General features: G+C 72.9%; 49 protein-coding genes (2 of these 49 cut by a window edge). 28 read left to right on the top strand and 21 right to left on the bottom strand.

Annotated features, from left to right (window positions below; genetic code table 11):
* The 9 genes from BMX74_RS38205 to BMX74_RS38165 all read left to right on the top strand — a co-directional run.
* The coding region annotated (locus BMX74_RS38205; protein WP_218154191.1) for an SDR family oxidoreductase crosses the window boundary (this coding region is incomplete at its 5' end): on the top strand, positions 1 to 718 show 718 of its 2594 nt. 1876 nt of the annotated region lie to the left of the window's left edge.
* A 38-nt stretch (positions 719 to 756) separates the two neighbouring features.
* Complete coding sequence (locus BMX74_RS38200; protein ID WP_091105329.1) at positions 757 to 7074, top strand: type I polyketide synthase; 6318 nt, start codon at positions 757 to 759, stop codon at positions 7072 to 7074.
* Complete coding sequence (locus BMX74_RS38195) at positions 7067 to 8188, top strand: DNA alkylation repair protein (RefSeq protein WP_055510259.1); 1122 nt, start codon at positions 7067 to 7069, stop codon at positions 8186 to 8188. The genes BMX74_RS38200 and BMX74_RS38195 overlap by 8 nt, the downstream gene beginning before the upstream one ends.
* A complete protein-coding gene (locus BMX74_RS38190; protein ID WP_091105327.1) occupies positions 8185 to 11988 on the top strand; it encodes a bifunctional SDR family oxidoreductase/pyridoxal phosphate-dependent aminotransferase family protein in 3804 nt (1267 codons plus the stop codon). The genes BMX74_RS38195 and BMX74_RS38190 overlap by 4 nt, the downstream gene beginning before the upstream one ends.
* Positions 11989 to 12079: 91 nt before the next feature.
* On the top strand, positions 12080 to 12388 hold the full coding sequence (locus BMX74_RS38185) for a hypothetical protein (RefSeq protein WP_055510263.1): 309 nt from the start codon (positions 12080 to 12082) through the stop codon (positions 12386 to 12388).
* Positions 12385 to 13530: an arginase family protein gene (locus BMX74_RS38180; protein WP_055510265.1), complete on the top strand. Its 1146-nt coding sequence runs from the start codon at positions 12385 to 12387 to the stop codon at positions 13528 to 13530. The genes BMX74_RS38185 and BMX74_RS38180 overlap by 4 nt, the downstream gene beginning before the upstream one ends.
* Before the next feature lie 10 nt (positions 13531 to 13540).
* Positions 13541 to 14368, top strand: a complete 828-nt coding sequence (locus tag BMX74_RS38175) for a thioesterase II family protein (protein WP_091105325.1) — start codon at positions 13541 to 13543, stop codon at positions 14366 to 14368.
* Positions 14344 to 15927 carry an MFS transporter gene (locus BMX74_RS38170; protein WP_420538160.1) on the top strand — a complete coding sequence of 528 codons (1584 nt, stop codon included), beginning with the start codon at positions 14344 to 14346 and terminating at the stop codon, positions 15925 to 15927. The genes BMX74_RS38175 and BMX74_RS38170 overlap by 25 nt, the downstream gene beginning before the upstream one ends.
* 209 nt (positions 15928 to 16136) lie before the next feature.
* Positions 16137 to 16511 (top strand): VOC family protein, encoded by a 375-nt coding sequence (locus tag BMX74_RS38165; RefSeq protein ID WP_091105323.1) that lies wholly within the window; start codon positions 16137 to 16139, stop codon positions 16509 to 16511.
* Between the two features lie 29 nt (positions 16512 to 16540).
* Here the strand turns inward: BMX74_RS38165 and BMX74_RS38160 are convergent, their stop codons facing one another.
* From BMX74_RS38160 to BMX74_RS38150, 3 genes are all read right to left on the bottom strand, one after another.
* Entirely contained in the window at positions 16541 to 17131 is a 591-nt protein-coding gene (locus BMX74_RS38160) for a TetR/AcrR family transcriptional regulator (RefSeq protein ID WP_055510274.1), read from the bottom strand.
* A gap of 260 nt (positions 17132 to 17391) precedes the next feature.
* Positions 17392 to 18477: a serine hydrolase domain-containing protein gene (locus BMX74_RS38155; protein ID WP_063792369.1), complete on the bottom strand. Its 1086-nt coding sequence runs from the start codon at positions 18475 to 18477 to the stop codon at positions 17392 to 17394.
* A gap of 160 nt (positions 18478 to 18637) precedes the next feature.
* Complete coding sequence (locus tag BMX74_RS38150; RefSeq protein ID WP_256257530.1) at positions 18638 to 19936, bottom strand: sensor domain-containing diguanylate cyclase; 1299 nt, start codon at positions 19934 to 19936, stop codon at positions 18638 to 18640.
* Between the two features lie 662 nt (positions 19937 to 20598).
* On the opposite strand from BMX74_RS38150, the gene ettA reads away from it, so the two are divergent.
* The gene (ettA, locus tag BMX74_RS38145; RefSeq protein ID WP_055510278.1) at positions 20599 to 22263 is read left to right on the top strand and encodes an energy-dependent translational throttle protein EttA; all 1665 of its coding nucleotides are present in this window, start codon (positions 20599 to 20601) and stop codon (positions 22261 to 22263) included.
* 153 nt (positions 22264 to 22416) lie between these two features.
* Here ettA and BMX74_RS38140 read toward each other — a convergent pair whose 3' ends face one another.
* From BMX74_RS38140 to BMX74_RS38130, 3 genes are read right to left on the bottom strand one after another with little or no spacing between them, the layout of a single operon-like run.
* Positions 22417 to 22845 carry an SCP2 sterol-binding domain-containing protein gene (locus tag BMX74_RS38140; RefSeq protein ID WP_091105322.1) on the bottom strand — a complete coding sequence of 143 codons (429 nt, stop codon included), beginning with the start codon at positions 22843 to 22845 and terminating at the stop codon, positions 22417 to 22419.
* A gap of 2 nt (positions 22846 to 22847) precedes the next feature.
* Positions 22848 to 23795 (bottom strand): ribonucleotide-diphosphate reductase subunit beta, encoded by a 948-nt coding sequence (locus BMX74_RS38135; protein WP_055510282.1) that lies wholly within the window; start codon positions 23793 to 23795, stop codon positions 22848 to 22850.
* Positions 23792 to 25108: an MFS transporter gene (locus BMX74_RS38130; protein WP_091105320.1), complete on the bottom strand. Its 1317-nt coding sequence runs from the start codon at positions 25106 to 25108 to the stop codon at positions 23792 to 23794. Before BMX74_RS38130 ends, BMX74_RS38135 begins: the two co-directional genes overlap by 4 nt.
* Before the next feature lie 168 nt (positions 25109 to 25276).
* Here BMX74_RS38130 and BMX74_RS38125 point away from each other — a divergent pair, with 168 nt between their 5' ends.
* The 3 genes from BMX74_RS38125 (at position 25277) to BMX74_RS38115 (ending at position 27467) form a co-directional block, all read left to right on the top strand.
* The gene (locus BMX74_RS38125; protein WP_176573601.1) at positions 25277 to 25789 is read left to right on the top strand and encodes a VOC family protein; all 513 of its coding nucleotides are present in this window, start codon (positions 25277 to 25279) and stop codon (positions 25787 to 25789) included.
* A 116-nt stretch (positions 25790 to 25905) separates the two neighbouring features.
* Positions 25906 to 26343, top strand: a complete 438-nt coding sequence (locus BMX74_RS38120; RefSeq protein WP_091105319.1) for a Zn-ribbon domain-containing OB-fold protein — start codon at positions 25906 to 25908, stop codon at positions 26341 to 26343.
* Positions 26340 to 27467 carry a thiolase C-terminal domain-containing protein gene (locus BMX74_RS38115; protein ID WP_055510290.1) on the top strand — a complete coding sequence of 376 codons (1128 nt, stop codon included), beginning with the start codon at positions 26340 to 26342 and terminating at the stop codon, positions 27465 to 27467. The genes BMX74_RS38120 and BMX74_RS38115 overlap by 4 nt, the downstream gene beginning before the upstream one ends.
* Before the next feature lie 121 nt (positions 27468 to 27588).
* Here the strand turns inward: BMX74_RS38115 and BMX74_RS38110 are convergent, their stop codons facing one another.
* Positions 27589 to 29703, bottom strand: a complete 2115-nt coding sequence (locus BMX74_RS38110) for an acetate--CoA ligase family protein (RefSeq protein ID WP_091105317.1) — start codon at positions 29701 to 29703, stop codon at positions 27589 to 27591.
* Position 29704: 1 nt separating this feature from the next.
* The gene (locus tag BMX74_RS38105) at positions 29705 to 30859 is read right to left on the bottom strand and encodes an acyl-CoA dehydrogenase family protein (RefSeq protein WP_055510294.1); all 1155 of its coding nucleotides are present in this window, start codon (positions 30857 to 30859) and stop codon (positions 29705 to 29707) included.
* A gap of 105 nt (positions 30860 to 30964) precedes the next feature.
* On the opposite strand from BMX74_RS38105, the gene BMX74_RS38100 reads away from it, so the two are divergent.
* Positions 30965 to 31576, top strand: coding sequence for a TetR/AcrR family transcriptional regulator (locus BMX74_RS38100; protein WP_055510485.1), 612 nt, complete (start codon positions 30965 to 30967; stop codon positions 31574 to 31576).
* Here BMX74_RS38100 and BMX74_RS38095 read toward each other — a convergent pair.
* Positions 31554 to 32387 (bottom strand): MaoC/PaaZ C-terminal domain-containing protein, encoded by an 834-nt coding sequence (locus BMX74_RS38095; RefSeq protein WP_091105316.1) that lies wholly within the window; start codon positions 32385 to 32387, stop codon positions 31554 to 31556. The genes BMX74_RS38100 and BMX74_RS38095 overlap by 23 nt on opposite strands.
* A 1-nt stretch (position 32388) precedes the next feature.
* The gene (locus BMX74_RS38090; RefSeq protein ID WP_055510298.1) at positions 32389 to 33288 is read right to left on the bottom strand and encodes an SDR family oxidoreductase; all 900 of its coding nucleotides are present in this window, start codon (positions 33286 to 33288) and stop codon (positions 32389 to 32391) included.
* 127 nt (positions 33289 to 33415) lie between these two features.
* On the opposite strand from BMX74_RS38090, the gene BMX74_RS38085 reads away from it, so the two are divergent.
* From BMX74_RS38085 to BMX74_RS38075, 3 genes are read left to right on the top strand one after another with little or no spacing between them, the layout of a single operon-like run.
* Positions 33416 to 34795, top strand: a complete 1380-nt coding sequence (locus BMX74_RS38085; protein ID WP_256257529.1) for an MFS transporter — start codon at positions 33416 to 33418, stop codon at positions 34793 to 34795.
* A gap of 38 nt (positions 34796 to 34833) precedes the next feature.
* Positions 34834 to 35238 (top strand): acyl-CoA thioesterase, encoded by a 405-nt coding sequence (locus BMX74_RS38080; protein WP_055510302.1) that lies wholly within the window; start codon positions 34834 to 34836, stop codon positions 35236 to 35238.
* Complete coding sequence (locus BMX74_RS38075; RefSeq protein ID WP_055510304.1) at positions 35235 to 36536, top strand: MFS transporter; 1302 nt, start codon at positions 35235 to 35237, stop codon at positions 36534 to 36536. The genes BMX74_RS38080 and BMX74_RS38075 overlap by 4 nt, the downstream gene beginning before the upstream one ends.
* Here the strand turns inward: BMX74_RS38075 and BMX74_RS38070 are convergent.
* The 4 genes from BMX74_RS38070 to BMX74_RS38055 form a co-directional block, all read right to left on the bottom strand.
* On the bottom strand, positions 36531 to 38039 hold the full coding sequence (locus tag BMX74_RS38070; protein ID WP_091105313.1) for a glycoside hydrolase family 13 protein: 1509 nt from the start codon (positions 38037 to 38039) through the stop codon (positions 36531 to 36533). The genes BMX74_RS38075 and BMX74_RS38070 overlap by 6 nt on opposite strands.
* Positions 38040 to 38055: 16 nt before the next feature.
* Entirely contained in the window at positions 38056 to 38436 is a 381-nt protein-coding gene (locus tag BMX74_RS38065) for a globin (protein ID WP_055510487.1), read from the bottom strand.
* 9 nt (positions 38437 to 38445) lie between these two features.
* The gene (locus BMX74_RS38060; protein ID WP_236715186.1) at positions 38446 to 39399 is read right to left on the bottom strand and encodes a mechanosensitive ion channel family protein; all 954 of its coding nucleotides are present in this window, start codon (positions 39397 to 39399) and stop codon (positions 38446 to 38448) included.
* Between the two features lie 523 nt (positions 39400 to 39922).
* A complete protein-coding gene (locus BMX74_RS38055; protein ID WP_055510312.1) occupies positions 39923 to 40207 on the bottom strand; it encodes a hypothetical protein in 285 nt (94 codons plus the stop codon).
* Positions 40208 to 40659: 452 nt separating this feature from the next.
* On the opposite strand from BMX74_RS38055, the gene BMX74_RS38050 reads away from it, so the two are divergent.
* The 4 genes from BMX74_RS38050 to BMX74_RS38035 all read left to right on the top strand — a co-directional run bounded on the left by BMX74_RS38050 (position 40660) and on the right by BMX74_RS38035 (position 45666).
* Positions 40660 to 42048 (top strand): NsdA family TPR-like regulatory protein, encoded by a 1389-nt coding sequence (locus tag BMX74_RS38050; protein WP_236715187.1) that lies wholly within the window; start codon positions 40660 to 40662, stop codon positions 42046 to 42048.
* Positions 42045 to 42533 carry a GNAT family N-acetyltransferase gene (locus tag BMX74_RS38045; protein WP_055510315.1) on the top strand — a complete coding sequence of 163 codons (489 nt, stop codon included), beginning with the start codon at positions 42045 to 42047 and terminating at the stop codon, positions 42531 to 42533. Before BMX74_RS38050 ends, BMX74_RS38045 begins: the two co-directional genes overlap by 4 nt.
* Positions 42534 to 43025: 492 nt before the next feature.
* The gene (locus BMX74_RS38040) at positions 43026 to 44399 is read left to right on the top strand and encodes a DMT family transporter (RefSeq protein WP_091105311.1); all 1374 of its coding nucleotides are present in this window, start codon (positions 43026 to 43028) and stop codon (positions 44397 to 44399) included.
* Positions 44400 to 44514: 115 nt separating this feature from the next.
* Complete coding sequence (locus BMX74_RS38035; RefSeq protein ID WP_091105309.1) at positions 44515 to 45666, top strand: pyridoxal phosphate-dependent aminotransferase; 1152 nt, start codon at positions 44515 to 44517, stop codon at positions 45664 to 45666.
* A 97-nt stretch (positions 45667 to 45763) separates the two neighbouring features.
* Here BMX74_RS38035 and BMX74_RS38030 read toward each other — a convergent pair whose 3' ends face one another.
* The gene (locus BMX74_RS38030) at positions 45764 to 46696 is read right to left on the bottom strand and encodes a zinc-binding dehydrogenase (RefSeq protein WP_091105307.1); all 933 of its coding nucleotides are present in this window, start codon (positions 46694 to 46696) and stop codon (positions 45764 to 45766) included.
* A 93-nt stretch (positions 46697 to 46789) separates the two neighbouring features.
* On the opposite strand from BMX74_RS38030, the gene BMX74_RS38025 reads away from it, so the two are divergent.
* From BMX74_RS38025 to BMX74_RS38015, 3 genes are read left to right on the top strand one after another with little or no spacing between them, the layout of a single operon-like run.
* Positions 46790 to 47416, top strand: a complete 627-nt coding sequence (locus tag BMX74_RS38025) for a TetR/AcrR family transcriptional regulator (protein ID WP_218154185.1) — start codon at positions 46790 to 46792, stop codon at positions 47414 to 47416.
* A 16-nt stretch (positions 47417 to 47432) separates the two neighbouring features.
* Complete coding sequence (locus tag BMX74_RS44590; RefSeq protein WP_091105305.1) at positions 47433 to 48230, top strand: hypothetical protein; 798 nt, start codon at positions 47433 to 47435, stop codon at positions 48228 to 48230.
* A gap of 43 nt (positions 48231 to 48273) precedes the next feature.
* A complete protein-coding gene (locus tag BMX74_RS38015) occupies positions 48274 to 49020 on the top strand; it encodes an MBL fold metallo-hydrolase (RefSeq protein ID WP_091105303.1) in 747 nt (248 codons plus the stop codon).
* Here BMX74_RS38015 and BMX74_RS38010 read toward each other — a convergent pair.
* From BMX74_RS38010 to BMX74_RS37995, 4 genes are all read right to left on the bottom strand, one after another.
* On the bottom strand, positions 48998 to 49441 hold the full coding sequence (locus tag BMX74_RS38010; RefSeq protein ID WP_091105302.1) for an NUDIX hydrolase: 444 nt from the start codon (positions 49439 to 49441) through the stop codon (positions 48998 to 49000). The genes BMX74_RS38015 and BMX74_RS38010 overlap by 23 nt on opposite strands.
* A gap of 56 nt (positions 49442 to 49497) precedes the next feature.
* Positions 49498 to 49971 (bottom strand): TspO/MBR family protein, encoded by a 474-nt coding sequence (locus BMX74_RS38005; RefSeq protein ID WP_091105300.1) that lies wholly within the window; start codon positions 49969 to 49971, stop codon positions 49498 to 49500.
* Positions 49972 to 50000: 29 nt separating this feature from the next.
* Positions 50001 to 50957: a YbgA family protein gene (locus BMX74_RS38000; RefSeq protein ID WP_091105332.1), complete on the bottom strand. Its 957-nt coding sequence runs from the start codon at positions 50955 to 50957 to the stop codon at positions 50001 to 50003.
* Positions 50958 to 51509: 552 nt separating this feature from the next.
* Complete coding sequence (locus tag BMX74_RS37995) at positions 51510 to 51869, bottom strand: ArsR/SmtB family transcription factor (protein WP_091105299.1); 360 nt, start codon at positions 51867 to 51869, stop codon at positions 51510 to 51512.
* Positions 51870 to 51907: 38 nt separating this feature from the next.
* On the opposite strand from BMX74_RS37995, the gene BMX74_RS37990 reads away from it, so the two are divergent.
* From BMX74_RS37990 to BMX74_RS37980, 3 genes are all read left to right on the top strand, one after another.
* Entirely contained in the window at positions 51908 to 52807 is a 900-nt protein-coding gene (locus BMX74_RS37990) for a TIGR03620 family F420-dependent LLM class oxidoreductase (protein ID WP_091105298.1), read from the top strand.
* A gap of 34 nt (positions 52808 to 52841) precedes the next feature.
* Positions 52842 to 53801 (top strand): SDR family NAD(P)-dependent oxidoreductase, encoded by a 960-nt coding sequence (locus tag BMX74_RS37985; protein WP_055510329.1) that lies wholly within the window; start codon positions 52842 to 52844, stop codon positions 53799 to 53801.
* 262 nt (positions 53802 to 54063) lie between these two features.
* A complete protein-coding gene (locus tag BMX74_RS37980; RefSeq protein WP_091105296.1) occupies positions 54064 to 54432 on the top strand; it encodes a hypothetical protein in 369 nt (122 codons plus the stop codon).
* A 701-nt stretch (positions 54433 to 55133) separates the two neighbouring features.
* Here BMX74_RS37980 and BMX74_RS37975 read toward each other — a convergent pair.
* Together BMX74_RS37975 and BMX74_RS37970 are read right to left on the bottom strand one after the other, a co-directional pair.
* A complete protein-coding gene (locus tag BMX74_RS37975; RefSeq protein WP_055510333.1) occupies positions 55134 to 55766 on the bottom strand; it encodes a DUF47 domain-containing protein in 633 nt (210 codons plus the stop codon).
* 13 nt (positions 55767 to 55779) lie between these two features.
* Positions 55780 to 56718, bottom strand: coding sequence for an inorganic phosphate transporter (locus BMX74_RS37970; RefSeq protein WP_055510335.1), 939 nt, complete (start codon positions 56716 to 56718; stop codon positions 55780 to 55782).
* A 203-nt stretch (positions 56719 to 56921) separates the two neighbouring features.
* On the opposite strand from BMX74_RS37970, the gene purU reads away from it, so the two are divergent.
* A protein-coding gene (purU, locus tag BMX74_RS37965) for a formyltetrahydrofolate deformylase (RefSeq protein WP_055510337.1) crosses the window boundary here: on the top strand, positions 56922 to 57051 show its 5' end (the start). Its footprint extends 725 nt past the window's final position; the window shows 130 of its 855 coding nt (coding positions 1–130); the start codon lies at positions 56922 to 56924; its stop codon lies beyond the right edge, outside the window.

Raw genomic sequence — 57051 nt, 5'->3', positions numbered from 1 at the left:
CAGCCTCGCCAACGCCTACCAGCTCGCCCTCGCCGAACGGGAGAACGACATCGACACCGTCGTCACCGCCCACGCCTGGCCCAACTGGACGGGCGTCGGCATGGAGGCCGACGCGTCCTTCGCCGCAGCCCACTCCCTCGACGCCGGCGAGGCGGAGACCGCGTTCTTCGGCCATCTGCTCACCGGCGGCGCCGTGATCTTCCCCGGCCGGGCGCCTGCACCCCCGACCGGCGCCCCCGCCGGCACCGGGCACCCGACGGCCGCCACGGCGGGCCTCCCCGCCGTCGTCCCTACCGTCGTCCCTACGGCGGCGGGACGGGACCTCGCGGCGATGCGCGCGTCCGTGCGCGACGCCTTCGTCCACGTGCTGGGCGAGGACCCGGGCGAGCGCCCGCTCCAGGGGCTGGGGATCGACTCCCTGGTCATCGCGGAGCTCGTGACGGCCCTGGAGCAGCGCGCCAGCCTCACCGTCGATCCGTCGTCGCTGATGCGCGCGCGCACGGCCGACGACCTCGCCGCGGGACTCGCCACGACGGCGGGCGGCCCACCATCGCAAGCACCGTCGCGAGCGCCGTCGCGAGCGCCGTCTCAAGCGCCGTCTCAAGCACCATCGCAAGCACCGTTTCAGGCATCGTCTCAAGCGCCGGCCGCCGACGACCGCGCCGCCGCGCTGAGCGTCCTGCTGCGCCCCCTGCTCCAGGGCGGCGGGGAGCGGTGACGCCATCCATGACCGAGGACACGACAGAAAGGACGGGAGTGAGCGAGCTGGACGGCCGCATCGCCGTCATCGGCCTGGCGGCACGGCTGCCGGGGGCCGAGGACGTCGCCGACCTGACGGACACGCTGGAGCACGACACGATCGAGATCGGCGAGGTCCCGCCGAGCAGATGGCGCCGCGACCTGTACCTCGGTGACGGCCCGCACCAGGGCTCCCATCACCGCGGCGGGTTCCTGCTCGACCCGTTCTCCTTCGATCACGAGGCGTTCGGCCTCACCGCGCAGGACGCCGTCCACCTCGACCCGCAGCAGCGGATGATGCTGGAAGTCGGCGGCCGGGCGCTGGAGGACTCCGGGTACCTGAGGTCGCGCCGCCGGCTGAACGCGGGCGTGTTCATCGGCGCCCGCATGAACGCCTACGGCTTCGACCACGGGCGCGGCCTGGCCGGGACGCCGGAACCCGCCGGCCGCCCGGCCGCCCTGTGGGGGCGGTCGCAGAACTTCATGGCGGCCTGGCTGTCCGACCGCTTCGACCTGTCGGGTCCGAGCCTGGTCGTCGACACGGCCTGCTCGTCCTCGCTGACGGCGGTGTGGCTCGCCTGCCAGAGCCTCGCGGCCGGCGCCACCGAGCTGGCCGTGGTCGGAGCGGTCGATCTGCTGATCGACCCGCTGACGTTCGTGCTGCTCTCACGCACCGGAGCCCTGTCCCCGGACGGCCTGTGCCGGACGTTCGACCGCAGGGCCGACGGCTACGTGCCGGGGGAGGGCGCCGTCGCGCTCGTCCTGAAGCCGATGCGGGCGGCCCTGGCCGACCACGACCTGATCCTCGGCGCGATCAGCGCGACCGCGGTCAACAACGACGGCTCCACCATGGGCGTCACGACGCCGAACCTGGACGCCCAGGTGGAGCTGCTGAGCAAGGTCTACGAGACGATCGACCCGGCCACCGTCCAGTACGTCGAGGCGCACGGCACCGGCACCGCCATCGGAGACCCGATCGAGGCGCGCGCCCTCACCGAGGTGTTCGGCCGGCACGGCGTCCCCCGGAACTCCGTGGCCCTCGGCTCGCTCAAGCGCCGCATCGGCCACCTGCACTCGGCGTCGGGCCTCGCGGCGCTGGCGAAGGTCATCGTCATGCTGCGCGAGGGCGTCATCCCGGCGCTGACCGTCGAGGCCCCCAACCCCCGCCTCAACCTGTCCGCCGGCCCCTTCTACCTTCCCAGCGGCCGGCGCTCCTGGCCCGAGGCGCCGGTGCGGCGGGCGGCGGTGAGCGGTTTCGGCTTCGGCGGCACGAACGCCCACGTCGTCGTGGAGGCCGCGCCCGAGGCCCCGGCCGGGCCGGCGCGGGACGAGGCGCCCGCCCGGACGGTCCACGTGCTGCCCCTGTCGGCGGACAGCTCCTACGCGCTGCGCGAACTGGCGGCGCAGTGGCTCCGGTTCCTGCCCACCGTGGCCGACGACCTCGACGACGTGTGCGCCACGGCGCGGCTGGCCCGTCCGCACCGCCGCGAACGGCTGGCCGTCACCGGGGCCGACGCCGGCGAGCTGGCCTCCGCTCTGCGCGCGTGGCTGCTCAGGGACGGCGACGCCGGCAGGCCCCGCGTCACCGTGCCGGTGCGCCCGCAGGCCGCTCCTGACGCCCTCGCGTGGCTGGCGGCCCTCGTCCGCTCCGCGCCCGCCGTGCGCGAGGTCGTCGGCCTCTTCGAGACGGCCACCGGCGTGCCGCTTGCCGGGTTCCACGGCGAGTTGCTCCGGATCAGCGAAGGCGTCGCCCTCGCGGTGGCGCTGCGGGACCTGGGGCTGCCGGAGGACGCGGTGGATCTGCCCCTGGGATGGGAGGCCGTCAGGGACTTCGCCTGGGGACGCGTCCCCCTGGAGCAGGCGCTGGCCGACGTGCTCAAGCACGCGGGCGACGGGGAACCGGCCGCCGACGAGGGGGAGGTCTGCGCGCGGCTGGCCCCGGCGCGCGGCGAGCAGGAGGTGGCCGCGGTGCTCGCCGCGATCACCGCCGAACTCTTCGCGGCGGGACGCGACATCGACTGGTCCGCGTTCCAGGCGGGGCGCGGCTGGCGCAAGCGGCTGCTGCCCGCGGCCCAGCCGGCCGGTCCGGCCCTGGACCTGCGCGAGCCGCTGCGCTCGGCCGAACCGGGGACGCCCACGGAACTCCTCTCCGGCCGGAGCGCCGCCGGATACGCCTTCTCCCGGGTGTTCGGGCCCGGTGAGACCCCCATCGCGCAGCACGCCGTCTACCGGAAGATCATGCTTCCGGGTGTCGCCTGGTTCGACTTCCTGCGCGAGGGCGCCGCCCTGCACGGCGAGGCCTTCCACGGGGTCGCCGACATCCTCTTCCACCGCCCGCTGATCCCCACCGGGGCGCGCCGGGTGGTCTGCCAGGTGGACGGGCAGGGCCGGTTCACGGTCGAGGACGCGGAAAGCCGTGAGCCCTTCGTCACCGGCCGGTACCTCGCGCAGCCCGCCCACCGGCCTGACGCCGTGCCGCTCGCCTCGCTCCTGGACGCCTGCTCCGACCTCCACGCGGGCTCCGGCCTGTACCGGTGGCTGCGGCGCATCGGCTACCACCACGGCCGCTACTACCGGAACATCTCCTGGGTGGCCGGCCTGCCCGACGGCGGCACGCTCGCCCGCGTCGAGGGCCGCCGCCAGCGGGAGCTGAACCCGGACGGCGTCCAGCTCTTCCCCGGGCTGCTCGACAGCGTCACCATCGCCGCGATCGCCCCGGACAACCCGGTGTTCGGCGCCTCCGACGCGTCCGCGTTCATCCCTCTCTCGGTGGGCCGGGTGGACGTCCACGGCCCGCTGGACGACGCCGCCTACGTCCGCACGGAGATCGCCTTCTGGAACGACGAGGCCTGCCGGGTCACCCAGACGGTGACCGACGCGACGGGCCGGCCGCTGCTGGTCTTCGCCGACATGTCATCGAAACGGGTGCCGCTGTCGGCGTTCGACGACCACAAGCCCGACCACAAGCCTGACGACAAGCCCGACGACAAGCCGGACGAGACGGCGGTGGCGGTGGCGGTGGCGGCCGATCCGGCGGCGACCCAGGCCCAGGCCCAGTCCCCGGCCCCCGTCGCGCCCGCGACCCGGCTGGTGACGACCGTACGGCGGCCGGGGGCCGCCTCCCCGGCGGGCGGGCCCGCGGTGGCCGCGCGGGTGCTCTCCTGGTTCCTGGCGCTGACGGGCACGCCGGAGGAGCACGCCGACACGGAGTTCCTGTCCGCGGGGTTCGACTCGGTCGGGCTGGTGTCGCTGAGCGAGCGCATCTCCCAGGAGTACGGCCTGTCGCTGTATCCGACGGTGTTCTTCGAGTACCCGACCCCGCGGCTATTCGCCGACTTCATCGCGGTCGAGGCGCCGCACCTCGCGGACCTGCCGGCAGCCGCCGCGCCCGCACCCGCCGCCGCGCCGACACCGGCCGCCGCGCCGGCACCGGCGGCCGCGCCCGCACCGGCCGCCGCGCCGGCACCCGCCGCGGTGCCCGCGCCCGATGCGGCCGTCGCTTCGCGGGACACCCCCGCCGCGCGCGAGGATCGGGCTTTCGAGAAGGCGGAGGTCGCCGCCGCCGGTCCGGTCGGCGAAGCCAGGCCGGCGATCCCGACCCCGGCCGCCCGACAGCCCACCACGGCCGCCCGACAGCCCACCCCGGCCCCTCCACAGCGCACCACCGCCTCGGACGGCGCTCCGCGCTCACGCGACATCGCCGTCGTCGGCGCGGCCGTCCGGCTGCCCAGCGCCGACGGCCTCGCCGCCTTCGCGGAGCTGCTCGACGAGGGCAGGGACACCGTGCGCCCCCTGCCCGGCGGCCGCTGGGACCGGCCGCACGGCCCGGCCCCGTACGCCTCGTTCCTGGACCGCGTGGACGAGTTCGACCCCGCGCTCTTCCGGATCTCGCCCCGGGAGGCTCCGCTGATCGACCCGCAGGCGCGCATCGTGTACGAGACGATCTGGGAGGCCCTGGAGGACGGCGGCCGTCTCGGCGAACGCGCCGAGGGCAGCACCACCGGCCTGTGGATCGCCTACAGCCACGACCACTACCACGAGGAGCGGGCCCGCCACGGCATCCCTGACGGGCGCGGTCTCGGCCTGGAGGCGATGATCGCGAACCGGCTGTCCTACCTCATGGACTGGCACGGCCCGAGCACCCTCGTCAACACCCTGTGCTCCTCGTCGCTGGTGGCGCTGCACACCGCCATGCAGCACCTGCGCGCCGGAGACGTCGACACGGCGGTGATCGGCGCCGTGCACGCCGCCATCAGCCCCGAGTACTTCCGCTCCATGGGCGACCTCATGGCGCTGTCGCCGCGGCACCGCTGCCGCGCCTTCGACGACGCTGCGGACGGCTTCGTGCCCGGCGAAGGCGCCGTCGCCGTGGTGCTGCGCCGCCACGGCGACGCCGAGCGGGACGGCGACCGCGTCCGCGGCCTGATCAAGGGCGCGGCCGTGAACCACGGCGGCCGGACCACCCGCTACTCCGCGCCGAGCCCCAGAGCGCAGAGCGACGTCATCACCGCCGCGCTCAGGGACGCGGCCGTCACCCCGGACACCATCGAACTCGTCGAGGCGCACGGCACCGGGACGCGGCTGGGCGACCCGATCGAGATCGACGGGCTGACCAGGGCGTGGCGCCGGCACACGGACCGCTCCCAGTACTGCGCGATCGGGTCGCTGAAGTCGAACATCGGCCATCTGGAGCCGGCGGCGGGCCTCGCGGGACTGGTGAAGGTGCTGCTGGCCATGGAGCACGGCCGGATTCCGCCGACGCTCCACGTCACCCGCCCCAACGGCCACATCCGGTTCGAGGACACCCCGTTCTACCTCGCGGCCCGTGCCCAGCCGTGGCCGCGCGCGGACCGGCCGCGCCGCGCCGCGATCAGCGCCTTCGGCATGGGAGGCGTCAACGCGCACGTGATCGTGGAGGAGCCGCCCGCCCGGCCCGTCCCGGCGCCTCTCTCCCAGGACAGCCACATCGTGCGGGTCGGCGCGGCCAGCGAGCCCGCGCTGCGCGCCCTGGCCGGAGCGTACGCCGACCATGTCGCGGCGACGGCCGAGGACGGGCTCGGCCACTTCGCCCTCACCGCGAACGCCGCACGGGCCGCGCACCGTCACCGTGTGGCCGTGCACGGCGCCACCGCCGGGGAACTGGCCGCCCGGCTCGCCGAGGTCGCGGCGGGCACCACGCCGGCGACCCGGCACACCGGCAGGGCGACGACGACGGCGTTCCTGTTCACGGGGCAGGGCTCGCAGTACGCCGGCATGGGCAGGGGCCTGCTCGCCACCGAGCCGCACTTCCGCGACGCGCTGCACGAATGCGCCGAGCTCCTGGCGCCGTACACCGACGTGCCGCTGCTCGACCTGCTGCACGGCGAGGCCAGGCACCTGCTGGACCAGACCGGGTACGCGCAGATCGGCATCGTCAGCGTGCAGGTCGCCCTCGTGCGGTGCCTGGAGCAGGCCGGCATCCGGCCGGGTGTGGTCGCCGGGCACAGCCTCGGCGAGCTGACCGCGGCCTGGGCCGCCGGCGTGCTGACGCTGCCCGACCTGCTGCGGCTGACCGCGGTGCGCGGCCGGCTGATGCAGGCGCAGCCCGCCGGCGGGACCATGGCCGTCGTCCACGCCGACGCCCACACCCTCACGGCCGCGCTCCGGTCCCATCCCGGCGTCGAGATCGCCGCCTACAACGCGCCGCGGGTGCAGACCATCAGCGGGCCCGCCGAGGCCGTCGACCGGTTCCGGGCGCTGACGGCGGAACGCGTGCAGCCGCTGACGGTCAGTCACGCCTTCCACTCGGCGCTGATGGACGACGCCGTCGCCCCGTTCGCCGACGCCGTGGCCGAGACCCCCCTCAGCCCGCCGGTGATCCCCTTCGTCAGCGCCGTCACCGGCACCTGGCACACGACGGGCACCGCGACCGACCCCTCGTACTGGGCGCAGGCCATCCGCAGGCCCGTCCGGTTCGCCCAGGCCGTCGCCACGCTGGGCGAGACGGGCCCGCACACCGTGTGGGAGGTCGGCCCCCACCCGCAGCTGATCCCCCTGGCCCGCGCCACGCTCACCGAGCCAGGCTCGGGCCCCCACCCGGCGTGGATCGCCACGCTCCAGCGCGGGCGCGGCGACCAGGCCCAGCTCCACGCCGCGCTGGCCGCCCACCACAACCACACCGGCGCCGACCTGAACTGGACCGGCCTCCACCACGGCAAGCACCAGCGCATCACCGGCATCCCGACCTATCCGTTCCACCGGCAGCGTTTCTGGATCCCGGCCGACGCCCGGGACCCCGGGGACGTCTCCGACGGCACGCACCCCGACCACAGGAGAAGGCCCGAGCACCATGGCTAGCGAGTACGGACTGAAGCGACACTTCAACGGCGAGGCCGCACACCTCATCGGCGGCAGGATCCGCGCCGTGCACCCCGAGTTCGACGTCGAGAGCTACGCCGCCGAGGTCGAGCGGCGGATACCGGGCAAGGAGCTGAAGGACCGCGTCCTGGTGCTGGCCGAGGGCCTGCGCACACGGCTGCCCGACGACTATCCCGGCGCCGTGTCGATCCTCCTGTCGATCCTCGGCGACGAACTCGCCGAAGGCGAGGGCATGTTCAACACCAGCTGGTTCCTGATGCCGGTGGCCAGGTTCGTGGAGGAGTACGGCCTCGACCATCCCGAGCTGTCCCTCGACGCCATCGAGGAGATCACCAGGCGGCACACCGGCGAGTACGCGATCCGGCCCTACATCGAGCGGCACTACGAGCCGACGATGAAGCGGATCGCCGAGTGGGCGCACAGCCCGAGCCACAACGTGCGGCGCCTGGCCAGCGAGGGCGTCAGGCCGCGCCTGCCCTGGGCCCGCACCCTCGGCATGTTCGTCGAGGACCCGCGGCCCGTCCTCGAGATCCTCGAACCCCTGCGCAGCGACCCCTCCGAGTACGTGCGCAAGTCCGTCGCGAACAACCTCAACGACATCTCCAAGGACACGCCCGACGCCGCCCTCGCCACGGCGTCGCGCTGGCTGGAGGAGAGCCCCACCCCCGAGACCGCCTGGACCGTCAGGCACGGGCTGCGCACTCTCGTGAAGAAGGGCGACCAGCAGGCCCTGGCCATCCTCGGCGCGACGGGCGGCGAACGGGTCCAGGTGCCCCGGCTGACCGTCACCCCGTCGTGGGTGAGCGTCGGGGACACCCTCGTCATCGACCTCGACGTCGCGAACACCGACGACCGGGCCCACAGCGTCACCGTCGACTACGTCGTCCACCACGTGCGCAAGAACGGCCGCAGCATCCCCAAGGTCTTCAAGCTCACGACCCTCGACCTCGCCGCCGGCGAACGGCGGAGCCTGCGGAAGTCCCACCCGATCAAGGAGGTGCAGACCCGCACGTACTACCCGGGCGAGCATCGCGTCGACATCCAGGTCAACGGCCTGGTGAAGGCCACCCAGCGATTCGGCCTGCGCACATGAGCGGAATCAGGCTCCACCTGCGCGCGGCCGATCCGCTGGTGGCGGACCACCGGATCGGCGACACCCCGGTCATCGCGGCCGCGACCCAGATCGACGCTGTGCTCCGCGCCTGCGACGCCCGGCGGCCCGACTCCGTCTGGACGCTGGAGCACGTCGCCTTCCGCGCGCCGCTGCGGGTGACAGGGCCGGACGTCGAGATCGAGGTCGTCACGGCCGAGGACGGGCAGTGCTCGGTCCGCTCGGCGGGCGTCGAGTACGGCAGCGCCCGCACGCGGGGCGAACCGCTGCCGCCGCCCCGCTATCTCGACGTCACCGCCCTGCGCGCCGGCTGCGAGCGGGACGTCCCGCTGACGGACGTGGCCGCGTGGCGGCGCGCCAGCGGCATCACCTACGGGCCGGCCTTCCAGGCGATCCGGACGGCGTACGCGGGACCGGGCCGGATGCTGGCCGTCCTGCGCGCGACCGACGACCTGCACGCGCCGGCCTTCGTGCCGCCGCCGCTGCTCGACGGCGTCTTCCAGTGCCTCGGCATGCTCGACACCGGCGCCGCCCAGGCGTTCCTGCCCTGGCACGTCGGCCGGATCGTCGCCCGCCGCAGGATCACCGGCACGGTCCTGGCCCTGGTCGAGCGGGACACGGCGCAGGGCGCCGCCGGCGCCGCCCTGCGCGGCCGGGCCACCGTCTGCAACCAGCAAGGCGAGGTGCTGCTCGAACTGGAGCGCATTACGCTCAAGGCCGCCTCGTTCCGCGCGCCCCAGCCGCCGCCCGCCGCGACGCCCCCGCTGGTCCAGACCGTCACGTGGCGGAGGACCGACCCGGCCGCCGCGCCGTCGGCGCCCGGGTCGGCCTCCGCGCCGTCGGCGCTTGACGGGCCCGTGCTGCTCGTCTCGGAGCACGACGTCGCGGCGCCGCCCGGCAGGCTCACCGTGCGGCTGACGCCGGGCGAGCTGACCGTGGAACGACTCGACGAGACGCTCGCCGGCGGCCCCGTCCAGGAGGTGGTGTACGTCGCCCCCGAGGGCGTGGCGAGCCCGAAACAGGTGACCGCGGCCCTGCAGGGCGCCTTCACCCTCGTACGCCGGCTGGCGGCGCGCCCCCCGATGCCGGATCTGCTCATCGTCACCGCGGGGGCCCACGACGTCACGGGAGGGGAGCCCGTCGACCCCTTCATGACGGCGCTGTGGGGCTTGGGACGCACCCTGCGCCTGGAGCATCCCCGCACCACCGTGCGCCTGGTCGACCTGGAACCCGGCGGCGCCGCACCGCCGTGGGACGCGCCGCGCGCCGAGCTCGAACTCGCCAGGCGCGGCGGCTCCTGGCACGCGCCGTCGCTGGAACCGCACCCGCCCGCCACCGGCGCACCACCCCGGTTCCGGGGCGGGCGCTTCCTGATCACCGGCGGCATGGGCGCCATCGGCCTGCGGGTGGCGGAGTTCCTGGCCGAGGAGGGCTGCGCGCACCTGACCCTGGTCGGCAGGACCGTCCCCGACGGGGGAGAGACCCGGCGGCGGCTGGACCGGCTCGGCGCGCTCTGCGAGCTGGACGTCGTGGCCGCCGACGTGCGCTTCCTGCCCGGGGTGCTCGGCGGCGCCGCACGCTACGACGGCGTCTTCCACACCGCCGGGGTGCTCCGCGACGGCCTGGCGCGCAGCCTGACACCGCGGCAGGTGGAGGAGGTGCTCGACCCCAAGGTCGGCGGGGTCCACGCCCTCGCCGAGCTGGTGGCCGGGCACGCCCCGCCGGGCTTCGTCGCCCTGTTCTCGTCGATCTCGGCCGTACGCGCCAACCTCGGTCAGAGCTCCTACGCCGCCGCCAACGCCTACCTGGACGGCTACGCCGCGCGCCGCCGCGCCGCCGGCGAGCCCTGGTACAGCCTCGGCTGGGGCCTGTGGGCCATCGGCATGGGGGAGGACGTCGCCCCGAAGGCCGCCGCGCACGGCATTCCCGCTCTCACCGCGGACGACGGCGTCGCCCTGCTGCGTGCCGTCCTCAGCCGTCCTCCCGCGAACTACGTCCTGTCCGCCGCCGCGCACGCGAAGGGTGAACCGATGACCGCCGTCACACCGGAGAGCGGGCTGTGGCCGCAGCTCACCGCCGCCGTGAAGAAGATCCTCCACGTCGACGACGTCATGCCCGAGGACGACCTGCTGGAGCTGGGCCTCGATTCGATGATGGCGGTCGAGCTGGCCGCGTCCCTGTCCGGCGGCGGGCTCGACGTCGATCCCATGGTGTTCTTCGAGCACAGCCGTGTCGGCGTCCTGCTCGGCCGCCTGGAGTCGCTGCCCCGCACGGGAGCCGCCGGCGGCCCCGCCGCGGGGGAACCGCGCGAGACGCCCCCGCCGGTCCCCCGGGACGAGCGGCCCGCGCCGGCCCCCGAGGGCAGGGCCGCCGGCTCCTTCGTCTCCCCGTGGGACCGCTACCGTGAGCCGGCGTCCGCCCGGCCGGTGGAGAGCCCGCCGAGCCGCGTGCCGCCGAAGCCCGCCCCGCCGGTCCCGATCATCCCGACCGTCCCGACCGTCCCGGCGGCCCCGCCTCCCTCCGCCGCGCCTCGGGCCAACGGCCGCGTGCCGCGACGGACCCTGCCCGGCCGGCTGTCCAACGCCGCCGACGGCACCTTCCTCGACCGGCGCATCGACGCGCTCTCCGAGGAGGACCGCCTCATCGTCGCCAGGGACGAGTACTTCTACGAGCCCGTCATCGAGCAGGCCGAGGGCGCCAGGATCAAGTTCGACGGCCGCTGGTTCCTCAACTTCGCCTCGTACAGCTACCTGGGGCTCATCGGGCACGACTACATCGACCAGCAGGTCCTGGACGCGGTGGAACGGCACGGAACCGGCGCCCACGGCGTCCGGCTCCTGGCCGGGACCCTGCACCTGCACCGCGAACTGGAGCTGTCGCTCGCCCGCTTCCTCGGCGCCGAGGACGCCGTCGTCTACTCCAGCGGCTACATGGCCAACGTGGCCACGGTGAGCGCCCTCGTCGGCCCCGGCGACGTGATCGTGGGCGACGTCTACAACCACGCCAGCATCCTCGACGGATACCGGCTGTCCGGCGCCGACGTCATCACGTACGCGCACAACGACCTGGCCGACCTGGAGCGCGCCCTGAAGAAGGTGGGGGACGCGGGCCGGCTGGTGGTGACCGACGCCGTCTTCAGCATGGACGGCGACGTGGCCGACCTGCCGGGCATCCTGGAGCTGTGCGAGCGCTACGACGCTCCGCTCATGGTGGACGAGGCGCACAGCCTCGGCGTGCTCGGGGACACGGGACGCGGCATCACCGAGCACTTCGGCATCGACCCGGCCCGCGTCGACGTGAAGATGGGCACGCTGTCCAAGACCGTGCCCAGCGCGGGCGGCTACGTCGCGGGATCACGCGATCTGATCTTCGCGCTGAAGAACAACGCGCGCGGCTGGATGTTCTCGGCCGCCGCGACACCCGCCCAGGTGGCGGCGGCCAAGGCGGCCATCGAGGTGATGGCGGCCGCGCCGGAGCTCACCCGCGAGCTGCGGGCCAGGACGGCCCGCTACCACGAGCGGCTGCGCGCGCTCGGCTTCGACACGCTCGCCAGCGAGACACCGGTGGTGCCGATCATCTGCCGCAGCGCCGGTCAGGCGGGCGCCATGGCCAGGCTGTGCCAGCTCGACGGGCTGTTCGTGCAGCCCATCGTCTACCCGGCGGTGCCGCGGACGCTGCCCCGCCTGCGGACGATCGTCAACCTCAGCCATTCAGAAGCCGACCTGGACACCGCGGTCGCCACGCTGGAGAAGGCGGGCCGGGCCTGCGGCCTCATCTCCTGACCTGCGACCGGAAATCCGCACCTGCCTGACGGCGCCGACGCCGGCGCACCACGCGACACCAGCGAACGACGCGACACACAGGGGAAACGACATGAGCGAGATCGACACCGCCGCGTTCTTCTCAGCCGTACTGAAGACCATCGCCTCGACCCGCAACCACGGCACCGACCCGAACGAGCACGCCAAGGGCGTGGTGGAGCCGGCCGCGCGCATCCGCGCCGTCGAGGAGGAGGTCGGCGACCGGCCGCTCACCTCCCGCGAGGCAGCAGAGGTGCTGGAGCTGCTGGAGACCACCTTCAGGGCCAAGCGCACCCCCGGCGAGGAGCGGGAGTACTACCTGGAGTACATCGAGAAGGTCTCCGGGGTCGGCCGGGCCTCGCTGGGTGTGTCCGCCCCGTGAGCGCGCCCGGACCCGCGTGGTACAGCCACGAGCTGTGCTTCTGGCACGACCCCGGGCCAGGGTCGGGATACGTCCCGGTCGGGCCCGGGATCGAGCCGCTCAGGCAGTTCGCCGTGGACCCCGACCTGAGGCGGGCGGAGGGGCTGGTCAAGGCGTCGGGCGTGATGGACCGCTTCACCGCGGTGACCCCGGCGCCCGCCTCGGACGAGGACCTGCTGCTGGTGCACGTTCCGGAGCACGTCGAACGCGTCGAGGCGGCCTCGGCGGCCGGAGCCGGCGACGCGGGCGTGTACGCCCACGTGAACTACCACAGCGCCCAGGCGGCGCGGCTCGCCGCCGGAGCCTGCGCGCAGGCCGCCGTCGCCGTGCTGGACGGGCGGTTCGACCGGGCCTACTGCCTGGTGCGGCCGCCGGGCCACCACGCAGAACCCGACCGGGCGATGGCGCTGTGCCTGTACAACAACGTCGCCATCGCCGCCAGGGCCGCCCAGCGCCACGGGGCGCGCCGGGTGCTGATCCTCGACTGGGACGTGCACCACGGCAACGGCATCCAGCGGGTCTTCTACGAGGACCCCGACGTGCTGTACATCTCCCTCCACCAGGACGGGCTGTTCCCCGCGGCGTCCGGCGGCGTCCTGGAGACCGGCGCCGGCGCGGGCGCGGGCGCCACCCTCAACGTGCCGCTGCCCCCGGGCAGCGGGCACGCCGCCTACCTCGCCGTGATCGACCGCGTCGTGGAACCCGCCGCCCGCGCCTTCGGGCCCGAGCTGATCCTCGTCGCGGCGGGCGTCGACGCGGGCGGGCACGACCCGATGGGCCGCATGATGTGCACCAGCCGCACCCTGCACGCCATGACCTCGACGATGTGCCGGCTGGCCGGCGAGCTGACGGACGGACGGATCGTCTTCTGCCACGAAGGCGGCTACTCGGCCTGGTACCAGCCGATGCTGGTGCTGGGCACCGCCAGTGCGATCGCCGGCCTCCCCGCCCCGCACGACCCGTTCCTGCACTCGCTCGAACACCTTCCAGGCCAGCGGCTGCAGCCGCACCAGAACCGGGTGATCGAGCACCTTCGAACCCGCCATCCGCTGCTCGCCGGTCAGTTGTCCGCGGCCGGCCCGGGGCCCGGAGGAGACCATTAGCACCTGGTGGATGAGAGCCGGGGCCGGCGCCGGCGGACCCGGCCCCGGCCCTCGCCTCCGCGTGGTCGCCTTCCCACACGCCGGCGGCTGGCCGTCCGCCTTCCGCACCTGGTGGCAGGTGCTGCCGGCGGACGCCGAGCTCCTCGTCGCCCAGCTTCCCGGGCGCGGGGCGCGCATCGGCGAGCCGCCGATCACCCGCGTCGAACCGCTGGTCGAGGCCCTCAGCCGCGACCTCGCGGGCAGGGAGCCGCTGCCGTACGTGGTCGTCGGGCACAGCTTCGGCAGCGTCCTCGGCTACGAACTGACGAGGGCCATGGAGCAGAAGGGCCTCCCGCCCGTGCTGCTCGCCGTGTCGGCCCGCCAGCCCCCGTGCTTCCCCAGCGAGCCGCCGTTCGCTCACGCGAGGAGCGACGCCGAGCTGCTGGAGCACCTGATGGACCTCGGCGGCATGGCCCCTCAGCTCATGACGCGGGCGGACCTCGTCCGGCCCGTCCTGCGCGCCATCCGCGCCGACCTCGAAGCGATGGAGCGCTACGAACGGCCGCTGTCGGGGACCGGGGTGCCCATCCTGGCCCTCGGCGCGGTGGACGACCCGGTCGTCATCGCCGAGCGGCTGCACCTGTGGTCGCTCGAGACGACCGGTGGTTTCCGCCGGTCGATGTTCACCGGCGGCCATTTCTACCTGTACGCCCACGCCAACGCCGCGGCCATCGTCCGCGACCTGCTGGCCGTGTTCCCCGGCCCGCCGGACGGGGACCGCGGCCGGCACCTGCCGCGCCACCCGGAGACCGTGCCGGGCGGCGATCCCGAGCGATTCCCTGGAGAGGAAACACCTTGAGCACCATCGCCGATCCACCCCAGCAGGCCGGCCCGAAGGAGTGGCTGGGCCTGGCCGTGCTGGCGCTTCCCACGCTCCTGCTGTCGATCGACGTGAGCGTGCTGCATCTGGCCGTGCCGCACATCAGCCAGGCCCTCGACCCCTCCGCCACCCAGATGCTGTGGATCATCGACATCTACGGCTTCCTGATCGCGGGCTTCCTGGTCACCATGGGCACGCTCGGCGACCGCATCGGCCGCCGCAAGCTGCTGCTGATCGGCGCCGCCGCCTTCGGCGTCGCCTCGGTCGCCGCCGCGTACGCCAGCGATCCGGCCCTGCTGATAGCGGCGCGCGCCCTGCTCGGCGTCGCCGGCGCGACGCTGATGCCCTCCACGCTGGCCCTGATCACCAACATGTTCCTCGACCCCCGGCAGCGTGGCATGGCCATCGCCGTCTGGGTCACCATGTTCTCCGTCGGCATCGCGCTCGGCCCGGTGGTCGGCGGCGCCATGCTGGAGTTCTTCTGGTGGGGTTCGGTCTTCCTGCTCGGCGTGCCCATCATGGCGCTGCTGCTGCTGGCCGGGCCCGTGCTGCTCCCCGAGTCCCGTGACAGGGACGCCGGCCGCCTCGACCTGGCCAGCGTGGTGCTGTCCCTCGCGGCGATCCTGCCGGTGGTCTACGGGCTCAAGGAGATCGCCAAGGACGGCGCGTCCGCGGTGCCCGTGCTGGCGCTCGTCGTCGGCCTGGCCGTCGCCGTCGTCTTCGTCCGGCGGCAGCGCGGGCTGGACAGCCCGCTGCTGGACTTCCGCCTCTTCCGTAGCTCCACCTTCCGCACCGCGCTCGTGACACTGCTGCTCAGCATGCTGGTGGCGGGCGGCACCTATCTGTTCGTCACCCAGTACCTGCAGCTGGTCGGCGGGCTGTCACCGATGCAGGCCGGCCTGTACCTGCTCCCGGCGGCCTTCGCGCTGATCGTGACGTCCGTCGTGTCGCCGATGGCCGCGAGCAGGATCCGGCCCGCGTACGTGGTCGCCGCCGGCCTGACGGTGTCGGCCGTCGGCCACGTCATGCTGGCGACGGCCGGCAGCACGTCAGGGATCAGCCAGGTGGTGGTCGGCTTCGCCTTCGTGTACGCGGGCGGCGGCCCGCTCATCGCCCTGGGCACCGACATCGTGGTCGGATCGGCCCCGCCCGAGCAGGCCGGGTCGGCTTCGGCCATCTCGGAGACCAGCACCGAGATGGGCATGGCGCTCGGTGTGGCCACCCTCGGCAGCGTCGGCACGGCCGTGTACCGCAGCCAGGTGGACCTTCCCGCGCAGGTTCCCGCCGGTGCGGGTGACACCCTCGCGGGAGCGCTCGACGCGGCGAAGAGCCTCCCCGGCGACCTGGCGGCGGCGCTCGCCGACTCCGCCCGTGCCGCGTTCACCGACGGCATGAACGTCATCGGCGTCATCGGGGCCCTGTTCGCGCTCGGCACCGCCGTACTGGTGGCCGTGGTGATCAAGAACCGGCCCACGGGCGCCGGCGAGGAATCCGCCGGCGCCGAGCCGGCCGTCAACCCCGCGGAGCAGCCCTCCTGAGCACCGCGGTCGCCGTCCCAGGTGGCCCGCACCGTGTGCGGGTCACACCTGGCGGGCGCCCTTGCGGGCGGCGGCGGCGAAACGGAGAACCCTGACCTGGGGCGTTCTCCTCGCCGTGCCGCACGGCCCGCGGAGCGTGTTGACATACCGTTGGTACGTCACTACGGTTCAACAGACATACCATCGGTACGCATATGGGGATGGTGCCCATGCTGGCCAGCTTCTGTCCGGTGATCTGCACGTCCCGCCTCGGGGAGTCCCGCGAGTTCTACACCAGGTTGTTCGGCTTCAAGGTCACGCACGAGGGGGAGTGGTGCGTCGGGCTCGGCCGGCCCGGTTCGCCGCCCCACGAGCTCACTCTCGTCGACCACTCGCACCCGGCCGTACCGGATGGGCAGCTGTTCCCGGTGCGCGCGGTGCGGATCACCCTCGAATCGGACGTCGGCGAGGAGGAATTCCGGCGCGCCGTCAAACGCCATGGATCGGACGAGCGGGCCTCCGCCTGCCATCGCGATCCGGAATCGGGCGGCCTGGTCGTCATGGACCCCAACGGAGTCCTGATCGACGTCGTCACACCGGCCTGACCGCCGGCGCCCGCACAGCCGGCGCCGGCTCACCGCACACGCAGCGACTCCAGCATCTGGGTCAGCGTCTCCCTGGCGTTCGCGAGGTCGCTCGGATCCTCCGACGACGCCAGCCACAGAGCCGCCTCGTTCGTCGCGCCCGACAGCAGATGGATGAGCGGCACGGCCTGCCGCGCGGGGATCGCGCCCGCCTCGACCAGGGTGTTGACCACGTCCACCAGGTGCCGGCCCGAGGTGGCCTCGTTCATCGCCCGCCATTCGCTCCAGCCGAGCACCGCGGGCCCGTCGATCAGCATGATGCGCTGGATCGCCGGATCGGTCGAGGCGTCGAGGAACGCCTGACAGCCGACGATGAGCTGGTCCCAGGGCTCCTCCCGCGCGTCCGCCGTGACCGCGATGCGGTCTGCCACCTCCTGCTGCACCTGCAACAGCACGGCGCGGAACAGTTCGGTCTTGCTGTCGAAGTGGTGGTACAAGGCGCCCTTGGTCACGCCTGCCGCGCTGACGATCTCCGACAGGCCGACGGCGGCGTAGCCCAGTTTCGAGAACAGGCGCCTGCTCTCGCACAGCAGGGCCTGCCGTGTCCGCTCGCGTCGCTGTGCCCGGACTCCCTGCGGCATCTCGCTGTCCCCATCCTTGACGTACTGAAGGTATGTCAACACGGTACTTCGAGACAGCGCTATGGCATGAGCCGGATATGTCCCTTATTTCTGGCCAAATCTGGCAGGTTCTGCCTTGCTTCGACGTCTGAGGTTCTGTCCCGCCCCGGCGCGAGCGGGACCCCCATGCTCACGCCGTCAGGCGGGCCGCACCGCTGGAGACCGGCGGGAGCGCGAGCCGCGGAGCGCCGGGCCGCCCCACGGCCTCGCCGTACGGGCCGTCATGCGGAGGGGCGGCAGAGGGCGGCGTCCAGGGTGGCGAACAGGTGGCGGTCGTCCTTGGGGGTGCCCGTGACGTACACGGTGGCGGCGCGGCCGGAGCGGTCGCGCCCGCTGAGCACCCGGATGCCGGGCAGCCCGCCGTCGTGCATGATCACCTGACCGCAGCTGAGCGGGTAGGTGTACAGGCCGAGCCCGTAACGGCTGCCCTTGGGGTCGTCGGCGGGCACCGCGCCCGCGACCATGCTCTTCAACGTGGAGGGCCGGATGGACTGCCAGAAGCGGTTCAGGTCGGCGGGGGTGGAGACGAGGCCGCCGCCCGCGCCGAAGGCGTAGCCGGGCAGCCGCGTCATGTCGGTCTCGCCGGCGGACGGGTCGGTCGGGTCGAGGCCGTAGGTGTGGGCGTGCGGGCCGCGGAGGTCCAGCTCGCCGTTCTCGGGCCAGTACGTGGCGCGCAGCCCCTTGAGCACTCCGTCCTGCGTCACCTGCCGGAAGTCCCGGCCGGTCACCTTCTCGATGAGCATGCCCAGGATCAGGTAGTTGGTGTTGGAGTAGAACCAGCGCTCGCCCGGCTCGCCGACAGGCTCGCGGCCCATGGCCAGCGCCAGGTGGGCGGCCGGGTCGGCCGGCTTGGCCCAGTCGACCAGGTCGAAGTACTCGGGCAACCCGCTGGTGTGCCGCAGCAGCTGCCGCACGGTGACGTGCCTGCCGTGCAGCAGGCCAGGCAGGTAGTGCTCCACCTGCGCGTCCAGGTCGAGCCTGCCCTGTTCGGACAGGCGGGTCACGGTCAGGCCGATCACCGTCTTGGTCACGCTGGCCGCCCGGATCCGGCCGTCGGCGCCGACCATCGGCTTGCCGGTGCCCCGCTCGGCGGTGCCGGAGGTCCAGGTGGTGCTGCGGCCGTCGCGCTCGCGCACCGACACCACCGCCCCGGCCAGCCCGTCCTGCCGCGTCAGCCGGTCCACCTGCTGCTGGACGGCCGAGGGAGAGGCGACGCCGGCGGTGGGGGAGGCGACGGCCGCCGCGGCGGGGGAAACGGCGGTGAGAACGACGGCGACGGCGGCGGCACCGGCCACATAAGTACGCATGAGAGGCATCTCCTTAGCCCTGTCGGTGATGTCCTCGATTCTTCGGCCTGCACCCCTTCGTGATCAGTCAGGACGCCACGCTTCTTGAGGTAGGGGCAGCCCTACCTTCAGTACGCCGCCGCTGCAGGCGCTGACCTGGCCGCACCGGAGCCGTACCAGGTCAGGGCTGGGGATGGTTGGGGTGGCCGGGGTCGACGGGCTGCATGGGCATGGGCATGGTCGGGGTCTGCGGGTCGGTCTGGGAGAGGTGCGGAGGAGCGGAGGCGGAGGGCCGCGCTTCGGGGGGAGCGGCGGGCGGGGGCACGACCGGCATGCAGACACGGTCGCGGCCGAGCTCCTTCGCCCGGTAGAGGGCGAGGTCGGCGGCGGTCAGGAGGTCGATGAGGTCGTCGCCGTGAACGCTCATCAGCGCCACCCCCACCGAGATCGTGACCTGGATCAGGGCGTCGTCGGCCGGGATGGCCATGTGGCCGATGCGGACCCGCAGCCGTTCGGCGATCTGCCGGGCCTCGCGATGGTCCGCCGCGGGCAGCAGCACCACGAACTCCTCGCCGCCGAACCGTCCCACCACGTCGTAGTCGCGCAGCTGGGCGCGCAGCATCGCCGCGACCGCCGCCAGCACCTGGTCGCCGACGAGGTGGCCGTGGGCGTCGTTGACCCGTTTGAAGTGGTCGATGTCGATGATCAGGAGGGCGAGCGTCTCGCCGCTGCGGCGGGCGCGGACGATCTCGGTGTCGGCCTCCCGCTGCCAGGCGGCGGCGTTCAGCAGGCCGGTCTTCGGGTCGGTGCGCGCCGCGGCCTGGAGCTGGGCGTGCAGGAGGCTGCGCTGGAGCAGCACCACCGGCGGCAGCGTGAACAGCAGCAGCGCCAGGTTGAGCCCGCAGCAGATGGAGACGGTGACGCCGAGGCACAGCTCGACGACGTCGAGCAGGACGCTCTCCTTGTTCCAGACGTTCTCACGCCAGGAGCTCTCGGGGTCGGCGGTGTGCGCGGCGACCGCGATGAGAGCGATGTTGACCAGGGCGAACAGGACGGCCGCCACCACTGCGCACACGATCGCGACGGGCCAGCCGCGCGACAGCCGGCCCGGATCGGGGACGAGCCAGTGGAAGGCGAAGGAGGCGGCGCAGCCCGCCAGCCCGATCGCGGCGGCGCTGAAGACCCTGCGGTACAGGACGGTCGCCCGCACCCGTACCTGGAGCAGGAGGTGCAGGACGATCGGGGAGAACAGCGCGTACACCGGCGGCAGGAGCAGCGCCACCGGCAGCCACCAGGCCGACAGCAGGTCGCGGGACACCCCGGCCGGCATGCCGAGCCGTCTGCTCGCCTCGATGCACACCGCGCCGCAGGCCATGAGGGCGCCGAACGTGACCAGGTCGGGCCACCGGACGTCGGCGGACGCGGTCAGCAGCGCGATCACGCACAGGTCGATCGCGACGATCGCACACAGGTAGATCACCAGTGGGCGACGTTGTCCAAGAAGTGGCCAGCGGCCGGCCAGTCTTGACACACCGTCGCGAGACTTGATCGGAGCGTGACTGGTCGCTGCCATCTCGTCTCCTCCCTGACTAACGATGTGTAACACAATAGTTGCGGAGTGTGCGATGTGCGACGGGAACCGATACGTTGGCAGTGACCGTGCCCGTTCACTCCGCGAGCGGGCCGTGCCGGAAAGGAGCAGCCATGGTGCGGGGCGTGACCTGGACCTGTCAGATGCCTTAGGCATCTGATCTGGGCGACACCTCCCATCGGCCGCTCCTCGGGGGCAAGTGGGACCCGGCCGGTGCCCCCCTCCCCCAGCTTTCGCCCCTTTCGCCGGGGTCCTCCTATCGCCGGACGTCCCTGCGTCCGTCAGGGGTGCCGCGCACGCCCACCCGGGCCCCTGCCGCCGAGTCCCGCCCGACGAGCGGCACCTCCTCGCGCCGCCGCCCTCCCGCCGTGCGACGCCTTCCACGCCGCCCGTTCGCGCGGTTCGACGTCGGGTCCTCCGACGAGCCCGGCCGTCTCCGCGAGGGGCGGGATGGTGTGGGGAGAGCCCTCTGTGCCTGCGGTTGTGCCAGTGCGGGAACGGGTGGGAAGGAGCGGCGGAAGCCTTGGCCGCGAGCCCCTAAGCTAGAGGGCATGCCGGAGTACATCTATACGTTGCAGCGCGTGCGCAAGGCGCACGGCGACAAGGTTGTCCTTGACGACGTCACGCTGTCGTTCCTGCCTGGTGCCAAGATCGGTGTCCTGGGGCCGAACGGCACCGGGAAGTCGACGCTGCTCCGGATGATGGCCGGTTTGGAGCAGCCGTCCAACGGCGAGGCCAAGCTCATGCCGGGCTTCACCGTCGGCATGCTCCAGCAGGAGCCCCCGCTGAACGAGTCGAAGACCGTCCTCGGCAACGTCCAGGAGGGCGTCGCGGAGACGATGGCGATGCTCGAGCGTTACAACCAGATCGCCGAGCAGATGGCCACCGACTACAGCGACGAGCTGCTGGAGGAGATGGGCAAGCTGCAGGACCAACTGGAGCACCGCAACGCGTGGGACCTCGACAGCCAGCTGGAGCAGGCGATGGACGCGCTGCGCTGTCCGCCGCCCGACGCCGAGGTGACGAAGCTGTCCGGTGGTGAGCGCCGCCGCGTGGCGCTGTGCAAGCTGCTGCTGGAGGCCCCCGACCTGCTGCTGCTCGACGAGCCCACCAACCACCTCGACGCCGAGAGCGTGCAGTGGCTGGAGTCGCACCTGGAGAAGTACGCGGGCACGGTGCTGGCCGTCACCCACGACCGGTACTTCCTCGACAACGTGGCCAACTGGATCCTGGAGCTCGACCGCGGCCGCTGCTACCCCTACGAGGGCAACTACTCCACCTACCTCGACATGAAGGCCCAGCGCCTCAAGGTCGAGGGCCAGAAGGACGCCAAGCGCAAGAAGCGCCTGGAGGACGAGCTGGAGTGGGTGCGCTCCAACCCCAAGGCCCGCCAGACCAAGAGCAAGGCCCGTCTCCAGCGGTACGAGGAGATGGCGGCCGAGGCCGACAAGTTCCGCAAGCTGGACTTCGAGGAGATCCAGATCCCGCCGGGCCCGCGTCTGGGCACCACGGTGATCAAGGCCGACAAGCTCACCAAGGGCTTCGGCGACCGCCTGCTGATGGAGAGCCTGACCTTCGACCTGCCGCGTAACGGCATCGTCGGCGTCATCGGCCCCAACGGCGTCGGCAAGACCACGCTGTTCCGCATGATCACGGGCGGCGAGACGCCGGACACCGGGTCGATCACGATCGGCGAGACCGTGAAGATCTCCTACGCCGACCAGAGCCGGGGCGGCATCGACCCGAACAAGAACGTGTGGGAGGTCGTCTCCGACGGGCTCGACCACATCAAGGTCGGCAACGTCGAGATGCCGTCGCGGGCGTACATCGCGGCGTTCGGCTTCAAGGGGCCCGACCAGCAGAAGAAGGCCGGCGTCCTGTCGGGCGGCGAGCGCAACCGGCTCAACCTGGCGCTCACCCTCAAGCAGGGCGGCAACGTCCTGCTGCTGGACGAGCCGACCAACGACCTCGACACCGAGACGCTGTCGTCGCTGGAGAACGCGCTGCTCGACTTCCCGGGCTGCGCCGTGATCACCTCGCACGACCGGTGGTTCCTCGACCGCATCGCCACGCACATCCTGGCGTGGGAGGAGGGCTCGAACTGGTTCTGGTTCGAGGGGAACTTCGCCGACTACGAGAAGAACAAGATCGAGCGGCTGGGCGCCGACGCGGCGCGGCCCCACCGGGTGACGTACCGGAAGCTGCACCGCGACTGACGCGCGGCGCCGGTGACGCGGCGGCCGCCGGCCCTCGGGGGGAGGGTCGGCGGCCGCGCCGCGTCCGGGCCCGCCGACCCCTGCAGGAAGGGCGGTGGCCGAGGCCGGTGGAGGAAGGCCGGGTGGATGCCCGGCGCCGTCGGCGTGCTTGTGTCAGGGGCGTGGGGTGGCCGCGACGCGGGACAGCGTGGCGAGCGACTCGACGAAGAAGTAGATCACGCGGAAGAACGCCAGGACGTCACCGCGCTCCAGCCTGAGCCGGCGGTACATGACGATGCGGCCGGGGTCGGCGCCGTCGCGCAGGTCCTGCCAGGTGGCCTCGTCGGCGGCGAGGACGTACTCGGCGTCACCGGGGTCCGGGGCGATCACGCCTTCGACGCACCTGCCGTCCTTCCAGGTGAGCACGAGGTAGGCGCCCGCCTCGCGCAGGCCGAGCGCCCACCTGGCGGTGTAGCCGGCGCGGGCGCGCTCGATCCAGCTCCAGTACGACGGCAGCTTGCCCTCCTGGGCGGGCCCGGCGTCGGCGGCGGCCCTGGCGGCCTCGGCCCACTCGGGGGTGAAGAAGCGGATGGGGGTCGGCACGGTCAGCCTCCGGCGAGTTCCGGTTCGATGCGGGTGACCATCTCCTCGATGTCGGGCGCGAGGGCGATGCCGACGTCCACCAGCTTCATCTTGAGCTGCCGGATCATCAGCCGTCTGACCTCGTCGGCGGACCAGCCGAGCGCTTCGAGCGCCAGGGTGCGGCTGGTGGCGCCGTTGATGGCGAGGATGGTGCGCAGCGTCTCGTGGATCTGGAGCAGCAGCCGCGGGTCCTCGCGTACGGAGTCGCGCAGGAAGCGCATGCCGAACTGGACGTGCCTGGCCTCGTCGCGGCAGGTGGCGGTGAAGCCGGTGTAGTAGCCGGGCAGGAAGCCGCGCCGGCGGCAGTACGTGAGGGTGATCTTCATGACGGACAGCGCGAGCACGCCTTCGATCCACAGGAAGTACGTGGTGCCGTAGCGCACCCGCGCCGCGGCGTCCTCGGGGTCGCGGCGCAGCTCGTCGGCCTGGTAGGCGAGCAGGCCGAACGGGCCGACGAACGTCTCCGAGACGTGCTCGAACGACGCGTCGAGCACGTCCTGCACGGAGTCGCCCGGCATGCCGACGACCTCGCGGTAGAAGCGGTCGAAGAAGACGGTGTGGCGGGCCTCGTCCTCGATCTGGCTGGACATGTAGATCTTCGACTCTTCCGAGCCGCCCAGCATGAAGACGGGCAGTTCGACCTCGACCTGGCGTTCGCCGTGGTGGAAACCGGCGGAGACGCCGACGAACGCGTCGCGCTCGTCCTGGGTCATGCGTTCGCGCCAGTCCAGGGCGTCCTGGGTGAAGTCGAGGTCGTAGACGTCCCAGCGCTGGCGCAGGTAGCGCCGGTACAGCTCGGTGTAGTCGGGCAGCCGCTTGAGGTCGCTGTGGACGTAGGCGAGGACGTCGTCGATGTCGAGGTCGCGGATGCCCTGAAGGTCGGACTCGGCTACGGCGGACAACTCGGTCATCCTTCGGCCTCCCCAAGCGCGACTGTGACCGGGGTGCTGGCGGCGCGCCGCCACGGCCCATTGAACATGACGATCGCGGGGATGAACAGGACCAGGCAGCCGAGCGCGATGAACAGCCAGGTCTGCCAGTCGGTGGCTTCGACGACGTGGGGGATGACGAGCAGGCCGACGACGGCGATGGACTTGCTGAGGAACCCGAACAGTCCCCAGGCGGTGCCCTGCAGGCGCGGGTCGGCGTCCTCGGCGTCCTCGGAGTAGTTGGCCATCCAGGGCGCGTACGCGACGCCGAGGGAGCCGCCGAGGAGGGCGCCGACGACCATGAGGGAGCCGGTGGAGACGCCGTCGTCGCCGAGGGCGAGGGCGAGGTAGCCGGTGACGGCGACGGCGACGAGGGTGCCGGCGAGCGCGAACGGCTTGCGCAGCTGGGTGCGGTCGGACAGGCGTCCGGTGACGATGAGGGTGATGAGGTTGAGGCTCCAGAACGCGGCCATGATGGTGGAGGCCTCCGCGCTGCTGATGCCGAGCGAGCCGACGAGCATGGTCTGGCCGAACAGCGACAGCGTGATGTAGAGCACGAGCCACAGCGAGATGCCGATGACGTGCGCCCAGATGTTGCGCCGGGCGAACAGGTTGCGCAGGCGGGCGGGCTGGGCGAGGTCGACGACCTGGGTGGCGGCGCGTTCGGTGTGCTGGATCCTGGCGCGCAGTTCGGGGGAGAGGTCGGCGATGTTGAAGGCGATGACGGCGGAGATCACCAGCGAGAAGCAGCCCATGATGACGAACTGCGACCGCCACGAGTCGTTGAAGACCGGCAGGGTCCAGCCGGCGATGGCGGCGGCGAGGAAGTTGGCGCCGACGGGCCCCCACGTCCAGAAGCCGAACGCCTGGGCGCGGCCGAGCCTGGGGGAGAAGTCCCTGATGAGGGGTGCGGTGCTGGCCATGGCGACGCCGTCGACGAACGCCAGGACGATGCGGGCGATGAGCAGGTCGCGCGGGCTGTGGACGAGTGTCATGACGAAGCAGCAGACCGCGGTCAGCGCCATGAGGGGGATGAGCAGGCGTACCCGGCCGAGCCGGTCGGTCAGCCGGCCGCCGAGGATGGAGGCGATCGCTCCCGCGACGGCGGCGGCGCCGGACACCGCGCCGTACGTGGCCAGGGACATGTTCAGGTCTTTGAGCAGCAGCGGGACGACCGGCGCGATCTGCCCCTCGTAGGAGCCGATGAGGATGGCCAGGACGGCCATCGTGAGGATCTTCATGCGTCGTGCGCCGGTGGGGTACTCGTCGAGCTCGCGGACGTAGGACAGCCTCATGACAAGCCTTTCTGGTCGGGCTGGACCCCCGTCATGAGTTCTAGAAGCTAGCTCTAGAATCCATTTCTGCGATGCTGCTCCTAGCGTTGCCCGCCGTCAAGGGTGCGGAGGTGGAATCCGGCTGCCTAGAATGAAATTCTAGGATTGTCGAGCCACAAGGAGTCGTACGTGGACCTGCAACTGGACGGCCTTGAGGTGACCTTCGACCACACGGCCGTGGCCGCCCCCCGCATCAGGGATCTCCTGCCCGTCTACCGCGACCTCCTCGGAGGCCGGCACCTGGGCGGAGGAGGCGACAACCGGGCGGCCGGATATCGCACCCTCCAGCTCACGTACGCGGGCGGCGGCAAGGTCGAGCTGATGGAGCCGCTCGCCGGATCGTCGTTCTTCGACAGCTTCTTCGAGCTCACCCGTGGGAGGGGCGGCGTGCACCACCTCAACTTCCACGTCGACGACCTCGACGCCGCCGTGGCCAGGCTGACCGCGCGGGGGTTCAGGCTCCACGGGCTCAACCGGTCCGACCCGCGCTGGCAGGAGGTGTTCCTGCACCCGAAGGAGGCGCACGGCGTGCTGATCCAGCTCGCCCAGCCGGGGCCGCGCCACCCGGACCACCGGCGCCCGACGCTGGAGGAGGTGCTGGCGGGCCGAGGCAGGAACGGCGACGGCATCCCGAGCCCCTGACCCGCGCCGCGGCAGGAACGGCGACGGCATCCCAAGCCCCTGACCCGACCACGGTCTTCCCTTCTTCCAGAATCAAGCTCTAGAGTGAGATTCTAGAACTAGGATTGGGGAGGCCGATGAAGCCGACACCGAAGCCCACTCCGGAGACCCAGCCCTTCTGGGACGGCACGGCCGCGGGCGAGCTGCGGATCCAGCGCTGCCACGCCTGCGAGCGGCACTACTTCTACCCGCGGCCGAGCTGCCCCCACTGCGGCAGCGCCGACGTGGCCTGGGTCCGGGCCAGCGGCCGGGCCACGCTCTACTCGTACGTGATCAACCACCGGCCCGCGCCCGGGTTCGAGGACGACGGGCCCTACGCCATCGCGGTGGTGGAGCTGGAGGAGGGCGTCCGGATGATGACGAACCTCGTGGGCGTCGAGAACGTCCCCGAGCGGCTGCCGCTCGACATGGAGCTGCGGGTCGTGTTCGAGCGGCGCGGTGACGTCCACGTGCCGCTCTTCACACCTGCGGCCGAGGCGGCCGAGGCGGCCGAGGCGGCGGAGGCGGCGCGATGACCGTCGTGATCGCCGGGGCGGCCGAGACCGACGAGGTGGGCCGCCTGCCCGGCCACTCCACGATGCGGCTGCATCTGGAGGCCGCCCGCAACGCGCTGGCCGACGCCGGCATGACCAAGGACGACATCGACGGCGTGGCGACCGTCGGCGCCCCCGGGCCGATCCAGGTCGCCCACGCTCTCGGCATCACGCCCTCCTGGCTCGACGGCACCGGCGTGGGCGGGTCGTCGTTCCTCTTCCACGTCAGGCACGCGGCGGCCGCCATCAGGGCCGGACAGTGCCGCACGGTGCTCATCACGCACGGCGAGTCGGGCCGCTCGCGGGTCGGCGCGCCGCGCCACGCCTTCGGCCCCGACTCGCTCGCCGGGCAGTTCGAGGTCCCGTACGGGGTGGTGGGGCCGGCGACCATGTTCACCCTGACGGCGCTGCGCCACATGAAGGAGACCGGGCTCACGCACGAGCAGCTCGCCGAGGTGGCGGTCGCGCAGCGGCGCTGGGCGCACCTGAACCCCCGCGCGATGTACCGCGACCTGATCACCGTCGAGGACGTGCTCGCCTCGCGCCTGGTGGCCTACCCGTTCCACCTGCTGGAGTGCTGCCTCGTCACCGACGGCGGCGGCGCGCTCGTCGTCACGTCCGAGGAACTGGCCCGGCGCGACCCCGTCTACCTGCTCGGGAGCGGTGAGTCGGCCGAGTCGCCCGTCATCTCGCAGATGGAGGACTTCACGACGTCCAAGGCGTTCCGCCGCTCCGGCGAGGCCGCCTTCGCCGAAGCGAAGATCACCCACGGGGACGTGGACCACCTCATGATCTACGACGCGTTCGCGCACGTCCCCGTCTACGGGCTGGAGGACCTGGGGTTCGTCGGGCGGGGCGAGGCCGGCGCGTTCATCGCCGAGGGGCACACCTCGCCGGGAGGCCGGCTGCCGCTCAACACGAACGGCGGCGGGCTGTCGTACACGCACACCGGCATGTACGGCATGTTCGCCATCCAGGAGTCGGTCAGGCAGCTGCGCGGCGAGGCCGCGGCACAGGTGCCGGGCGTCGAGCTGAGCGTGGTGCTCGGCAACGGCGGCATGTTCGCCTCCGCGGCCACCCTGGTCCTGTCGAACCGCCTCCCGTAGCGGGGCCACCCTGGTCCTGTCGAACCGCCTCCCGTAGCGCGGCCACCCTGGTCCTGCCGAACCGCCTGCCCTGGCGCGGACGCCCGCCCGGCTCCCGGAGCCGGGCGGGCGTCCCACGCGGTCAGGAGCGCCAGGTGATGAGGGCGTCCAGCGCCTCCACCCGCGACCCCTCCACCAGCAGCGGGTTGATCTCCAGCGACTCCAGGTCGTCGCCGAGGGCGCCGGCCAGGGCCGCCACCCGGGCCACGACGTCCGCCACCGCGTCGAGGTCGGCGGGCGCGCTGCCGCGCGCCCCCCGCAGCAGCGCCGCCCCGCGCAGCTCCGACAGCGCGAGCCGCACCTCGGCGGCGTCCACCGGCAGCACCCGCAGGGCGGTGTCGCGCAGCACCTCCACCCAGACGCCGCCCAGCCCGACGGCGAGGATCGGCCCCCACGCCGGGTCGCGGACGACGCCGACGAGCAGCTCGATCCCGCCGGTACGCTGCGGCTGGACCAGGGTCCATGCGTCGGGCCGGTGCGCGCGCGCCGCCGCGGTCACCTCGCGGTGGGCCCGGCGCACGTCGTCGGGGCCGCGCAGCCCGAGCCGCACCCCGCCGATGTCGCTCTTGTGGCCGAGACCCTCCGCGGCGGCCTTGAGCACGACCGGGTAGCCGAAGCGCTCGGCCGCGGCGACCGCCTCCTCCTCGTCGTACGCGGCCTCGGCGGGCACCACGGGAACGCCCGTCGAGGCCAGCAGCGCGGCGGCCCGGTGCTCGGCCCACACGCCCGTACGCTCGGCGGCGGGCACGTCGGGCACGGCGACGAGGGCGGCGCCCCCCGGCCCGGCGGAGCCGCGCTCCAGGGTACGGGCCCGCGTGCGCGACCAGCGGACGGCCGCGCCGATCGCGGTCATGCCGTGCTCGATGCCGCCCACCACGTACGGGTAGCCGGTCTCCTGCTGCACCTGGCGGCCGAACTCGGTGACGTCGGTCAGCACGTTGCTCACCACGACGACCGGCACGGGCGACTCGGCGATGCGGCGGGCGCTGGACTCGTACAGGGCGAGGGTGGGCCCGGGGTCGGGCGGTGCGACGCGGGGCGGTTCCGACAGCAGGAGCACCAGGTCGACGCCCGGGTCGGCGGTGACGGTCTCCAGGGCTCGGCCCAGCAGGGTCCTGTCGATGAGGACGTAGCCGGTGACGTCGAGCGGGTTCTGGACGGTGCCGAACGACGGGACGATCTCGGAGAGCCTCGCCACCGTCTCGGGCGCGAACGGCGGGAGTTCCAGCCCTTCGTCCTCGGCCCGGTCGGCGATGATCTCCGAGGCGCCGCCGCTCGGCGTGACGACCCCGACGCGGCCCCCGGGCAGCGGCCCGGTGGAGGCGAGCAGCCCGGACGTGATGATGAGGTCCTCCAGCGACCGCACCCTGATGACGCCGAGCTGGCGCAGGGCGGCGTCGATGACGTCGTCGTCGCCCACCAGGGCGCCGGTGTGGGCCTGCGCGGTGTGCGAGGCGAGCGTGCTGCGGCCGATCTTGAGCGCCACGATCGGCTTGCCCGCGAGCAGCGCGCGCCGCGCCACCCTGGCGAACTCCGCCGGGTTCCTGACCGTCTCCAGGAACAGTGCGATGACCTTGGTGGCGGGGTCGTCCACCAGGTGGTCGACGACGTCGGTGACGGTCACGACGGCCTCGTTGCCCATGGACGTCAGCAGGCTGATGCCGACGTTGCGGGCCTGGGCGAAGCCGAGCACGGAGCTGGCGAGCGCGCCGCTCTGGAGCACCACCCCCACCGAGCCCTTGATGAGGGGCGGGGCGATGGGCAGCCCGTACGGCGTGATGGAGGCGGCGGCGTTGATGTAGCCGTTGCCGTTCGGCCCGAGGACGGTCAGGCCGTGCTCCCTGGCGAGGTCGGCGATCTCGGCCTCCAGCCGGGCGCCCTCGGGCCCCGACTCGCCGAAGCCGGCGGTGAGGATCACGTAGCAGCGGATGCCGAGCTTGGCGCCCTCGCGCAGCACGCCCGGCACGGCGGCGGTGGGGACCATGACGTAGGCGAGGTCCACCGGCTCGGGGATCTCGGACAGGCTGCGGTGGGCGGGCTCGCCGTGCACGGTGCCGCCGCGCGGGTTCACCAGGTGGACGGTGCCGGGGAAGCCGTGCGTGCGCAGGTTGAGCAGGGTGCTGACCGACCAGCCCGACTTGTCCGTGGCTCCGACGAGCGCGATCGACCGCGGGTTGAACAGCGCGCCGACGGACATCTCACTCACCGATCAGCCCCAGCCGCTCGTGCCCCTTGATGAGGTTGCGGGCGATGGTGCGGCGCTGGATCTCGTCGGTGCCCTCGAAGATGCGCAGCAGCCGCAGTTCCCTGTACCAGCGCTCGATGGGCAGCTCCTTGGTGTAGCCCATGCCGCCGTGGATCTGCAGCACCCGGTCCACGACCCGGTTGGCCATGACGGCTCCGTTCAGCTTGGCGATGGAGGAGGCGTGCCGGGCGTCCATGCCCTCCTGCACGCGCCAGGCGGCGTACAGGGTGAGCCACTTGGCGGACTCGATCTCGACCTGGGAGTCGGCGATCATCCACTGGATGGCCTGGTACTCGGAGATCGTCCGGCCCATGGACTTGCGGATCCTCGAGTAGTCGATGGCCATCTGGAGCAGCCGCTCGGCGGAGCCGATGGCCCGCGCCGGGATCATGTAGCGGCCCTGGCCGATCCACTGCATGGCCAGCTCGAAGCCCTTGCCCAGCTCGCCGAGGACGTTCTCCTCGGGCACGCGGACGTCCTGGAAGACGAGCGAGGCGGGCCCCCACTCGCCCATCGTGGGGATGGGCTCCGACGTCCATCCCATGTCCCTGTCCACCAGGAAGCAGGTCACACCATGGCCTTCTGCCACGGCGAAGACCATGACGAAGTCGGCCTCGCTTCCGCCGGTGATGAAGGTCTTCTCGCCGTTGATGATCCACTCGGCGCCGTCCCTGACGGCCTTGGTGCGGATGTTGCGCGCGTCGGAGCCGGCGCCGGGCTCGGTGATGGCGAAGCAGGAGCGGCGCTCGCCCTCGATGGTGGGGATGAGGTAGCGGCGTTTCTGCTCGTCGGTGCCGGCGTAGAGGATGTTGTCGGCGCTGCCCCCGAACGTGAACGGCACGAACGTGCGGCCCATCTCCATCGCGATGATGGCCGACATGACGGGGCCGAGGGCGGCGCCGCCGTACTCCTCGGGCGTGTTGATGCCCCAGAAGCCCATCTTCCTGGCCTTGTCCCGCAGTTCGCGCTGGATCTCGGGGGCGAGCGCCGGGCGGCCCTCGCGCTCGTTGCGCAGCACCTCGGGCTCCAGCGGCATGATCTCCTTCTCGATGAAGGACCGCACGGTGTCGCGGATCTGCCGTTCCTCGGGCGTGAGCGAGAAGTCCACAGCCGCCTCCCCATTTTTAGAATCGTTCTCTAGTACTAGATTCTAGCCGCTCTGCCAGGGTGTCAAGAATAAGATTCTAGAATTTGGCGCGTTACGATGGACGGCATGGCGCGCAAGTCCTCCTGGGAGTGGAGCCGTACGGCCCAGACCCGCAGAAGCATGCTCCAGGCCGCCCGCGAGGTCTTCAGCGAGCACGGGTTCGCCGAGGCGAACGTGGCCGACGTCGTGGCCCGCGCCGGCTCCAGCGTCGGCAGCCTCTACCACCACTTCGGCGGCAAGACCGAGCTGTTCCTCGCCCTGTACGAGGACCACCAGGCCGCCCACGAGCAGGCCGCCGCCTCCAGCGTGTCCGCCGCGAAGAAGGCGGGGATCACCGACCCGGTCGAGCTGCTCATCGCCGGGGCCCGCGCCTACCTCGCGGGGGCCTGGGAGCGGCGCGACCTGGTCAGGCTGTTCATCGACGGCGACGGCCCGCCCGGCTTCGAGCTGATCCGCCGCACCCGGGGCAGGGAGTGGGTGCGGCAGAACGCCGTGCTCCTCGGCGCGGGCGGCGACCCGCTCGACCGGTTCACCGTGGCCGTGCTGACCAGCATCATCGGCGAGGCCGCCCGCGAGGTCGCCACCTCCGACACCGAGGAGGAGGCGAAGGAGGTCATCGAGGCGGCGATGACGATCATCCGCCGCCTCGACCCGCTCAAGGTGCTGGACGAGGGCTGATCACCGCCCTGCCCCTGTCGATCACCACGGTCCCGTCGTCCTTCGCGGTACGGAACAGCACATCCGAGCCGTCCACCCAGATCGACACCGTCAGCGCATCGCCCGGGAAGACCGGGCTGGTGAACCGGCCCGACATCGCGCGGAAGCGGGCCGGGTCCGACCCCGCCACGGCGTGCAGCAGCGCCCGCCCCGTCACCCCGTACGTGCACAGGCCGTGCAGGATCGGCCGGGGGAACCCGGCCCTGGCGGCGAACTCCGGGTCGCTGTGCAGCGGGTTGTGGTCGCCCGACAGCCGGTAGACGAGCGCCTGGTCCTCACGGGTGGCGTAGGTGACCTTGTGGTCGGGCGCCCGGTCCGGCGGCTCCCAGGTGCCACGCGGGCCGCGCTCGCCGCCGAACCCGCCCTCGCCCCTGATGAAGACCGCGCTGCGGCTGGACACGACCGGCTCGCCCGTCTCGGGATCGACCGCCGTGGCCCGCGTCGTCACCAGCGCGCCCGACCCCTTGTCGTGGATGCCGGTGACCTTCGTGGTCGTGCGCACCCGGCCCGCCGGCGGCAGTTCCCCGTACAGCTCGAACGCCTGCTCGGCGTGGACGAGCATCGCCGGGTCGAAGTCGCCGAGCCGCCTGCCCGGCGCCTGCGCCGCGAGCACCGCGAACGTCGGCAGCACCCGCTGCCCCTTCTCCGTGGCGAACTCCAGCTCGCCCGTGCCGCACCCGACGCCGAGCGCGTACAGCATGGTGTCCCTGGCCGTCCAGGAGCGCTCGTACGGCTCGCTCTCCACTCCGACCAGGCCGTGGTCGAGCGCCATGTCAGCCCTCCCGCCCGGGGATCGTGCCGTTGGTGAGCGCGTTCTGCGCGGCCTTCTCGACCAGGCCGGGGATGACCGCGCCCAGCTCGGACGGGTCCCAGCGGCCGCCCTTGTCCACGCCGGGCCCGGCGTGCCAGCCCTCGGCGACGCTGATCGCGCCGCCGCGCGCGTTGAACACCCTCCCGGTGACGCCCCTCGCTTCGCGGCTGGCCAGCCAGACGACGAGCGGGGCGATGTCGTCGGGGTCGGCGCCCTTGACGCCCGCCGGGATGAGGTTCTCCGTCATGCGGGTGAGCGCGGCCGGGGCGACGGCGTTCACGGTCACGCCGTACCGTTCGAGCTCCTTGGCGGCGATGATCGTCAGCGCCGCGATGCCGGCCTTGGCGGCGCCGTAGTTGGCCTGGCCGGGGTTGCCGTAGATGCCGGACGACGAGGTCGTGTTGATGACGCGGGCGTCCACGGGCTCGCCCGCCTTGGCCTTGGCCCGCCAGTAGGAGGCGGCGTGGCGCAGCGGCGCGAACGTGCCGCGCAGGTGCACCCTGATCACCGCGTCCCACTCGTCGGGACTCATGTTGACCAGCATCCGGTCGCGCAGGATGCCGGCGTTGTTGACGAGCACGTGCAGGTCGCCGAAGCGGTCGATCGCCGCCCGTACGAGCCGGGCGGCCCCCTCGAAGTCCGACACGTCCTCGCCGTTGACGACGGCTTCGCCGCCCATGGCCTCGATCTCCGCGACCACCCGCGCGGCGGCGTCGGACGAGCCCGTGCCGTCCACCTCCGCGCCGAGGTCGTTGACCACCACCTTCGCGCCCTGCCTGGCGAACTCCAGGGCGTGGCCCCGTCCGATGCCCCTGGCCGCGCCCGTGACGATCACCACGCGGCCCTCGACGATCCCGCTCATCCGACACCTCGATCCTTGACGGCTGACGATGAGAACTAAATTCTAGTATCAAAATCTAGAAAGGACAGGGCCTTTGCCGGCGACGACCACCACCCCCGTCGGACACGCCTGGCGAACACTGTCGGTCGTGAGCCTGGCCAGCGTGCTGACCGGCCTCGGCGGCAGCGCCGTCAACGTCGCGCTCCCCGACATCGCCCGCGGCACCGGCGCCGACCCCACCGCCGCCGAATGGATCCTGCTCGGCTTCCAGCTCACCACCACCGTCCTCATGCTGGTGCTCGGCAGGCTCGCCGACGTCTTCGGCCGGCGCGCCATGTACCTGGCCGGGCTCGCCACCTACACCGCCGCCGCCCTCCTGTCCGGGTTCGCCCCCGACGCCTGGACCGTCGTCGCCCTGCGGGCCGTCCAGGCCGCCGGGGCCGCCATGCTCCTCACCAACAGCGCCGCCCTCGTCACCGACGCCTTCCCCCGCTCCCGCCTCGGCGAGGGCATGGGCGTGTACGTCGCCTCGTTCTCCATCGCCGGGCTCATCGGCCCCACCCTCGGCGGCGTGCTCGCCGACCACCTGGGCTGGCGCTGGGTCTTCTGGTTCAACGTGCCGATCGGGCTGGCCTGCCTCGCCTGGGGCGCCGCCGTGCTGCGCGCCGCCCCGCCCCCGGGCCGCGACCGCGGCCTCGACCTGCCGGGAAGCCTGCTCGCGCTGGTCAGCCTGGGCGGGCTGCTGCTCGCCCTGTCGGAGGTCACCAGGCTCGGCTGGAGCCACCCCGTCGTCCCGGCCGGCCTGGCCTGCTTCGCCGTCGGGCTGCCGCTCTTCCTCGCCTGGGAGTCCCGCGCCGCCCACCCCGTCGTCGACCTGAGCCTGTTCCGCGACCCCGCCTTCTCCTTCGGCACGCTCGCCTCCCTGCTCAACGCCGTCGCCCGCATGGGCATGGTCTTCCTCGTCGCGCTCTACTTCCAGGCCGTGCGCGGCGACGACGCCGTCGCGGCGGGCGCCAAGGTGCTCCCGCTCGCCGTGGCCGCCATGACCGCCTCCGTGGCCTCCGGCTTCCTCCAGCGCCGCCTCACCCCGCGCGCCCTCGCCGCCTCCGGCGCCGCCGCCACCACCTGCGGCCTGCTCGTGCTGCTCCTCACCATCGCCCCCGACACCCCGTACGCGCTGATCACCACGGGCACCGTGCTCATCGGGCTCGGCTCCGGCGTGTTCCTGCCGTCCAACACCACCGAACTGCTGCACGGCCTGCCCTCGCACCGGCTCGGCGTCGTCAACGCCATGCGGCTCATGCTCCAGAACACCGGCGTCGTCGTCGGCACCGCGCTCTCCCTGTCGGTCATCACGGCGCCGCTGCCCGCCGCGCTGCACGGCCAGGTGTACGCCGGCACGCTCGCCCACGTCTCCGCCGACGCCGTCGCGCTGCTCGTCACCGGCTACCGCTGGGCGTTCGCCTGCATGGCGGCCGTCTCCGCCCTCACCGTGCTGGCCTGCCTGGCCCGCCGCAGGACCGATTGAGCGGGACCGGTACCGTTGCCCTCGTGGTTGAACCGTCAATGGCCCCGAGGCACGTCTTCCCCCGCATGGTGAGGTTCGCCGACGTCGACTCCCAGGGGCACGTGAACAACGTCCGCTTCCTCGACTACCTGGAGGACGCGCGGTTCGCCATGTTCGCGATCGAGCCGCACCAGGCCGGCCAGGCGCCGTTCCAGGGGCTCGTCGTCGCCCGGCACGAGATCGACTACCGCCGCCCGCTCGGCTTCCGCCCCGACCCGGTGCGGGTCGAGACGTGGGTGACCGAGGTCAGGCCCGTCCGCTTCACCCTGCAGTACGAGATCCGCGACGACGAGGAGCTGTACGTCACCGCCCGCTCCCTGATCGTCGCCTACGACGTCGAGCGCGCCGCGCCGCGCCGGCTCACCGAGGACGAGCTCGCCTGCCTCAAGCGCTTCACCGGGTGAGCCAGGACGGCCCGCGTCCACAGGGCCGGCGCGCCAGGCGCTGGCTCATGCTCGCGCTCGGCGTCAACGCCCACACCAGCGTGACGCTCGGCCTGTTCGGCCTGCCCCTCGTCATGCCCGACATCGAGCGGCACTTCGGGGTGTCGCTGCCCGTGGCGGGCGTCATCGCCAACGCCCCCGGGCTCGGCGTCATGGCCGCGCTCGTGCTGTGGGGCGCGCTGGCCGACCGGCACGGCGAGCGGCTCGTCCTCGGCGTGGGCGTCGGCCTGGCCGCGCTGCTGCTCGGCGCCGTCGCCCTGGCCACCCCGGTGTGGGCGGTGATCGCGCTGCTCGCCCTCGCCGGCGCGGCGGGCTCCGCGGCCATGGTGGGCGGCGGGCGCATCGTGCTGCGCTGGTTCGACCCGCCCGAGCGCGGCGTCGCCATGGGGCTGCGGCAGGTGTCGTACACGCTCGGCATGGCGGCCGGCGCGTTCGTCCTGCCGCCCGTCGCGCGGGCGCACGGGCTTCCCGGCGTGCTCGCCGTCTGCGCCGCCGCGGCGCTCGTCGCGGCCGTGCTGGCCGCGGCGTTCCTCGGCGAGCCGCCCCGCGCCGTCGCGGCGCCCGGCGCCGGCGCGGGCGGCTCGCCGTACCGGCAGGCCACGCTGTGGCGGGTGCACGCCACGAGCGCCCTGCACACCGTGCCGCAGATCGTGCTCAGCACGTACGGCGTCACCTGCCTGGTGCGCCTGTACGGCTGGGACGGCGTGGACGCCGGGCGGCTGTTCGGCGCGGCGGCCATCGGCGGCGCGGTGGTGCGCGTCGCGGCCGGGCGCTGGTCCGACAGGACCGGCCTGCGCATGCGCCCGCTGCTGCTCCTCACCCTGGTCTCCATGGCCGTGCTGGCACTCCTCGTGGCCGGGACGTTCACGGCGTCGCCGCTCGGCCCGGCCGCGCTCGCCGCCGCCGCGGTGATCACGGTGGCCGGCAACGGTCTCGCCTACCTCGCGGCCGGCGAGCTGGCCGGGCCCGGCTGGGCGGGCCGCGTCCTCGGCACGCACAACACCCTGCAGAACCTCGTGGCGTTCGCCGTGACGCCGGTGGCCGGCGTCCTCATCACCGGCAGCGGCTTCTGGGGGGCGTTCGCCGCGGGGCTCGCCTGCGCCGCCCTGTCGCTGCCGGTCATCCCCGTCCGCGGCGAGCGCCGCGCGGGGCCCGCCGCAGGCGAGGACGGGCGCGCCGGCGAGGACGGCGACGCCGGGAAGGACGGGGACGCGGGGAAGGACGGGGACGCGGGGGAGGAGACGGGCGCGCGGCTATGAGCCGAGGCGCAGCCACGCCGCCGTGTCGGGCGGCAGCAGCCCGTCCGGCAGCGGGCCGCTCGCGAGCAGGACGTCGTCGTGCTCGGGGAGCTTGACGGGCTCCAGCCCGCAGTTGATCACGCAGGTCAGCGGCCCGCGGGTGAAGAAAAGTGCACCCTCGGGGGAATCCAGCCACTCTAAGGTGTAAGGAATTGATCTGACCAGGTCACGGCGGCAGGCGAGGGCCCGGCGGTAGAACTCCAGCGTCGACGCGACGTCGCCGTCCTGGCGCTCCACGCTCAGCTCCGCGAACTCCGCCGGCTGCGGCAGCCACGGCCGCGCCCCGCCCGCCGAGAACCCGAGCGACGGGCCGTCCGCCGACCACGGGATCGGCACCCGGCACCCGTCGCGCCCCGGCAGCTCCCCCTTCGAACGGAAGAAGACGGGGTCCTGCCGCGCCTCGTCCGGCAGGTCGAGCACCTCCGGCAGGCCCAGCTCCTCACCCTGGTACAGGTACGCGGACCCGGGCAGCGCCAGCATCGCCAGCAGCGCCGCCCGCGCCCGCGCCAGGCCCGTGCCCGGGTCGGCGGTGCCGTACCTGGTGCGGTGCCGGACGACGTCGTGGTTCGACAGCACCCACGTCGCGAACGGCACCGTCGCCAGGGTCTCGTCGATGACCTCCTTGAACGCCGTCGGCGACCAGGGCGCCTGCAGCCAGGCGAAGTTGAAGCTCTGGTGCAGCTCGTCGGGGCGCACGTAGCGGGCGAGGTCCTCGGCGCTGTCGGTCCACACCTCGCCCACCGCCATCCGCTCGCCCGGACAGGTGTCGAGCAGCCTGCGCCAGTCGCGGTAGACGTCGTGCACCTCGGGCCGCCCCCAGACGGGGGAGGCCGACGAGAACGACTGGTCCTTGACGTCGGGCAGCCCCTCCTCCTTGAACAGGCCCATCGCGACGTCGACGCGGAAGCCGTCGACGCCGCGGTCGAGCCAGAACCGCAGGACGTCGAGGAACTCCTCGCGCACCTCCGGGTTGCGCCAGTTGAAGTCGGGCTGCTCCGGCGCGAACAGGTGCAGGTACCACTGCCCGTCGGGCACCTGCGTCCAGGCGGGGCCGCCGAAGGTGGACTGCCAGTCGTTCGGGGCGTCGCGGAAGATGTAGCGGTCGCGCCCCTCGCCGCGCAGCGCCGCCTGGAACCAGGGGTGCCGCGACGAGCTGTGGTTGGGGACGAGGTCCACCAGCACCCGCAGCCCGCGCGCGTGCGCGTCGGCGACCAGCGCCTCGAAGTCGGCCAGGGTGCCGAACAGCGGATCGACGTCGCGGTAGTCGGCCACGTCGTACCCGCCGTCGGCCATGGGGGAGGGGTAGAAGGGCGTCAGCCAGACGGCGTCGACGCCCAGCCGCTGGAGGTACGGCAGCCGGTCGCGGACCCCGGCCAGGTCGCCGACGCCGTCTCCTGAGGCGTCGGCGAAGCTGCGGACATAGATCTCGTAGACGACGGCATCACGCCACCAGGGGATATCCATGTGCCCCTGATGCCCGCTATGCCGGAGAGTTCACCATGCTGTGCGCGGCATAGACGAGGTAGTCCCAGAGCCGGGTCTCGTACTCGTCGGGCAGTTCCAGGGAGTCGAGGGCGTCGCGCATGTGCTTCAGCCAGGCGTCGCGCTCGGCCTCGCCGATCACGAACGGCACGTGCCGCATGCGCAGCCGAGGGTGCCCGCGCTGCTCGCTGTACGTCCTCGGGCCGCCCCAGTACTGGATGAGGAAGCCGCGCAGCCGCTCCTCGGCACCCTCCAGGTCGGCGTCGGGGTACATGGGCAGGAGCAACGGGTCGCCGGCGACCCCCTCGTAGAAGCGGTGCACCAGGCGCCGGAAGGTCTCCTCGCCCCCGACGGCGTCGTAGAAGGAGGTCTCAGTCACGGTCACAGCCTACGCGCCGGCGACCATGGAGATGTCCGCGGCGTCCAGGGCGGTCTTGACCCGCAGCCTGAGCTCCCTGGCCACCTCGGCCTGGCGCGACGGCAGCGTCTTGGCGGTGATGCGGAACACCAGCGCGCTGTCGGAGAGCTGCTCCACGCCGAACACCGACGGATGCTCCACGATCATGCTCTCGCGGAACTCGGGGTCGGCCCAGATCTCCTCGGCGACGTGCTCCAGCACCACGCGCACGGTCGTGACGTCGGACTCGTACGGCACGGGCACGTCGAGGTAGGCGCGCGACCAGCCCTGCGACTCGTTGCCGACGCGGGTGATCGTGCCGTTGCGGATGTACCAGACGCGGCCGTCGGCGTCGCGCAGGCGGGTGACCCGCAGCGTGACCGCCTCGACGGTGCCGACGGCGGCGCCGGCGTCGATCACGTCGCCCACGCCGTACTGGTCCTCCAGCAGCATGAACATGCCCGCGATGAAGTCCTTCACCAGTTCCTGCGCGCCGAAGCCGATGGCCACGCCGAGGATGCCGACGCTGGTGAGCAGCGGCGCGATCGGGATGGTCAGGCGGTCGAGCACGGTCAGCGCGGCGGTGCCGAGGATGACGATCGAGGCGATGTGCCGCAGCACCGAGCCCATGGTCTCGGCGCGCTGCTTGCGCCGCTCGTGGAGCAGGACGTCGATGCTGTCGGTCGCGGCGTTCTTGCGGAAGCGGTTGGTGAGCGAGCCGCCGGTGGCCGCGCTGTTGACCACGCGCGTGATCAGCCGGTGCGCGAGGTTCCTGATGACGAACGCCACCACCAGGATGAGCACGATGGTGATGAGGCTCGCCACGATCGGCGCCCAGACCGCGTTGTCGAACCACCTCACGAACATTCCGCACAGCACCGTGTCACTCTGGCACGTCTCCGCCATCTTGGAGCTCACCTTGTCGACGTCCAGCAGGTCCGACATGGGCGGCGTCCCTGACGGGGAAGGCGACGGAGAGGTCAGCAGGAACACTGGGTGGATCCCCCTCGGGAGCGGTTCGGTCGGCGGTCTTTTCGACCAAATGATCTGACTTCGGTCTAAAAATACCGCCGACCGAACCGGCCGCCGTCACATCACGCCGGGGAAGACGGGGTCGCCGCGCCTCTGGGCCGCGGAGGGAGAGGCGCTGACGCTCCGATGACGGACGGCACGGACGGGACGCGCACCCGGAAGCGTGTCCCGTGCCGCTCTCCGGGGGGATCCCCCGGAACACCCGCCGGACGGGCCGGCGGGCGGCTCTGCGCGCGGCGCCCGGGACCGGCGTGACGCGCCTGACCCCGGGTCGCCGCGGAGGATGCCGGAGGTCCGGCTGTGGGCCGGAACCGGCGGGACGGCCAGGGCTCCGCGTCGCGGAAGACCCTCCGCACCGGCCGCCCCGCCGGCTCCATGGGGCCGCGGCGGGGGCGGTGAGCCGCGGTGGCTGCGCTCCACCCGGTTCACCGCCCGGTCACTCGCCCACCGCGGCGAGCACGCGGGCGACCTTCGTCGCGGCGCCGGCCGGGTCGTCGGCTGTGTGCAACCGCTCGCCCCAGGACCAGCAGTACCACCAGTCCGGGAGGTCCGCGGCGGCAGCCGGCCGACAGGTGACGTTCTCGGACAGGCTCGTCGCGTTCGGGTTGATCACCCTGACGAACCGCCGTCCGCTCTGCGTCTGGACCACTCGTGCGAGCAGACCGTGAGCGTCGAGTTCGGCGACGAGACGCTCTAGGTGCCCGATGGTGTCGTCCCCCACCTTTCGTTCCTCCCTCGAGGGTCGGTACTGGTGCGCCAAAGATGACTCATGTCAAGCGAGGACGCAACGACAAGGTAGAGGGTCCGGAGGGTCGCTTGTCCCTCTGTGGTTGTAAGAAACAGTCCTCCGGAGGACGATCCTTATCCGTAGGCTTCTAGCGGACGTTTTCATCCTGTCAAGACTGGTCCATATTCATGGGTAGGCAGACAGCGATCTGGAGGCTACTCTGAGTCACCAGTTGCGGACTGGTCGAGACGTGCGTGAGAGGGGCCGGGATGTCCGGCAGACAGCACCGGGAAACGGAGATGGCACGGCGCATCAGGGCCAGAGGCCTCGCCGCCGGCCGTACTTCGGCCCAGATTGCCGAAGAGATCCATGAGGCGTGCTCGCCTCAGTTCAGCACGACCCGTATCAAGGCCCACCGGCTCGCGCACGGCATAGCGCTCGCCGACGTGATCGAACAGGTCCGGGCCCTGTTCGAGCGCGACTCCAAGCCGGTGCCCGGCATCGGCGAGACGCTGCTCTCGGCGTACGAGAGCGGGCTCAAGCGTCCCGGCCCCGAGTACCTCCACTACCTGTGCACCGTCTACCACGTCGAGCCCGTCGGGCTCGGCTACGACGGCCCGTGCATCTGCGGCAACAGCCACAGGGACGCGGGTGTGCTGGGGCTGCCCGCCGACACGAAGGGGCGCGCCGACCCGATCCCTGACCGCCAGCTGGTGATCAGGCCCATGAGCCCCGAGCCCGACGCCGAGGAGGACGAGAACATCCTCCGCCGCACGCTGCTCGGGATGCTGAAGAAGGAGCCGAACGCCAACGAGCTCAGCGGCCCCCTGATCGGCGCCGTCGAGGGCGTCAGGCGGCGCATGGACGAGACCCTCGTGTCGGCCACGGTGTCGGCGGCGATGCTCGACCAGTGGGAGGAGTCCACCCTCGCCTTCGGCCGTCAGTACACCAGCAGCCCGCCGCTGCGGCTGCTGTGCGACGTGCTGCTGGAGCTGAGCGCGGTGCGCACCGCCATGTCCCGCCGCCAGCCCACCGACCTGCTGGAGCGATTGTGCCGCATGGCCGCCCAGCTCTCGGGGCTGAGCGGGATGATCCTCATCAACTTCGGCGACCACCGGCTGGCGCGCGCGTTCTTCCGCACCGGCCGCATGGCGGCCGACGAGACGGGCGACCGCGCGCTGCGCGCCTGGATCACCGCCCGCGAGTCGCTCGTCCCGCTCTACTACGGCGACGCCCGCGAGGCGCTCATCCTCGCCAAGAAGAGCAGCAACCTGGCCGGCACCACGCCGTGCGCGGCGCAGGCGATGGCGCCCGTCGTCGAGGCGCGCGCCCTGGCCATGATGTCGGGCACCGAGAGCAAGAAGGACATCGTCGACCAGGCCAAGCGCGCCCTGGCCCGCGCCCGCAGCGCCTTCTCCAACCTCAAGAGCCACGACGTCGAGGACATGGCGTTCGGCTACACCGAGCGGCAGCTCTACTTCTACCAGGGCGACGTGCTCACCAAGCTGGGTCAGACGCTGGAGGCCGAGCTGGTGCTCGACAAGGCGCTGGAGAAGTACCAGGACAAGGACCACATCATCGACCAGACACTGATCAGGTTCGACCGGGCGCAGTGCAAGCTGATCGACGGTGAGATCGACGAGGCCCTGGAGATCGCCAGGCAGGCGCTCAAGCTGCTCGACGACGAGTACCGCATCGAACTCGTCATGCGTTCCGCCCGCGACCTGGAGCAGCGCATCGCGGCGCGAGAGCCCAAGAACCCGCGGCTGGCCGCCTTCCGGGCCGAGCTGCACCGGCCGAAGGTGGCGCGATTGGAAGGGAATGGCGGTGCATGAAGCTGAGAATCCGGCGCTACCGCTGGTCTGACCTCGACACGATCCTCGCCCTGCACCGGATCAGCCTCGCCGAGGTGGGTCTGGTGCCGGGCGACGGCGTCTACTACGACGACGACTTCCCCCGCATCCAGGAGCTGTACCTGGCGTGCGGCGGAGACTTCCTCGTCGGCGAGGTCGGGTCGCGGGTGGTCGCCATGGGCGGCCTGCGCCCCATCGACTCGGAGACGGCCGAGATGTGCCGCCTGCGGGTCCACCCCGAGTTCCAGCGGCGCGGCTTCGGGCAGGCCATGCTCGCGGCGCTGGAGGAGCGCGCGGTACGCCTCGGCTTCCGGGCCCTGCGCGGTGACACCACGCTCAACCAGGAGGCCGCCCTGTCGCTGTACGGGCGGCACGGATGGCGTGAGACCTCCCGGAGCCAGGTCGGTCACCTGGTCGTCGTCTATCTCGAGAAGCGGCTGGTGACCGCGCCCATCCTCGAGCACTAGCGGCTCTCGCGCCCCTGATCAAGCAGTAGCAGCCGGAACGCCCGTCCTCGCGCGCCGGTGGCTCCCGGAGCCCGTTCTCGCGGGCCGGCAGCCCCGTGCCCGTCCTCGTGGGCCGGTGGGTTCCCGCGCCTGTCCGGAACGACGGCGGCTCTCGGCGCCGCCCGTCCTCCGGCGCGGGCCGTCCCCGCGCCGCGCGCCCTGGATCTCCCGGCAGCCCTCGCGGGGCTTCGTCACGCAGCGTGACTCTCTCGGGTCTTCTCCCGTCACGCCTACAGCTCGCGTTCACTCCGGCACCCACCGCGAACCGCCCTTTCTTGGCAGAAGTCGCCGATGACTCTAGGGGCGATATGGCGGATATAGCCGATTTAATCCGTGACCGGGGATGGTTGTACGAACCCACGGGTTAGCCCCTTCACTCTGGGTGGTAGAGGAGCATCCCCGCCTAGCTGCCTGTACACCCATGGCTGCGAATAGTAGTGAGATGCTTCCGGCATGGCAGTCGTGCCCGCTCCCCGCCCCCTCCTGGGAGCTGTGCTTCTGTTGTTCGTGAGCGCCGCATGGGGGTCGGCGTTCCCACTCATGAAGGACCTCATGGACCGCATGCCGGTCGAGGACCTCGTCGCCGAGCGCTATCTCATCGCGGCCGTCACGCTCCTGCTGATCCGGCCGCGCTGTCTGCGGGGGCTGCCGCGCGCGACCTGGATCAACGGGGTCGTCCTCGGGGTCATGTTCGGGGTGGGGCAGACGGCGCAGGCCGTGGCCCTGCACGGGCTGCCGTCCGCGGTGTCGGGGTTCGCCGTCGGATGCAGCGTGATCATCACCCCGATCCTGGCGCTGGTGCTGTTCAAGGTGCGCGTGCCCCGCAGGGTGTGGGCGGGCGTCGTGCTGGCCCTGGCCGGGATGGCGGTCTTCACGCTGATGCGGGGGATGGAGGACAGCGACATCGATCCGCTCGCGCTGGGCGTCACGCTCTCGGCCGCCGCGCTGTACTCGGGGCACACCCTGGTGCTCGCCCGGCTGTCCACCCAGGGGCGGAGCTTCCACGCGTACGCGCTGACCGTGATCCAGCTCTTCACCATCGGGGTGCTCACCGGGCTCGTGGCCGCGCACGACGGCATCGTCCTGCCGGCCGGCCTGCCCGACTGGACGATCCTGGCGCACCTGTCCGTCGTGTCGTGCGCGCTCGGCTTCCTCGCCCGCTCGTACGGCCAGGCGCACGTCTCCGCCGTGCCCAGTGCGGTCCTGATGTCGTCGCAGCCGCTGTGGGTCGCCGCCATCGCCGTCATCTGGTTCGACGAGCAGGTGGGCCTGAGCATGCTCGTCGGGGGCGGGCTCATGGCGGCGGCGATGCTGCTGGCCGTGCCCGGCCGGGCGGCGCCGCCGGGCCCCGAGGGCGAACCGGCCCCCGTGGCGGTCCCCGCCTCCGGCGGCGCGCCCGCGGCCTCCGCCTCCGGTGGGGCGCCCGTGGGGGCTTCCGGCTCCGGTGGCGGCCCCGCGCGCGACCCCGAGTTGCTCGCCATCTCCGCCGCGGCCTCCAAGGTGCTGGCCGGGCTGCGGGTCAAGCCCGAGGAGCGGTCCGCCCCCGCCACCGTCGCCCTCCCGTACGTGGTGAGCAGGAGCGCCTGCAGGGACGCCGAGAGCTGCCCCTGGAACGCGCACTCGGTGAAGGGCGGCAGGGAGCCGAGCCTGGAGCGGCTGATCGAGCGGGCCACGCTCATCGTCAGGTCGCGCGGCCTGCCAGGGCCCGGGTGCTGCCAGTCCGTCACGCTGCTCGGCCGCTGCCTGTGCTCGCTGATGGAGGAGGCGGGGCGGCGGGAACAACCACACGGCTCGGTGAGGTCGGGAGGCCCCCGGCCTTACCTCTAGGCAGGGCCCGTGCGGCAGGAGACCGCACGGGCCCTCCGTTTTCGGTCCGGCATCGGGTGCGGCGCGGGACGGCCAGGGAGTAGTGTTCCGTATACGGAACACTTGGAGGTGTGCGATGCGACCCAACTCACGGTTCGCCGACGTCCGGACGTTCGACATCGACGCGGTGGCGGCCGCCGCCGGGGCCGATCCCGACGTGCTGCGCCTGGAGAACCTCGACACCGACGTCCCGCCCCCGCCCGCCGCCGTCGCCGCCACCACGCGGTCCCTGGACGAGGGCACCGGCAACAGCTGGCTGCCGTTCACCGGGCTGCCCGTGCTGTGCGAGGCCGTCGCGGCCGACCTGCGCGAGCGCACCGGCGTCGGCTACGACCCGCTGCGCGAGATCGTCATCACCTCGGGCGGAACCTCGGCCGTCATGCCCGTGCTGCTCGCCACGACCCAGCCCGGAGAGCCCGTCGTCCTCACGGACCCCACGTACGCGGGGCTGCTGCAGCGGGTGCGACTGTCAGGGGCGCGCCCGCACCTCGTGCCGCTGCGCGTCGAGCGCGGCCGCTGGCGGCTCGACCGCGAGGCGCTGGAGCAGGTGCGTTCCGCCGCGGCGCTGCTGCTCATGAGCCCGTCGATGCCGTCGGGCGCGGTGCTCGACCGCGACGACTGGGAGGCCGTGGCCCGCGTGTGCGACCGCACCGGCGCGTACCTGGTCTACGACGCCGCCATGGAGCGGATCGTGTTCGACGGCGAGTCCCACGTCAACCCCTGCCGCGTGGACGGGCTGGCCGGGCGGACGATCGTCATCGGGTCCGTCTCCAAGGAGTACCGCATGATCGGGTGGCGCATCGGCTGGGTCGCCGGGCCCGCGGACGTCATGGCCAGGATCAGGGTGGCGGCCGTCTACAACACGACCGTCGCCGGAGGGTTCCAGCAGCGCGGCGCGGCGGCGGCGCTCACCGACCCGTCCGGGGCGGGCGTCGCCGAGGCGGTGGCCGAGTACCAGGCGCGCCACGACACCGTCGTGCGCCAGCTCGACGGCCTGCCGGTGGTCAGGGCGGCCGGCGGCTGGTCGTGCCTGGTCGACGCCGAGGCCATGGGGCTGGACGCCGCCACGCTGTCGGCCCGCCTGCTGGAGCGCGGCCGGGTCGCCGCCACCCCGATGACGGCCTGGGGCGGGCCCGTCGCCCGCCGCCATGTCCGGCTGGTCTTCAGCAACGAGCCGGTCGAGCGCCTGTCCGACCTCCGCGCCCGCTTCGACGCCGCCCTCTCCTGACACCCCCCGCCGCCGGTCGGCGGGCCCTCTCCTCCCCCCCGCGGGCCCGCCCGGTCGGTGCTCTCTCCTGGCCTGTGGGAGCGTCCGGCAGCTCCCATCAGTGGGCGGGCAGCAGCAAGGTCTTGCCGGTGACGGCGCGGGCCTCCATCGCGGCGTGCGCCTCGGCGGCGGCCTCCAGCGGGTACGCCGCCCCGATCACCGGGCGCAGCCGCCCCGCGGCAGCCTCCGCCAGCGCCTCGCGGGCCAGCTCGCGCAGGTCGGCGTCCGGCCAGGCCACCGCCTTGACACGGGGGGCGGGCGCCATCATGGCGCCGCCCGCCATGCCGTACGCGCTGAGCCTGCCGCCGTCCTTCAGCAGCGACTGCGCGGCTGCGCCGACCTCGCCGCCCACGCCGTCGAACACGACGTCCAGGCCGCCGGTGGCGTCGCGCACCGCGTCCGTCCAGCCGGGGGCGGTGTAGTCCACGACCAGCTCGGCGCCGAGCCCGGCCGCCAGGTCGCGCTTGGCGGAGCTGCTCGCCGCCCCCACCACCCGCGCCCCTGCCGCCACGGCGAGCTGCACGAGGAGGCTGCCCACGCCGCCGCCCGCCGCCTCGACGAGCACCCACTCGCCCGGCCGGGGCGCGGCGGCCCGGGTCAGGCCGACGGCGGTGCGTCCGTCGGCGAGCAGCGCCACCGCCACCTCGGGCGACAGCCCGTCGGGGACGGGGATCAGGTCGCCGGACGCGGCGACCGCCAGCTCGGCGTACCCGCCCGTGCCACCCAGCGTGCTGACCACCAGGGCGCCGGTGAGCGACGTCGGCACCCTCTCACCGACGCTCCTCACGGTGCCCGCCACGCCGTTGCCGAGGACGGCGGGCAGCTCCACGCGGCGGGGCCCGCGGTCGGCCCGTACCTGCGTCTCGACGAAGGTGATGCCGGCCGCCGCCACCTCGATCACCACCTGACCGGGTCCGGCCACCGGGTCGGGCACGTCCTCGGCCACCAGTTCCTCCGGGCCGCCGTACCGGCGCAGCACCACCGCACGCATGAAGAGCTCCTCCGTAAGTCGGAACGAGTTGCTCCGTCTTTCGCGAACCTATAACGGAGCGCAGCGCTCCGCAACGGCGGCTATCCTGCTGCCATGAGCAGGCGCGGCAGGCAGGCGGAGGCGGCGCGGAACGACCTGCTGCTGCTGGAGGCGGCTCGCGAGGTGTTCACGACGCAGGGGTTCGACGCGCCGGTCTCGGCCATCGCCAGGCGCGCCGGCGTGGGCATGGGCAGCCTCTACCGGCGCTACCGCACCAAGGAGGAGCTGCTCCAGCGGCTGTGCCTGCTCGCCATGGAACGCGTCGTCGAGGTGCTGGAGGAGGCCCTGGCGGCACCAGACCCCTGGGAGGGGCTCGCCGGCTACGTGCGTTCCTGCGTGGGCTTCAGATCCGGGGCCCTCGGCCCCGTGGCGGGCACCATCGCCGTCACCGACGAGATGTGGCGCACCTCCAGGACCGCCACCGGGCTGGCCGAACGGCTCGTCGCCCGGGCGCGGGACGCGGGCGCGCTCAGGGACGACGTCACCGCGCTGGACGTCTCGCTGCTCATCGAGCAGTTCAGCCGCCCGGCTCCCGGGCCCGACTCCGACGAGCAGCGGCACGTCAGGCAGCGCCTGCTCGCCATCGCGCTCGACGGCCTGCGCGCCCCCGGCGCCACCCCGCTGCCGGGCCCGGCGCCGTCCGCCACGTGGTACGAGGGGCGCTGGGGAACCCCGCCGTAGGTCTACGGTTGGGGGCGTGGCTTTCAACGAGGTGCTGAAGGGGCTCGACGAGGCGGCGAGCGTCCAGGTGGCGGGCGTCAGGCGCGGCTACGCGGGCCCGCCCGCGCGCACGGTGAGCATGCGGGCCGGGATGACCAGGCTGCGGTGCGCGTCGCTGCTCAAACCGCTGTACGCGTGGGTGAGCGCGGCCCGCGTGGGCGACGCCGGCCGGTGGCGCCGGCACGCCGAGCCGGCCGTCGTCGTCTCCTCCAACACCGACACGCTCAGCCTCTGGCACGCCGTAGGCCCGGGGGTCATCCTGCGTGACCTGCGCGACCGCACCGGGGTCTCCTGGTCGCCCGCCAACGGCGACCCGTCGCGGTTCGGCTCCGTGGAGGTGGCCGCCGACGAGGTGGCGGCGGCGTACGCGGAGCTGGCCCAGGCCGCGCTGGCCGGCGACCCGGCGGCCGAGGCGGTGCTGGGCTGGATGCGCCAGGTGGGGCACGGGCAGGCGGGGGAGGAGCAGGCGTTCGGCGTCAGGGAGGCGCTGGGCGCGCCCGGCGCGGCCGTCAAGTGCGGCTGGTACGGCGCCGCCGACGAGACGTGCCTGCGCACCCACGCCGTGGCCGTGCTGGCCGAGGGCGGCACCCGGGTCGCGGTCGTGGTCGGCATGACGGCGCTGCCGTACACCGGCGAGCGGGAGCGGGCCTCGTACCGTGACAGCGTGAACCGGGGGCTGCCGGTGGAGCAGGAGCACGAGAGGACGGCGGGGCCGGTGCTGCGCGGCCTGATGGCGGCGGCTCTGGCCGAACTGGGAGCAGGGGAGACCGGGTGAGGCCGATCCTCCCTGGTGACGGGCACGAGGAGGAGGCGGCGGCATGAGGCTGACGGTGCTGGGCGGGTGCGGCGCGTGGCCGGCCGCGGGGCAGGCGTGCAGCGGGTACCTGGTGGAGCACGAGGGCTTCCGGGTCCTGGTCGATCCCGGCTACGCCACGCTGCCCAGGCTGCTGGAGCTGGTCCGCGCCGAGGACGTCGACGCCGTGCTGGTCAGCCACGGGCACCCCGACCACTGCTCCGACCTCAACCCGCTGCTGCGTGCCCGCGCGCTGGGCGACGCGCCCCCGGCGGCGCTGCCCGTCCACGCGCCGCCCGGCGCCCTCGACGCCGTGCTCGCGCTCGACCGCGCCGGGATGCTGGCGGGCAGCTTCGAGCCGCACGACCTGCGGCCCGGCACGCCGTGCGAGGTCGGCCCGTTCCTGATGGAGGCGTTCCCGCTCCCGCACCACGTGCCCAACGCGGGCCTGCGGCTGAGCGCGGGCGGCAGGACGGTCGCCTACACCGGCGACACCGGGCCCGACCCGGCGCTCGTCACGCTCGCCGCGGACGCCGACCTGCTGCTGGCCGAGGCCACCTACCCCGAGCGGGTGCCGGACGAGGACGCCCCCTACCTGTCCACGGCCCGCGACGCGGGCCGCACCGCCGCCGCGGCAGGAGCGGCCCGGCTGCTGCTCACCCACCTGTGGCCGGACACCCCGCACGAGCCCGCGCTGGCCGCCGCCGCGGCGTCCTACGCGGGCGAGACCGCGGTCGCCGTCGGCGGGCTCACCGTCGATCTCGGCGGGTGAGCTCCTCCACCACGGCCGCCAACTCCGGGGGCTCCAGGTTCTCCCCGGGCAGTTCCTCGGCCCAGAGGTGGCCGAGGTAGGCGCCGCGCTCCTCCTCGGTGAGCGCGCGCGGCGCCACGTCCGGACGCGCCGCGGCGAACCTGGCCAGGAAGAACGGCTCCGTCTTGACGTACCTCACGCCGAGCCAGGTGAAGTCGCGCTCCACAGTCACCGGGCCGTCCAGCACGGCACCGGCGTCGAGCCCGGTCTCCTCGGCCAGCTCGCGCCTGGCCGCCTCGATCGGGCTCTCCCCGGGGTCGAGGCCGCCGCCCGGCGGCTCCCACACGGTCGTGCCGCTCACCCGGTCGTACCAGTGGAGCAGCAGCACCCTGCCGTCACGGTCGAGGCACACGACCCGCGCGGCCGGACGATCGGAGCCCATCCGGCACCTCCTCCCCTGAGGACACCCGGGGAGATCATGCCAGAGGGGCCGGGCGCTCAGGTGTTCCTGGCGGCGATCGAGCCGTTCAGCGCGGTCGCGAACGCCGTCCAGGCGACGTACGGCACCAGCGCCAGGCCCGCCCGCCGGTCGGCGCGCAGGAACCGGCGCAGGAGCACCACGTTGGAGACGTCCAGCGCCACGACGTCGAGCATCGCCAGCCAGGGGGAGCGGGCCCGGAAGAACAGCGGCGTCCAGGCGGCGTTCAGCGCGAGGTTCACCGCCAGGGCGGAGGCGATGCCCCTGCGGTCGCCGTCCGACGACAGCGCCCGCGCGCCCGCGTACGCGATGAGGGCGTACACCGGCGTCCACACCAGGGCGAACGTCTGCCGCGGCGGCTGCCACGGCGGCTTGCGCAGCGTGCGGTACCAGGACATGCCCGACGCCGACGCCCTGCCGCCGACGACCGCTCCGGCCGTGACGGCGGCGCCCGTCATCAGCAGGTTCCGTCGGAAGTTGCCCCGTTTCGTCATGGCGGGCCTCCTACCCGCCCGTCCCCGCCTCATGTTCCAGGGGGCACGTGGTGGCGCAGCCGCAGATCGTCGGGGTAGGGCGAGAAGTAGCTCTGGTCGCGTACGTACGCGGCCGGCTCGCCCCGCGCGTGGTGGCGCAGCAGCGTCGTGGGGACGCTCAGCGGCACGAGCCCCCGCCGGTACGAGTCGATGACCTCGACCAGGTCGGCCCGCCGCTCCGGATCGAGATCGATCATGCCGAGGCAGTGCTGCAGGACGTTCACGTTCCTGCCCGTGGTCGCCTTCCTCGCCAGGACGGCGCGGAACACCTCCGCGTACGCGGCCGCGACCTCCTCGCGCGGCCCGGACCCCGCCCGCGCCACCACCCGGCCCGCCTCCCGGTAACGCGTCGGGTCGTGCGCGAGGAGCTGCATCTTGTGCCGCGCGTGGAACTCCACCAGGTCGCGCGGACGCCAGTCGCCCTCCATGAACGCCCGCAGCCGGGCGTGCGCGAAGATCCGCTCCACGAAGCTCTCGCGCAGCACCGGGTCGTGCAGCCTGCCCTCGTCCTCGACGGGGAGCAGCGGGTGGCTCTCGATGACGACGTCCGCGAACACGCCCCGGTGCCGCCGGTCCACCGCCGGGCCGCCGGAGGCGTACAGCGGCACGCCGTGGACGCCGCAGCTCGGGCTCTTCGCCTTGAAGACGTAGCCGTCGACGTCGAGCGCCGCCGACCGCTCCCTGGCCAGGGCCACCATGCGGTCGGTGAGATCGGCGCCGCCGGAGCGCGTCACCAGCCGCGCGTCGCCCCGAGGGGAGCGCTCCAGCCGCAGCGTCTCCCTGGGCGCCCCCAGGCCGAGCTCGATCTCGGGGCAGACGTGCTCCCACTCGACGTACGGGCCGAGGACGTCGGTCAGGAAACGGTCGCGGCTGTGCCCGCCGTTGTACCTGACCAGGTCGCCCAGCAGACAACCGGAGACGGCGACCCTCGGCCGTACGTGCCGCATGTCGATCACGTCCTCCACCCCCCGGATGCACGGCCCCCCACTCGTACCCCTCGTCGGGACGCGTAAGAGCGACCACCCGCCGCTCCCCGCGGTGCGGTGAAGCGGGCGCGCCTCGCCGTCCACGTCACCGCCGCGGGGCCAACCCCCGCCCCCCTGACTGGACGCGACGGCGGAACCTCCCGTACGGCCTACCCGGCCCCCGCACACGGGCTACTCGGCCCCGCGCACGGGCCACCCGGCCCCGCGCACGGCTTTCCGGGCGCCCGCCGCACGGCCTACCTGGCCTCACGCCCCCGGCGTAACCGGCCGCCCGGGCAGGGCACACCCGTCCGACCGGCACGCCTGCACCTCTACCCCCGGATCCGGACCAGGCACCTCGTCCGTGGCCCGCCCGGGTGGCAGGCGGGGAGCCCCACCTCCGGGGAGCGCGGGGACGCCGCGTCTTGGCCGTCTGCGGGGACGCCGCACTTCCGGGAAGCCTGAGGCCGCCGCATCTTGGGCGGATGTGGAGGCGCCGCACCACCGGCGGTCGCCGGGACGCCGCGCCGGGGGTCAGCCGAGGGCGGCGTCCTCCTGGAGGACCAGGTCCAGCAGCCCGGGGAAGCGCTCGTCGAACTCCTCGCGTCGCAGGCGGTTCAGCCGCCTGGTGCCCTCGTCGCGCTGCTCCAGCAGCCCGACGTTGCGCAGCACCGAGAAGTGGTGGCTGAGCGTGGACTTCGCCACGGACAGGTGGGCGAACGTGCCGCACGGGCGCGTCCAGTCGGGGACCGAGGCGAGCTCGCGCACGATGCGGCGGCGTACCGGGTCGCCGAGCGCGTCGAGCGCCGCCTGCAGCGACACCTCGACGGGGGACGTGTGGGTGAGGCCGCGCGCCCTGTTCGACGGCGACCGAACATTGATGTACTGTTCCATCTCGATCGAACATGCTACCCGCTGCGGGGAGGAGCGACATGGACACCGGTCACGTCGGAGTGTGGCACCCCATGATCGGCAGGGCGCCGGCCGAGCAGGGCCGCCGCGCCGCCGCCCGCATCGAGGAGCTGGGCTACGGCTCCGTGTGGGTCAACGAGGGCCCTGGCAGCAAGGAGCCGTTCGCCAGCGCCGCGATCCTGCTCGCCGCCACCCGTCGCGTCGTCGTCGGCACCGGCATCGCCAGCCTCTGGGCGCGCGACGCCACCGCCATGGCGGCGGGCGCCGCCACCCTGGCCGAGGGCTTCCCCGGCCGCTTCCTGCTCGGCGTCGGCGTCAGCCACGGCCCGCTCGTCGCCGGGCGCGGCCACGACTACGGCAGGCCGCTGGCCACCATGCGCTCCTACCTGGAGGCGATGGACGACGCCAGGAAGGGCCTGATCGACGCCCACGCGCCGCGGCTGCTGGCCGCTCTGCGGCCGAAGATGCTGGAGCTGTCGCGCGACCAGGCCGACGGCGCGCACACCTACTTCGTGCCGCCCGAGCACACCGCGCGGGCCAGGGAGATCCTGGGTCACGACCGCCTGCTGGTGCCGGAGCAGGCCGTGGTCGTCGAGACCGATCCGGCCAGGGCCCGCGCCGTCGCCCGCGACCACATGAAGATCTACCTGACGCTGCCCAACTACCTGAACAACCTGCGCACGCTCGGCTTCACCGACGCCGACTTCGCCGACGGCGGCAGCGACCGCCTCGCCGACGCCGTCGTCGCCTGGGGCGACCCGGAGACGATCGCCAGGCGCGTCCGCGCCCACCTCGACGCCGGAGCCGACCACGTCGCCCTCCAGCCGCTCTCCGCGGGCGTCCCCGACCTCGCCGACGCCCTCACCCAGCTCGCCGACCTGGCTCCGGCTCTCGGCCTGCGAGAACGGGGCGAGGGTTGACTTCGAGCGCACTCCAGTTCGTACCGTCGAAGCCATGACTACACCGCAACACCCCATCGGGTCGGGTTTCGGAGCCAGGAGCACCGCGGAGGACGTGCTGCGGGGCATCGACCTGTCCGGCAAGCTCGCGCTGGTCACCGGCGGCTACTCGGGCCTGGGCCTGGAGACGACGAAGGCGCTCGCGAACGCGGGAGCCAGGGTCGTCGTGCCCGCCCGGCGTCCGGCCGCCGCCAAGGAGGCGGTCGGCGGTCTCGACGGCGTGGAGATCGACGAGCTCGACCTGGCCGACCTCGGCAGCGTCCGCGCTTTCGCCGAGCGGCTCCTCGCCACCGGGCGCGACCTGCACATCGTCATCGACAACGCCGGCATCATGGCGACGCCGCAGACCCGGGTCGGGCCGGGCTGGGAGGCGCAGTTCGCCACCAACCACCTGGGGCACTACGCGCTGGTCAACCTGCTGTGGCCGGCGATCGCCCGCGGCGGGGGCCGCGTGGTGTCGGTCTCGTCGGCCGGCCACCACCGCTCGCCGATCCGGTGGGACGACGTCCAGTTCGAGCGCGGCTACGACAAGTGGCTGGCGTACGGGCAGGCCAAGACCGCGAACGTGCTCTTCGCCGTGCACCTCGACGCGCTCGCCAAGGACACGGGCGTCCGCGCGTTCTCGCTGCACCCGGGCGGCATCCTGACCCCGCTCCAGCGCCACCTCGCCAAGGAGGAGATGGTCGCGGCGGGCTGGATCGACGAGGAGGGCAACGCCCTCGACACGTCCTTCAAGACGCCGGAGCAGGGCGCGGCCACCCAGGTGTGGGCGGCGACGTCGCCGCAGCTCGCGGGGATGGGCGGGGTCTACTGCGAGAACTGCGACATCGCGCCGCCCGCTCCGGCGACGGGCGAACGGTTCGGGGTGCGCGACTACGCGGTCGACCCGGACGAGGCCGCCCGCCTGTGGCACCTGTCCGCCACCCTCACCGGCATCGACGCCTTTGCTTCCTGACCGCCCGCGCTGTCCTCACGGGCGTCGGCGCCTTTGGTTCCTGACCGCCTGCGCCGTCCTCACCGGTATCGGTGCCTTCTCTTCCTGGCCGCCTGCGCTACTTCGCCTCCCACAGCCCAACGTGCTGTCGCCTTGACGAGAGCACGCCTCACAGCGCGCCAGGCAAGATCGGGATAGCTTGGAGCCGGCAGCGTCCATGGAACGGGAACCACCTTCGACCGCTGCGCCGGCGTGGAAGCGCTCCGCGAGAAGGAAGGAACGCGTGACAGTGGCACGGGTACTCGTGATCGGTCTCGATCCCGCCAAGATTCAGGGCTGGGATCCGCAGCCGATCCAGACGGCGATAGCACGGGGTCAGGCCCGTCTCGACGATCGTGGCATCGAGGCCGACTACTGCCTGGTGGCTCTCGACGAGAACCCGGAAAGGGCGGTCGTCGAGGCGCTGACTCGCCGAGAGTACGCCTGCGTGGTCGTCGGGGCCGGCATCCGCAAGCACGAGCCGCTGCTCAAATTCTTCGAGAAGGTGGTCAACCTGGTCAGGCAGCACGCGCCCGACGCGGCCATCGCCTTCAACAGCACGCCGGAGGACACCGTCAACGCCGCTCTGCGGTGGCTCCCCCGAGGCGCGTAGCGGGCCGTGATCAGGAGACGGCGTTGACCCGGGGTATCGAGGCGCGCTGGCGGAGTCCGGCGAGGCAGCTCTCCGTGGTCCTGCCGTAGGAGGCGGCCGGCGGCCCGCCCTGGAGCGCCCCTCCCGTCAACCCGGCCCGAACCGGGTGGAGGCGGCCCGCCCCGCGCCGGACCCGTCGGTCGGGTAGGGGGCGGCCCGCTCTGAGCGCCGGGCTCGGTGGGAGCCGGGCGGTGGGCGGGTCGCCCTGTGCTGGGCCTGTTGGCTTGGTGGGGACTGGGTGGGGGCGGCCATTTCTGGGCGCCGTGCCCGTCGGTTCGGTGGGAGTCGGGCGGTGGGCGGGTCGCCCCGCGCCGGGCCCGTTGGCTTGGTGGGGACTGGGTGGGGGCGGCCATTTCTGGGCGCCGTGCCCGTCGGTTCGGTGGGAGCCGGGTGAGGGCGGGCCGCCCTGCGCCAGGCTCGTCGGTCTGGTGGGAGTCGGGTGGGGGTGGGCCGCTCTGGGTGCCGGGCTCGTCGGCCCCGGCGGGAACTGGGTGGCGAGGGCTCGCAGCTTGTTGGTCAGGCGCTCGGCGGGGTTCCTCTTCCTGGGGAGGTCGGAGTCATTCCTGACAGGCCGCCCGTCCATGGAGTCTCTTCCGGGGTTCTTCTCGGGCGCGGGCCGGCGGCATTGCGTGGCGGTCTGCGGGTGCCGGGCGGTGGTCCGGTCAGCGTTTCATGGCGCCGTCGGCGATCGCGTCGGCGGCGTCCCCGATGGCGATGCCGACGATCTCCAGGCGCCGGACGAGCTCCCGCTCCTTCAGCGAGTCGGACGTGACCTCGCCGGAGAAGATGCGCGAGATCTCGTACTGGTACATCCGGCGGATGGCGCCCCCGGCCTTCTTGGCCTCCAGGGCGTCCTGCACGACGACCGACGGCCGGGTCGCCATGTCGCGTACGGCGCTCTCCAGGGCGTCGATGCCGACGATGACCTGGTCGAGCAGCGGGGTGAAGCGGATCTGCTCGGGCACCCGGTACAGGTGCGACTCGCGGACGAAGTCGCGCAGCGAGTCGAGCACGTCGTCGATCGAGCGCGACAGGCGGAACAGGTCCTCGCGGTCGATGGGGGTGACGAGGGCGTTCTTGAGTTCGTCGATGAGGCGGGCGCGTTCTTCGTCGCCGAGGTGTTCGATGGCGCGCATCTGCTCGTGCGCGCCGGTCCTGCCGACCTCGCCGCCGATCATCGCCATGGCCAGCCAGGCGCCTTCCTTCGTGGCTTCGAGCTGGCCGAGCAGGGCGTCGGTGAGGCCGCTGTCCATGCGGCCGGTCATGAGGTCGCGGATCCGGCGCAGCCGCTTCACGTCTCCACTCCTTTCACGACTTCGCTCCCTTCACGACGATCGCGAGGATCCAGGCGAGTACGCCGCTGGCGGGAAGGGTGAGCAGCCACGCCACGGCGATCTTGACGGCGGCGAACCAGCGGACGCGGCCGCTGCCCTGGGCGACGCCGGCGCCGATGAGCCCGCCGGCGATGGCCTGCGTCATGCTGACGGGCATACCCACGGCGGAGCAGGCGGCGACGGCGGTGCCGCCGGCGAGTTCGGCGGCGACGCCGTGGGCGGGGCGGAAGACGATGAGCTCGCGGCTGAGTGACCGGCCGGCCTTGGGCAGCCCGTACATGGCGCCGAGGGCGAACAGCACGGCGACGAGCGACGTGTACGCGAGGGTCGGCCGGGTGAGCCCGAGCGCGATCATGAACACGGCCAGCATCTTCTGGCCGTCGTTGGCGCCGTACGCGATGGTTTGGAGCAGGAAGCCGGCCCAGTGCCAGCGGGGCAGCCCGCGGGGTGTGGTGACGATGACGAGGACGCGGACGAGCACCCAGGCGAGCAGCCCTCCGGCGATGGGCGCGGCCACGCCGAACAGCAGCACGAGCCCGACGGACCCGCTGGAGACGGGCAGCCCCCAGCCGAGCCCGGCGCCGGTGATGCCGCCGACGACGGCCAGGGTGAGGCTGGTGGGGCGGCCTCGGGCGTTGAGCACGGCGACGACGGCGAGGGCGCCGGCGACGGCGACGACCATGGCGGTCTGGGCGCCGGGCTGGTCGAAGGCGGCGAGCCGGGTCGTGAACGTCCGCGCCACCTGGAACGTCACGAGGGGCACGGCGGCGACCACGACGGCCATCAGGAGGATGCCCACGGCGGGTTTGACGGCGGGTAGTTTGAGCCCGGTGGCGAGCAGGGCGCCGCCGTCGTTGACGCCGGTGATGACGGCGAACAGACCGGCGACCACGACGAGTACGACGGTGTCCACCTAGCCCTGCTCCATCCTGTCAGCCCGAGTCGGGGTAAATGCCACAGCAATGGTGGGTATCTACCCAAGAACAGTGAATTGATGGTGGAGGAGCAGACGGTAGTCTCGTTCGATCAGGCTGCCGCACTGAGCGGGCGTCCTCGAAACCCTGCCCGGAGCAGTGCCCTGAACCCATGTCCATGAGGTGCCACGAGAGTGAAGGCATGACCAGCCCAGCCGAGTACGTCCTGACTCTGTCCTGTCCCGACCGGCCCGGCGTGGTGGCCGCGGTCTCCGGCCTGCTGGCCGGGCGCGGATGCAACATCACCGAGAGCCAGCAGTTCGGAGACCGGG

Source organism: Nonomuraea pusilla (genome assembly GCF_900109355.1).
Classification (GTDB): Bacteria; Actinomycetota; Actinomycetes; order Streptosporangiales; family Streptosporangiaceae; genus Nonomuraea; species Nonomuraea pusilla.
This window is presented reverse-complemented; position numbering and strand designations above follow the sequence as displayed.

Excerpts from the sequence above, each read along its gene's own strand:
- BMX74_RS38190 (WP_091105327.1), top strand. The coding sequence starts at position 8,185 with ATGAGCGGAATCAGGCTCCACCTGCGCGCGGCCGATCCGCTGGTGGCG.
- BMX74_RS38010 (WP_091105302.1), bottom strand. The coding sequence starts at position 49,441 with ATGGGCTCCGATCGTCCGGCCGCGCGGGTCGTGTGCCTCGACCGTGAC.
- BMX74_RS38060 (WP_236715186.1), bottom strand. The coding sequence starts at position 39,399 with ATGTCGGACCTGCTGGACGTCGACAAGGTGAGCTCCAAGATGGCGGAG.
- BMX74_RS38015 (WP_091105303.1), top strand. The coding sequence starts at position 48,274 with ATGAGGCTGACGGTGCTGGGCGGGTGCGGCGCGTGGCCGGCCGCGGGG.
- BMX74_RS38165 (WP_091105323.1), top strand. The coding sequence starts at position 16,137 with ATGCTGGCCAGCTTCTGTCCGGTGATCTGCACGTCCCGCCTCGGGGAG.
- BMX74_RS38090 (WP_055510298.1), bottom strand. The coding sequence starts at position 33,288 with ATGAGCGGGATCGTCGAGGGCCGCGTGGTGATCGTCACGGGCGCGGCC.
- BMX74_RS38070 (WP_091105313.1), bottom strand. The coding sequence starts at position 38,039 with ATGGATATCCCCTGGTGGCGTGATGCCGTCGTCTACGAGATCTATGTC.
- BMX74_RS38195 (WP_055510259.1), top strand. The coding sequence starts at position 7,067 with ATGGCTAGCGAGTACGGACTGAAGCGACACTTCAACGGCGAGGCCGCA.
- BMX74_RS38000 (WP_091105332.1), bottom strand. The coding sequence starts at position 50,957 with ATGCGGCACGTACGGCCGAGGGTCGCCGTCTCCGGTTGTCTGCTGGGC.
- BMX74_RS38135 (WP_055510282.1), bottom strand. The coding sequence starts at position 23,795 with ATGACCGAGTTGTCCGCCGTAGCCGAGTCCGACCTTCAGGGCATCCGC.
- ettA (WP_055510278.1), top strand. The coding sequence starts at position 20,599 with ATGCCGGAGTACATCTATACGTTGCAGCGCGTGCGCAAGGCGCACGGC.
- BMX74_RS38120 (WP_091105319.1), top strand. The coding sequence starts at position 25,906 with ATGAAGCCGACACCGAAGCCCACTCCGGAGACCCAGCCCTTCTGGGAC.
- BMX74_RS38130 (WP_091105320.1), bottom strand. The coding sequence starts at position 25,108 with ATGAGGCTGTCCTACGTCCGCGAGCTCGACGAGTACCCCACCGGCGCA.
- BMX74_RS38040 (WP_091105311.1), top strand. The coding sequence starts at position 43,026 with ATGGCAGTCGTGCCCGCTCCCCGCCCCCTCCTGGGAGCTGTGCTTCTG.
- BMX74_RS38175 (WP_091105325.1), top strand. The coding sequence starts at position 13,541 with ATGAGAGCCGGGGCCGGCGCCGGCGGACCCGGCCCCGGCCCTCGCCTC.
- BMX74_RS38045 (WP_055510315.1), top strand. The coding sequence starts at position 42,045 with ATGAAGCTGAGAATCCGGCGCTACCGCTGGTCTGACCTCGACACGATC.
- BMX74_RS38110 (WP_091105317.1), bottom strand. The coding sequence starts at position 29,703 with ATGTCCGTCGGCGCGCTGTTCAACCCGCGGTCGATCGCGCTCGTCGGA.
- BMX74_RS37985 (WP_055510329.1), top strand. The coding sequence starts at position 52,842 with ATGACTACACCGCAACACCCCATCGGGTCGGGTTTCGGAGCCAGGAGC.
- BMX74_RS38115 (WP_055510290.1), top strand. The coding sequence starts at position 26,340 with ATGACCGTCGTGATCGCCGGGGCGGCCGAGACCGACGAGGTGGGCCGC.
- BMX74_RS38155 (WP_063792369.1), bottom strand. The coding sequence starts at position 18,477 with ATGCGTACTTATGTGGCCGGTGCCGCCGCCGTCGCCGTCGTTCTCACC.
- BMX74_RS38025 (WP_218154185.1), top strand. The coding sequence starts at position 46,790 with ATGAGCAGGCGCGGCAGGCAGGCGGAGGCGGCGCGGAACGACCTGCTG.
- BMX74_RS38080 (WP_055510302.1), top strand. The coding sequence starts at position 34,834 with ATGGCCCCGAGGCACGTCTTCCCCCGCATGGTGAGGTTCGCCGACGTC.
- BMX74_RS38035 (WP_091105309.1), top strand. The coding sequence starts at position 44,515 with ATGCGACCCAACTCACGGTTCGCCGACGTCCGGACGTTCGACATCGAC.
- BMX74_RS38100 (WP_055510485.1), top strand. The coding sequence starts at position 30,965 with ATGGCGCGCAAGTCCTCCTGGGAGTGGAGCCGTACGGCCCAGACCCGC.
- BMX74_RS38160 (WP_055510274.1), bottom strand. The coding sequence starts at position 17,131 with ATGCCGCAGGGAGTCCGGGCACAGCGACGCGAGCGGACACGGCAGGCC.
- BMX74_RS38185 (WP_055510263.1), top strand. The coding sequence starts at position 12,080 with ATGAGCGAGATCGACACCGCCGCGTTCTTCTCAGCCGTACTGAAGACC.
- BMX74_RS38095 (WP_091105316.1), bottom strand. The coding sequence starts at position 32,387 with ATGGCGCTCGACCACGGCCTGGTCGGAGTGGAGAGCGAGCCGTACGAG.
- BMX74_RS38030 (WP_091105307.1), bottom strand. The coding sequence starts at position 46,696 with ATGCGTGCGGTGGTGCTGCGCCGGTACGGCGGCCCGGAGGAACTGGTG.
- BMX74_RS37995 (WP_091105299.1), bottom strand. The coding sequence starts at position 51,869 with ATGGAACAGTACATCAATGTTCGGTCGCCGTCGAACAGGGCGCGCGGC.
- BMX74_RS38005 (WP_091105300.1), bottom strand. The coding sequence starts at position 49,971 with ATGACGAAACGGGGCAACTTCCGACGGAACCTGCTGATGACGGGCGCC.
- BMX74_RS37990 (WP_091105298.1), top strand. The coding sequence starts at position 51,908 with ATGGACACCGGTCACGTCGGAGTGTGGCACCCCATGATCGGCAGGGCG.